The organism is Kribbella hippodromi (genome assembly GCF_039531045.1).
In the GTDB taxonomy this organism is placed as follows: Bacteria; Actinomycetota; Actinomycetes; order Propionibacteriales; family Kribbellaceae; genus Kribbella; species Kribbella hippodromi.
Genome location: NZ_BAAAPH010000027.1, coordinates 1 through 57,671 on the forward strand (window position 1 = coordinate 1; position 57,671 = coordinate 57,671).

46 protein-coding genes (1 of these 46 running past the window's edge) are annotated in these 57,671 nt (G+C 67.5%); 20 read left to right on the forward strand and 26 right to left on the reverse strand.

Annotated features, from left to right (window positions below; all coding sequences use genetic code 11):
* Positions 1-1,212 precede the first annotated feature (1,212 nt).
* The 3 genes from ABD260_RS31825 to ABD260_RS31835 all read right to left on the reverse strand — a co-directional run bounded on the left by ABD260_RS31825 (position 1,213) and on the right by ABD260_RS31835 (position 6,451).
* A complete protein-coding gene (locus tag ABD260_RS31825; RefSeq protein ID WP_344239585.1) occupies positions 1,213-2,343 on the reverse strand; it encodes a glycoside hydrolase 5 family protein in 1,131 nt (376 codons plus the stop codon).
* Positions 2,344-2,600: 257 nt separating this feature from the next.
* Positions 2,601-3,641 (reverse strand): hypothetical protein, encoded by a 1,041-nt coding sequence (locus tag ABD260_RS31830; protein WP_344239587.1) that lies wholly within the window; start codon positions 3,639-3,641, stop codon positions 2,601-2,603.
* Between the two features lie 65 nt (positions 3,642-3,706).
* Positions 3,707-6,451, reverse strand: a complete 2,745-nt coding sequence (locus tag ABD260_RS31835; RefSeq protein WP_344239589.1) for a hypothetical protein — start codon at positions 6,449-6,451, stop codon at positions 3,707-3,709.
* Between the two features lie 167 nt (positions 6,452-6,618).
* Between ABD260_RS31835 and ABD260_RS31840 the strand changes: the two genes are divergently transcribed.
* The 5 genes from ABD260_RS31840 to ABD260_RS31860 all read left to right on the forward strand — a co-directional run bounded on the left by ABD260_RS31840 (position 6,619) and on the right by ABD260_RS31860 (position 13,447).
* Complete coding sequence (locus tag ABD260_RS31840) at positions 6,619-7,680, forward strand: LacI family DNA-binding transcriptional regulator (protein ID WP_344239591.1); 1,062 nt, start codon at positions 6,619-6,621, stop codon at positions 7,678-7,680.
* Between the two features lie 147 nt (positions 7,681-7,827).
* Entirely contained in the window at positions 7,828-8,736 is a 909-nt protein-coding gene (locus ABD260_RS31845) for an ABC transporter permease (RefSeq protein WP_344239593.1), read from the forward strand.
* Complete coding sequence (locus ABD260_RS31850) at positions 8,733-9,665, forward strand: carbohydrate ABC transporter permease (RefSeq protein ID WP_344239595.1); 933 nt, start codon at positions 8,733-8,735, stop codon at positions 9,663-9,665. Before ABD260_RS31845 ends, ABD260_RS31850 begins: the two co-directional genes overlap by 4 nt.
* Positions 9,666-9,740: 75 nt before the next feature.
* Positions 9,741-11,363 (forward strand): extracellular solute-binding protein, encoded by a 1,623-nt coding sequence (locus ABD260_RS31855; RefSeq protein ID WP_344239597.1) that lies wholly within the window; start codon positions 9,741-9,743, stop codon positions 11,361-11,363.
* Positions 11,360-13,447: a hypothetical protein gene (locus ABD260_RS31860; protein WP_344239599.1), complete on the forward strand. Its 2,088-nt coding sequence runs from the start codon at positions 11,360-11,362 to the stop codon at positions 13,445-13,447. The genes ABD260_RS31855 and ABD260_RS31860 overlap by 4 nt, the downstream gene beginning before the upstream one ends.
* Positions 13,448-13,628: 181 nt before the next feature.
* Here ABD260_RS31860 and ABD260_RS31865 read toward each other — a convergent pair whose 3' ends face one another.
* The 3 genes from ABD260_RS31865 to ABD260_RS31875 are packed head-to-tail and all read right to left on the reverse strand — an operon-like array spanning position 13,629 to position 19,751.
* Entirely contained in the window at positions 13,629-16,703 is a 3,075-nt protein-coding gene (locus ABD260_RS31865) for a glycoside hydrolase family 2 TIM barrel-domain containing protein (protein WP_344239601.1), read from the reverse strand.
* On the reverse strand, positions 16,703-18,973 hold the full coding sequence (locus tag ABD260_RS31870; RefSeq protein WP_344239603.1) for an FAD-dependent oxidoreductase: 2,271 nt from the start codon (positions 18,971-18,973) through the stop codon (positions 16,703-16,705). The genes ABD260_RS31865 and ABD260_RS31870 overlap by 1 nt, the downstream gene beginning before the upstream one ends.
* A 43-nt stretch (positions 18,974-19,016) precedes the next feature.
* Positions 19,017-19,751: an IclR family transcriptional regulator gene (locus tag ABD260_RS31875; protein WP_344239605.1), complete on the reverse strand. Its 735-nt coding sequence runs from the start codon at positions 19,749-19,751 to the stop codon at positions 19,017-19,019.
* A 254-nt stretch (positions 19,752-20,005) separates the two neighbouring features.
* On the opposite strand from ABD260_RS31875, the gene ABD260_RS31880 reads away from it, so the two are divergent.
* Positions 20,006-21,472 (forward strand): GntT/GntP/DsdX family permease, encoded by a 1,467-nt coding sequence (locus ABD260_RS31880; RefSeq protein ID WP_344239607.1) that lies wholly within the window; start codon positions 20,006-20,008, stop codon positions 21,470-21,472.
* 31 nt (positions 21,473-21,503) lie between these two features.
* Positions 21,504-22,142 carry a VOC family protein gene (locus ABD260_RS31885; RefSeq protein WP_344239609.1) on the forward strand — a complete coding sequence of 213 codons (639 nt, stop codon included), beginning with the start codon at positions 21,504-21,506 and terminating at the stop codon, positions 22,140-22,142.
* A 283-nt stretch (positions 22,143-22,425) separates the two neighbouring features.
* On the opposite strand, the gene ABD260_RS31890 is transcribed toward ABD260_RS31885, so the two are convergent.
* Both ABD260_RS31890 and ABD260_RS31895 read right to left on the reverse strand, forming a co-directional pair.
* Positions 22,426-22,995 (reverse strand): RICIN domain-containing protein, encoded by a 570-nt coding sequence (locus tag ABD260_RS31890; RefSeq protein WP_344239611.1) that lies wholly within the window; start codon positions 22,993-22,995, stop codon positions 22,426-22,428.
* An 84-nt stretch (positions 22,996-23,079) separates the two neighbouring features.
* A complete protein-coding gene (locus ABD260_RS31895) occupies positions 23,080-24,045 on the reverse strand; it encodes a helix-turn-helix domain-containing protein (RefSeq protein ID WP_344239613.1) in 966 nt (321 codons plus the stop codon).
* Positions 24,046-24,246: 201 nt separating this feature from the next.
* On the opposite strand from ABD260_RS31895, the gene ABD260_RS31900 reads away from it, so the two are divergent.
* Positions 24,247-25,311, forward strand: a complete 1,065-nt coding sequence (locus ABD260_RS31900; RefSeq protein WP_344239615.1) for a LacI family DNA-binding transcriptional regulator — start codon at positions 24,247-24,249, stop codon at positions 25,309-25,311.
* Positions 25,312-25,547: 236 nt separating this feature from the next.
* A complete protein-coding gene (locus ABD260_RS31905; protein WP_344239617.1) occupies positions 25,548-28,955 on the forward strand; it encodes a sugar-binding protein in 3,408 nt (1,135 codons plus the stop codon).
* Between the two features lie 44 nt (positions 28,956-28,999).
* Here the strand turns inward: ABD260_RS31905 and ABD260_RS31910 are convergent, their stop codons facing one another.
* From ABD260_RS31910 to ABD260_RS31920, 3 genes are all read right to left on the reverse strand, one after another.
* The gene (locus ABD260_RS31910) at positions 29,000-30,040 is read right to left on the reverse strand and encodes an ABC transporter substrate-binding protein (protein ID WP_344239619.1); all 1,041 of its coding nucleotides are present in this window, start codon (positions 30,038-30,040) and stop codon (positions 29,000-29,002) included.
* Positions 30,041-30,106: 66 nt separating this feature from the next.
* Entirely contained in the window at positions 30,107-30,982 is an 876-nt protein-coding gene (locus ABD260_RS31915) for an ABC transporter permease (protein ID WP_344239621.1), read from the reverse strand.
* Positions 30,972-31,811, reverse strand: coding sequence for an ABC transporter ATP-binding protein (locus tag ABD260_RS31920; RefSeq protein ID WP_344239623.1), 840 nt, complete (start codon positions 31,809-31,811; stop codon positions 30,972-30,974). Before ABD260_RS31920 ends, ABD260_RS31915 begins: the two co-directional genes overlap by 11 nt.
* Before the next feature lie 125 nt (positions 31,812-31,936).
* Here ABD260_RS31920 and ABD260_RS31925 point away from each other — a divergent pair, with 125 nt between their 5' ends.
* Positions 31,937-33,583 carry a sensor histidine kinase gene (locus ABD260_RS31925; RefSeq protein ID WP_344239625.1) on the forward strand — a complete coding sequence of 549 codons (1,647 nt, stop codon included), beginning with the start codon at positions 31,937-31,939 and terminating at the stop codon, positions 33,581-33,583.
* Entirely contained in the window at positions 33,580-34,284 is a 705-nt protein-coding gene (locus ABD260_RS31930; RefSeq protein WP_344239627.1) for a response regulator, read from the forward strand. Before ABD260_RS31925 ends, ABD260_RS31930 begins: the two co-directional genes overlap by 4 nt.
* On the opposite strand, the gene ABD260_RS31935 is transcribed toward ABD260_RS31930, so the two are convergent.
* The 3 genes from ABD260_RS31935 to ABD260_RS31945 all read right to left on the reverse strand — a co-directional run bounded on the left by ABD260_RS31935 (position 34,278) and on the right by ABD260_RS31945 (position 37,046).
* On the reverse strand, positions 34,278-34,931 hold the full coding sequence (locus ABD260_RS31935) for a phosphatase PAP2 family protein (protein WP_344239629.1): 654 nt from the start codon (positions 34,929-34,931) through the stop codon (positions 34,278-34,280). The two genes, ABD260_RS31930 and ABD260_RS31935, sit on opposite strands and share 7 nt — an antisense overlap.
* On the reverse strand, positions 34,932-35,609 hold the full coding sequence (locus tag ABD260_RS31940) for a response regulator transcription factor (RefSeq protein ID WP_344239631.1): 678 nt from the start codon (positions 35,607-35,609) through the stop codon (positions 34,932-34,934).
* Between the two features lie 90 nt (positions 35,610-35,699).
* Positions 35,700-37,046, reverse strand: coding sequence for a sensor histidine kinase (locus ABD260_RS31945; RefSeq protein WP_344239634.1), 1,347 nt, complete (start codon positions 37,044-37,046; stop codon positions 35,700-35,702).
* A 186-nt stretch (positions 37,047-37,232) separates the two neighbouring features.
* On the opposite strand from ABD260_RS31945, the gene ABD260_RS31950 reads away from it, so the two are divergent.
* The 6 genes from ABD260_RS31950 to ABD260_RS31975 are packed head-to-tail and all read left to right on the forward strand — an operon-like array spanning position 37,233 to position 42,498.
* Positions 37,233-38,606 (forward strand): FAD-binding oxidoreductase, encoded by a 1,374-nt coding sequence (locus tag ABD260_RS31950; protein ID WP_344239636.1) that lies wholly within the window; start codon positions 37,233-37,235, stop codon positions 38,604-38,606.
* Positions 38,603-39,310 (forward strand): SDR family NAD(P)-dependent oxidoreductase, encoded by a 708-nt coding sequence (locus ABD260_RS31955; protein ID WP_344239638.1) that lies wholly within the window; start codon positions 38,603-38,605, stop codon positions 39,308-39,310. The genes ABD260_RS31950 and ABD260_RS31955 overlap by 4 nt, the downstream gene beginning before the upstream one ends.
* Positions 39,307-40,437: a hypothetical protein gene (locus ABD260_RS31960; protein ID WP_344239640.1), complete on the forward strand. Its 1,131-nt coding sequence runs from the start codon at positions 39,307-39,309 to the stop codon at positions 40,435-40,437. Before ABD260_RS31955 ends, ABD260_RS31960 begins: the two co-directional genes overlap by 4 nt.
* On the forward strand, positions 40,434-41,339 hold the full coding sequence (locus ABD260_RS31965; protein WP_344239642.1) for a decaprenyl-phosphate phosphoribosyltransferase: 906 nt from the start codon (positions 40,434-40,436) through the stop codon (positions 41,337-41,339). Before ABD260_RS31960 ends, ABD260_RS31965 begins: the two co-directional genes overlap by 4 nt.
* A gap of 50 nt (positions 41,340-41,389) precedes the next feature.
* Positions 41,390-41,689: a PadR family transcriptional regulator gene (locus ABD260_RS31970; RefSeq protein WP_344239644.1), complete on the forward strand. Its 300-nt coding sequence runs from the start codon at positions 41,390-41,392 to the stop codon at positions 41,687-41,689.
* Positions 41,686-42,498 (forward strand): hypothetical protein, encoded by an 813-nt coding sequence (locus ABD260_RS31975; protein ID WP_344239646.1) that lies wholly within the window; start codon positions 41,686-41,688, stop codon positions 42,496-42,498. Before ABD260_RS31970 ends, ABD260_RS31975 begins: the two co-directional genes overlap by 4 nt.
* A 2-nt stretch (positions 42,499-42,500) precedes the next feature.
* Here ABD260_RS31975 and ABD260_RS31980 read toward each other — a convergent pair whose 3' ends face one another.
* Complete coding sequence (locus tag ABD260_RS31980) at positions 42,501-43,700, reverse strand: alpha/beta hydrolase family protein (protein WP_344239647.1); 1,200 nt, start codon at positions 43,698-43,700, stop codon at positions 42,501-42,503.
* A gap of 125 nt (positions 43,701-43,825) precedes the next feature.
* Here ABD260_RS31980 and ABD260_RS31985 point away from each other — a divergent pair, with 125 nt between their 5' ends.
* Positions 43,826-44,653: an undecaprenyl-diphosphate phosphatase gene (locus tag ABD260_RS31985; protein WP_344239753.1), complete on the forward strand. Its 828-nt coding sequence runs from the start codon at positions 43,826-43,828 to the stop codon at positions 44,651-44,653.
* Between the two features lie 120 nt (positions 44,654-44,773).
* Here the strand turns inward: ABD260_RS31985 and ABD260_RS31990 are convergent, their stop codons facing one another.
* The 8 genes from ABD260_RS31990 to ABD260_RS32025 all read right to left on the reverse strand — a co-directional run bounded on the left by ABD260_RS31990 (position 44,774) and on the right by ABD260_RS32025 (position 52,415).
* Entirely contained in the window at positions 44,774-45,451 is a 678-nt protein-coding gene (locus ABD260_RS31990; RefSeq protein WP_344239649.1) for a response regulator, read from the reverse strand.
* A gap of 157 nt (positions 45,452-45,608) precedes the next feature.
* The gene (locus ABD260_RS31995) at positions 45,609-46,895 is read right to left on the reverse strand and encodes a sensor histidine kinase (RefSeq protein ID WP_344239651.1); all 1,287 of its coding nucleotides are present in this window, start codon (positions 46,893-46,895) and stop codon (positions 45,609-45,611) included.
* A 54-nt stretch (positions 46,896-46,949) separates the two neighbouring features.
* The gene (locus ABD260_RS32000) at positions 46,950-47,795 is read right to left on the reverse strand and encodes a hypothetical protein (protein WP_344239653.1); all 846 of its coding nucleotides are present in this window, start codon (positions 47,793-47,795) and stop codon (positions 46,950-46,952) included.
* Positions 47,792-48,721, reverse strand: coding sequence for an ABC transporter ATP-binding protein (locus tag ABD260_RS32005; RefSeq protein WP_344239655.1), 930 nt, complete (start codon positions 48,719-48,721; stop codon positions 47,792-47,794). The genes ABD260_RS32000 and ABD260_RS32005 overlap by 4 nt, the downstream gene beginning before the upstream one ends.
* Positions 48,722-48,816: 95 nt before the next feature.
* Complete coding sequence (locus tag ABD260_RS32010) at positions 48,817-50,073, reverse strand: COG4705 family protein (RefSeq protein WP_344239658.1); 1,257 nt, start codon at positions 50,071-50,073, stop codon at positions 48,817-48,819.
* A 51-nt stretch (positions 50,074-50,124) separates the two neighbouring features.
* Positions 50,125-51,378: a sensor histidine kinase gene (locus ABD260_RS32015; RefSeq protein WP_344239660.1), complete on the reverse strand. Its 1,254-nt coding sequence runs from the start codon at positions 51,376-51,378 to the stop codon at positions 50,125-50,127.
* Entirely contained in the window at positions 51,369-52,022 is a 654-nt protein-coding gene (locus ABD260_RS32020) for a response regulator transcription factor (protein ID WP_344239662.1), read from the reverse strand. The genes ABD260_RS32015 and ABD260_RS32020 overlap by 10 nt, the downstream gene beginning before the upstream one ends.
* A gap of 42 nt (positions 52,023-52,064) precedes the next feature.
* Positions 52,065-52,415 carry a cupin domain-containing protein gene (locus ABD260_RS32025; RefSeq protein ID WP_344239664.1) on the reverse strand — a complete coding sequence of 117 codons (351 nt, stop codon included), beginning with the start codon at positions 52,413-52,415 and terminating at the stop codon, positions 52,065-52,067.
* A 40-nt stretch (positions 52,416-52,455) separates the two neighbouring features.
* Between ABD260_RS32025 and ABD260_RS32030 the strand changes: the two genes are divergently transcribed.
* Positions 52,456-53,547: a LacI family DNA-binding transcriptional regulator gene (locus tag ABD260_RS32030; RefSeq protein WP_344239666.1), complete on the forward strand. Its 1,092-nt coding sequence runs from the start codon at positions 52,456-52,458 to the stop codon at positions 53,545-53,547.
* On the opposite strand, the gene ABD260_RS32035 is transcribed toward ABD260_RS32030, so the two are convergent.
* Both ABD260_RS32035 and ABD260_RS32040 read right to left on the reverse strand, forming a co-directional pair.
* On the reverse strand, positions 53,542-54,297 hold the full coding sequence (locus tag ABD260_RS32035; RefSeq protein ID WP_344239668.1) for an SDR family NAD(P)-dependent oxidoreductase: 756 nt from the start codon (positions 54,295-54,297) through the stop codon (positions 53,542-53,544). The genes ABD260_RS32030 and ABD260_RS32035 overlap by 6 nt on opposite strands.
* Entirely contained in the window at positions 54,294-55,532 is a 1,239-nt protein-coding gene (locus ABD260_RS32040) for a DegT/DnrJ/EryC1/StrS family aminotransferase (protein ID WP_344239670.1), read from the reverse strand. The genes ABD260_RS32035 and ABD260_RS32040 overlap by 4 nt, the downstream gene beginning before the upstream one ends.
* Before the next feature lie 79 nt (positions 55,533-55,611).
* On the opposite strand from ABD260_RS32040, the gene ABD260_RS32045 reads away from it, so the two are divergent.
* Positions 55,612-55,764, forward strand: coding sequence for a hypothetical protein (locus ABD260_RS32045; RefSeq protein WP_344239672.1), 153 nt, complete (start codon positions 55,612-55,614; stop codon positions 55,762-55,764).
* A gap of 594 nt (positions 55,765-56,358) precedes the next feature.
* On the opposite strand, the gene ABD260_RS32050 is transcribed toward ABD260_RS32045, so the two are convergent.
* On the reverse strand, positions 56,359-57,671 hold the 3' portion of the coding sequence (locus ABD260_RS32050; RefSeq protein ID WP_344239674.1) for an ABC transporter ATP-binding protein. Its footprint extends 349 nt past the window's final position; the window shows 1,313 of its 1,662 coding nt (coding positions 350-1,662); its start codon lies off the right edge, out of view — the gene reads right to left on this strand; its stop codon occupies positions 56,359-56,361.

The following is a 57,671-nucleotide window of genomic DNA, read 5'->3' on the forward strand; positions in this document are numbered from 1 at the left end:
AGCCACCCCGCGAATATCCCCGCCCCCGGCGCAACCGCCCCACAAACACCCGGCCCCGGGTAGCCACCCCCGCGAACATCCCGGCGTTCAGGCAGCCACCCCCGCGAACATCCCGGCCTTCGAGCAGCCACCCCGCGAATATCCCCGCCCCCGGCGCAACCGCCCCACAAACACCCGGCCTCCGGGCAACCACCCCACCCCGAGCAACGACTGCAACTGCCTCAGCTCTTGGCAATCAGCGGCTTACAAGCGAGGTCTGGTCCGGGTGCTGCACCGCCTGGGGTGCCATCGACGGCGACCTGGGCTGCAACAGCAGCGGGCTCCGTGTCCGGCCTGTCGAACGCCCAACCTTCTTCAGCTCCCCGGCCCCGACGTCGGTGCCGCATCCCGGCGGCTGGACAGTACGTATACGTCCACTACCCGTCGGCCGGCCGGCCAGCCAGCGTGAGTCCGCCCGCAGTGGCCATATACGTACTGTCGAGCTGCAGTGCCGAGCGCGTTCGCTCCGGGTGCGCAGCTTGAGGGGTTCGCCTTTGAAGTGCATCCTTCGCCAACCGCATGCGGGCGGTGAAGGATGCAGAGGAGAGGTTCACCATCGAATCGCCGCCGCATCGGGGTTCCGCGTCGGCAAGCGCGCTGGCCCTCGTACGCCGCCAGCGCCCGCCAGCACCAGCGCCCCGAGGGGGCCAGCGCTCTGCGGGGGCCAGCGTCCCGCGGGGGCCAGCGTCCTGCGAGGGCGAGCGCCGTGCGAGGGCCAGCGCCCTGCGAGGGCCAGCGCCGTGCGAGGGCCAGCGCCGTGCGAGGGCCAGCGCCCTGCGAGGGCGAGCGCCGTGCGAGGGCCAGCGTCCTGCGAGGGCCAGCGCCCTGCGAGGGCGAGCGCCGTGCGAGGGCCAGCGTCCCGGGAGGGCGAGCGCCCTGCGAGCGCCAGCGTCCCGCCAGGGCCAGCGCCCTGTGAGGGCAGCGCCGGCGCCCCGTCAGGGCGAGGCGTGAGCCGGGGCGAAATCTGGGTCTGGGCCCGGGGTCGCGCGGAGTTGGGTCGCGTTCAGTCGAGCAATCGGGTCGGTCGGTGGTGGTCCGGGCTGCGGTTCCTGCACTGGTGTGTCATTAGGCGGGAGGTTGTGCGCGTTCGGCTGCGGCCGGTGGTGGTCCGAGTTGTGGTTCCTGTGCCTGGGTGTCTTCAGGCGGGAGGTTGTGCGCGCTCGGCACGCATTGTCAGATGGTGATTTGTGGGGGTTGGGTGGGGGACCAGGACTTGGACCATTGGGTGGCGAAGTCGAGGTTGGCGGGGGAGTGGGGGGTCAGGCGGACGGTTGCTGTGGGCAACGGTGGGCGTGGGGTGGTGCGGAGGTCGGCGATGACCTCGGCGAAGCGGTGGCCGGTGGGTTTGATTTTGTTGTTGACGTCGATCAGGCCCAGGTCGTACTCGAGGTCGGCGAAGCCGCCGTGGTGTCGGTGGATGTCGTGGGAGGCCCACCAGGTGACGGCGGTGACGGCGGGTACGGAGAGTGCGTTGCGGAGGAGGCGTTCGGTGGCGTGTTCGATGCTGACGTCGGTGACCCACTCGGGTGCGATGCCAATTTCCTGGATCCAGATCGGTCGCGGCGTCGTCTGGTGTGCGGCGGCGACCTGAGCGAGGTACGCGCCGATCGACCAGGCGAGATCGTTGTCTTCGCCGAAGTGGCCGATGAATCCGCTGAAGTACGGCCAGGCATGCACCGTTGTGATGTCGGGTTCGTTGGCGAGCAGTGCGCGGCTGAAGCCGACCTCCGATGTGGTCCATGGCTGGTGGTCGGCGCCGAGCACAACGGGTACGTTCGGCGCGGCGGATCGTACGCTGCCGATCAGGGTCCGTGCCCAGCCGTCCAGGTCCGCCTCGGTGACCTGCTGTGGTTCGAAGCCGACCAGCATGTTCGGCTCGTTGCCGAGGTCGATCCCGGCGCCGGCCGGATGCGTGCCGACCAGCTCCGCGACCGCGCCGACCATGGTCTTGGCGGCCGACACCGCGAGCGGATCGGTGAACAGATTGCCCCGCGGCATCCACGGCGGCCGGAACACCCACCCGGACAGGAACCCGTTGAGTACGGTCACCCACACCTCGAGACCCGCGTCGTGCGCGCGATCCAGCAGTACGGTCAGCCGGGACATCGCGGTCGCCGACACCGAGGTCGGCGATGGCTGGAACACGGGCCAGAGGCACTGGATCCGGATGTGATCACAGCCGAGGGCCGCAATCGCCGCAAGATCGTCGACAATCGACAATTCGTCGAAGTCGAGCCAAGCGTTCCACCACTGCTCTCGCGGAACATAGTTGACCCCAAAGGCCGGCCGGTCCGGGTCGATCATGAGTTACCTCGGCAATCGCACTGTGGTTTGCGCCCGGCGGTTCGGCAGCGTCGCGTCGGTGGGTCGGCCGTGCAGCGGGCGGTGAACAGCGGTCAGTCTGCACTGGACCGTACGACGCCAAGGACCTGCCCCCGGTTCGAGCGGCCGCCCTAGACCATCCGAGCCTGAGCGTCCGAGCCTGAGCGTCCGAGCATGAGCTTCCGGGTCCGGGCGCCGGGTTCGAGTGCCGGGGCCGAGCATCCGAGGTGTGCGCTGGGTCAGAGCGTGCGGACGGCGACGCCGCGGGTCGAGGTGGTCAGGTGGTTGTGCAGGATCGCGTCGCCGGTTGGGGTGAAGACCGGATGTGGGTGCCAGGGGTGCTGGGTGGCCGTGGTGCGGGCGATCGGGCGGGACGTACCGGTTGCGAGGTCGATGAGCAGTACGTCGGAGATGTTGCCGGCGTCCTGCCAGCCGCGGCCTGGTTTGTCGTACGGGCCGGAAGTGTCGACAATCGCGTACTGGCCGTCGCGGCTGATGTCGCAGTGCCAGTACCGTTCCCCGGCGCCGACCAGTCGCGGCGGACGGTCATCCGGGTACGCGAAATAGAGGCCGCGCGGTCCGGCGTTGCTGCTCCCGTACGCGACGACGAGCGCCGCCGTGTCGTGGTGGCACCAGCGTTCGTGGCCGACGGCAACAAATTCGCCGGGGCTGTCGGAGATTGCCTGTTGGTCCAGTGCGCACTGCCCGTTCGGTGCGGCGTCGGCGTGCCAGGACCAGACGCGGTCAGGGGTTTGCAGGGTCGGTCCTTCCTTGCTGAAGGCGAGCCGGCTTTCGTCGTGCGGGCAGTAGTGGATGTGGTTCGCGTACCAGGGTTTCTCGAAGAGCAGGGTGGTCTGACCAGTCGCCACCTCGACTTCCCAGGCTGACCAGATCGTTCCGGAGTCCGCGGTCGCGGCGACTCGGGTGCCGTCGGCGGTGATGCTCACCAGCCCGTCGAGCGTGTGTCCGGCCGGTGGGCGCCAGAGCGGTTCGAGCGCGCCGTCGGCGTCTGCCACGTGGAGTACGTTGCCGATCACGACTGCCAGCCGGCCGGAGCCGCGGGCGATGTCGAACCAGATCAGTCCGTTCGGCGTACCGGCGCGGTCGGCTGGGATCGGCGGGAGTACGTGGAGGACCCGTTCGTCGGGGTTTGGCCCGCGCCAGCGCACGCTGATGATGCGTACGGCGTCGGCGTCGTACCGGGCAAGTGCCACCCGCTCACCGCCGTCATGGAAGCCGTTGCAGTGCGGATACGTCAGGTGTGCGTCCAGCGCGAGCATCAAATCCTCCGAGGTAATCAGACCAGGTGGTTGTCAGACCAGGTGGTGGTCGGACCGGGTAATGGTCAGACCAGTTGCACGGGGCGTAGGAGGGTTGCGGACTTGGTGGTTGCGATGCCGTCGCCCCAGGTGGACCAGTTGCGGACGGTGCCGTCGTTGTCGTTCACCAGGAGAGACAAGCCGAAGGGGGCGGTTGGTGGTCCGGCGATTCCGAGTGCGGTCCAGGGGACCGTGATTTGGTAGTGCGTGGTGGTGCCGCTGCGGGTGATGTTGGCGGAGGCGCCTGGGGTGAGGCCGGCGGACTGGCCTGGTGGTGGGGACCAGGTGTAGACCGCTGGTCCGGTTGGGAGCAGGGCGGCGCCGAGTTCGACTCGCTGGTTGTTGAGGCCGGGCAGTTGCGGAGTCACAGCGAACTGGATGCTGTCCGCGCTCCACATCAGACTCGGGTCGGTGTTCGGCTGATTGTGCGTGTTGTCGGTGACGTCGGCGGTCAGGACCAGCGCGTTCTCGGTGTACGACGGCTTGAGTGTGCCGGACAGATCAGCCGCCCCGCCGTATCCGCTTGGGTAGTTATGGGTCGTTTGGGTGCCGAGGTTGATGCCGGGGGTGGTGGTGTTGCCGAGTGGTTCGATCGGGTTCCAGCCGGTCCAGCCCTGGTCGGTCAGTTGGGTGCCGTCGGCGAGGGTGACGCGGTCGAGGAACCAGTGCTTGTCCCAGGCCGGCAGTTTCGGTACGTCGATGGTGACAGTTGTGCTTCGGCCTGGGGGTACGTCTGGCAGGTCGGTGACTGTGCCGCGGCCTAGATAGGTGGCGCCTTCGGTCAGTTGCCAGTAGACCGAAGATACGGGGATTGTTGACAATCGACGGTGGTTGGTGATGGTTACCTTGAGCTGATTTTGCAGATTGTCGACAGCTGGGGCGGTGGTGATCTCGGTCGCCGGCCGGACGCTGGTGTCGGCGGTCAGCCGCGTCGTCGCCAGCGGCCCGACCCCGACACTCGCGGTCAAGCTGCGCTCCCCGGTCTGAGCCGAAGCCGGAACCTGCACGGTCGCGCTCGTCGCGGTGCCGGTTGTGGATGGGCGGAGGGTGAAGGGCCGGCCGGCGATTGTTCCGTTGAGGACGTTACGGGTCGTGGCGGTGATCGTGGCCGGGATCGTCTCGCTGGTGTTGGACGCCGGCGGTACCGACAAGCGCACCGCCGGATGTGCATCGACCCGTACGGAACGGACAGCGGCCGCACCAGTCGCGCTTCGTACGAAGATCGGGTGCTTGCCGAGCTCAAGCGAAACCTGTCCGCCGATCGGCGTGTACGTCGACGCCCGGCCGTACTCGTCGGTGACTGTCAACGGACCAGTCGCCGCTACCTGCGTTGTGGTTGGCGTCGTCGCCCACATCACCCGGGTTGTCGACGATCCGGTGCCGAACCGGTACGAGTACGCCGGCGCGGCCAGGCCGTCGCTGCCGGTCAGCGGAAGGCCGCCGATCTGCCGCAGTACGGTCGCCTGCGTGACGAGTGACGGCTTCGGTGCCTGCGCGACAACCCCCGTCGTCGGTTGTTTGAGCTGGCCGAAGTTGTGTTCCTTGTTCGTCGGGTCCGAGCCGTCGTTGAGCAGGTCGTACCAGAAGTACTTGTCGATCCCGGCCGCGAACGCGAGCACCGGCAACCGGATCGCGAAGTCGGCCTGATCCGCCTCGGTCGCCACCCCCGGCATCACCTGCTGACCGGTCTCAGTGATCCACAGCGGCAGGTCCTTGCCGCCGTTGTGATCCCGGATCTGCTGCTTCAGCCAGGGCACCTCCGCGTACATCGTCTCCGGGTTCGAACCGGCGTAGTTGTGGAAGCTGAACGTGTCCAGGTACGACAGCGCGCCACCGTCCAGCAGCCCGGTGATCCACGGCTTGTCGATGCCCGCGGCAACGGGTCCGATCAGGTTCGCGTCAGTGTGCCCGCCGTTCACCTTCACCGCCTGGTGCGTGGCCTTCAGCAGGCCCAGGTAGCACCGGACCTTGTCGGCGATGGTCTGGTTGCAAGCCGTCGCGGTGTCGAACCCGCCGTTGAACTCGTTGTAGACCTCGATGTCCTTCGTGTATTGCCCGAAATGCTCGAAGATCGCATTGGTATACCGCCCGTACGCATCCCAGCCGGCCTGTGTGTACGGCGTGACGCCACCGTCGTAGTTCTTGTTGTTGTACGCGGAAATCAGCAGCGTGGTCAGACCCGCCTGTTTCGCGACCGGCACCTCCGCGTCGGTGATGTAGTTGCTCCACGTGTACGTGCCCGGCGTCAGCTCGACCGGGTTCCAGCTCTGGTCGGTGCGGGTGTACGTGAAGCCGAGCCGGCTCATCAGTGTGAACAGCGTCGAATCGTTCGGCTGGTGACCGAAGTGCATGTCCATGCCGAAGCGCTGGTCGTGCGTCGACGTACCAGGCGCGAATGACCCCAGCACGGCGAAGCTGGTCGGAACAGTGGTCGCGGTCGTACCGCTGCCGGCCGTCACGGACAGCGCGTAGTACCCGGGTCCGAGCGCCTTCACGTCGATGGCTCCGGTACCGCTGGACACCGGCGCGGTCCCGGTGGTGACCGGTACGCCGGCCTCGTCGGTGATCCGGAACGACACGGACGGTTGGTCGGACGAGACCGTGACGCTGCCGGCGCCGCGGTCGAAGACCAGCACCGGGTTGGTGATTCGCAGCGTCGCGACCGCGGCGGCAGCCGTACTCGGCACGGCGACCAAGGCGCCGGCGATCAGTGCACCGGCAATCAATGCGGCGGCCGGCAACCGAAGATGTGGATGAAGTCGAAGGCCCATGGGCGTACCTCCAGAGCGGGGAACAGCGCGTCGGGATCGACATCCTGCCCGGAAAGCGCGTTCCCGACAAGAGCAGATCTCCGGCTTTCTTGCCGACCAGCCGGAAAAGTCCGCCAAACACGGCGACGGACAGCGCTGTCCCAGGGACGATCGATATCATGACACCCGTGTCGAACGAACCGAATGGAACTCCCCGGCTGGCCGACGTCGCGCGCGCGGCAGGTGTGTCGCAGTCGACCGCCTCGCGGGTGCTTAACGGCAGCGCCCGGCAGGTCGCGGACGAGTACCGCGTGCGGGTGCTGGCCGCGGCCGAGCAGGTCGGCTACACCACCAACCTGGCGGCGCAGGCGATGGCTCGCGGTCACTATCCGGCCGTCGCGCTAGTGGTCGGTGACATCCGGGACCAGTTCTTCGCCCGGATCGCGTTCGGCGCGATGCGGGAGGCGTCGCGGCGCGGGTACATCCTGAACCTGCTTTCGACCGAGGGTGACGAGTCCCGCGAGCGGGATCTCGTGCAGGACCTGCGGCGGCAGCGTCCTGAGGCGCTCGTCCTGGCGCGCAAGCGGGACACGACCGCGCGGGCCGGGTCGCGACTGATGGAACAGCTGATAGGTTTCCAGCGGGAGAGCGGCCGGGTGGTGATCGTCGGCGAACCGTCCGAGCCTGTGCTGGCCGTCCGCCCACCGGACTTCGACGGTGGCAAGGCACTGGCCGGCGCGTTGCTCGAGCTGGGTTACCGCGATTTCGTCGTGTTCCTCGGCGACAACTCGATCCCGTCCGAGCGCGACCGCCTGGACGGTTTCCGGGTCGGTCTGTCCACCGGCGGCGTCGCCCTGCCGGACAGTCATGTGTACCTGACTTCGCCGTCGGCGGCCGGCGGGATCGCGGCGGCGACCGACTACCTGGCCGACCGGTCCAAGGCCGAGGTGATCGTCTGCACCGAGGACGACATCGCGTGGGGCGCGATCCAGCGCCTGCGGGGGAGCGGGCTGGAGATTCCCGGCGATGTCGCGATCGCGGGCTACGGCCGGCGCCGGTCCAGCCCGCTCGGAGACGACGCCGACTGGCTGACGACGGTGCGTTCGCCGCTCGAGGAGATGGGCGCCGTCGCGGTCAGCGCCGCGCTCGATCCGCTGGCAAGCGATGTCCCGCTCCCGGCCCCGGAAGTACATCTCGGCGGCAGCACACCCGACCGTACGCCACCGCGCGCCAGTCGTCGCAAGCGCTGAATCCTCGTAATTAAAGGCGTCACGACACCAAACCCCAGCTGATCACAAGAGCGCGGCGGCACCGGCCGGGCTCTTGACAGTACGGGCGCTGAGCCGTACTTTCTCGGGAAAGCGCATTCCCATCAATGCTGGAGTACTCCGTTGACGATGTCCTTCCTGGCAAAGCTGCGCCGCGACCGGATGCTGCTGCTGTTCGCGGCGCCCGGCATGATCCTGCTGATCGCGTTCCACTACGTCCCACTGCTGGGGAACGTGATCGCGTTCCAGGACTACCTGCCGTTCCTCGGCATCCGGAACAGCGAATGGGTCGGGCTGCAGAACTTCGGCGTGATGTTCGGCGCGGACGGCGCATTCCTGACCGCGCTGAAGAACACGCTGCTGCTCTCGCTGATCCAGACGGTGTTCGTCTTCCCGGTACCGATTCTGCTCGCGCTGGCGCTGAACAGCCTGCTGTCGGAGCGGATGAAGAAGCTGGTGCAGTCGATCCTGTACCTGCCGCACTTCCTGTCCTGGGTCATCGTGGTCTCCCTGTTCCAGCAGATCCTCGGCGGCAGCGGCATGCTCAACCAGGTGCTGCGCGCGCACGGCGGTCACCTGATCAACGTGATCGGCAACCCGGACGCGTTCTTCGCCCTCCTCACCAGCCAGGTGATCTGGAAGGACAGCGGCTGGGCGACGATCCTGTTCCTCGCGGCGCTGTCCCGGATCGACACCGAGCAGTACGAGGCGGCCGCGGTGGACGGAGCGTCGCGGGCGCGCCAGCTCCTGCACGTCACGTTGCCGGGGCTGCGCGGCATCATCGTGCTGCTGCTCATCCTCAAGCTCGGCGACTCGCTCACCGTCGGCTTCGAGCAGATCATCCTCCAGCAACCCGCGGTCGGCCAGCAGGCCAGCGAAGTGCTCGACACGTATGTGTACAACAACGGCATCGTCAACGGTGACTGGGGAACCGCCGCCGCGGTCGGTCTGGTCAAGGGTGTCGTCGGCGCCGCGCTGGTGTTCGGCGCGAACAAGATCGCCCATCTCTTCGGCGAGGCAGGGGTGTACCAGCGATGACCGGAACGACGATGCAGGCACGAATGACGTTGGCGCGTACGCGGCGACGCCCGCTGCGCAACGGTCAACTGCCGCCGAGCACCTTGTCGCGGGTGTTACGCGGACTCGCGCTGACAGTTTGCTGTTTGCTGGTGCTCTTTCCCTTCGCCGGCGTACTGACCACGAGTTTCGCCGGGCCGGAGGACGTCGCGCGGACCGGTGGTCTGGTGATGGCGCCGAGAACGTGGAGCCTGGACGCGTACTCGGCGATCTTCTCCGGCGGGGTGGTGACGCGAGCGTTGCTGATCAGCCTGGTGGTGACAGTCGTCGGCACGATCGGATCGATGGTCGTGACGACCCTGCTCGCGTACGCGCTGAGCTCGCCGATCATGGTCGGCCGAAGCTGGATGCTGCTTCTCGTACTGCTCAGCCTGCTGTTCTCGCCGGGCCTGATTCCGAACTATCTGATGGTCAAGCAGACCGGACTGATCGACAGCCTGTGGGCGCTGATCGTGCCGAGCATGCTGGGTGCGTTCAACGTGATCGTCGTTCGCGCGTTCTTCCTCGGCATCCCCACCGAGCTGTTGCAGAGCGCCCGGATCGACGGCGCGGGGGAGTGGGCGATCTTCAGCCGGATCGTGCTGCCGCTGTCCAAGGCGGTCCTTGCCGTGGTCGGGCTGTTCTACGCGGTCGGGTACTGGAACGCGTTCTTCAACGTGATGCTCTACATCAACGACCAGTCCAAGTGGACTTTGCAGTACGTACTGCGCACCTATGTCGTGAACAACACCCGGATCGGCGGCAGCGATGTCAACGTCGACGCGCTGCCGCCGCAGCCGGCCCTGCAGATGGCGATCCTGGTGGTCTCCATCGTGCCGGTGCTGCTCGTGTACCCGTTCTTGCAACGGCACTTCGCGAAGGGCGCGCTGACCGGCGCCGTCAAGGGCTGAAGCCCTTTCGTGCCGAAGGTCCACCTGGTCAACCGCACTTTCTGATCGATCTCGAACTCCGAGCTGGAGGCAACCATGTCCCACCGTCTGTCCCGCCGGGAGCTGCTCCGAGCCGCCGCGGCCGTTGGTGCCGTCGCTGCGGCAGCGCCCGCGTTGAGTGCCTGCGGCAACGGATCGTCCGCGGCGAGCAACACCGCGCAAGGCAAGAAGGCCGCCCTGCCCACGTACCGGCGGTTCCCCGGTCTGCCCGCCGCGGATCTGCCCGGCAACGAGAACGGTCTGCTGGACGGATACACCACGTACCCGTCGAAGCTGATCGACGCCTGGGCCGGCCGCAAACCTGGTGACGGCAAGCCGGTGACCGGGCTCGCGCAGCTGAACGGTGCCGCACCGACCAACCTCGACAAGAACGTCTACTGGCAGACCATGAACGAGCGCCTCGGCTCACCGGTGCAGATGCAATTGGTGAACGCAGGCAACGATTTCAACACCAAGATCGCCACCATGAGCGCCGGGAACGACTTCCCCGACATCATGCAGATCAACAGCTCGATCCCGGCGCTGGACCGGTTCCTGGAAGCGAAGATGCTCGACCTGACGCCGTACCTGTCCGGCGACAAGGTGCTGAAGTACCCGGCGCTGGCGAACATTCCGGCGCAGTACTGGGAGGCCTGCGTTTTCAACGGGAAGTTGTTCGGTCTGCCGATCCCGCGCGGTCTGTTGTCGGCGTGGGCGCTGTACTACCGGCGCGATGTGATCGAGGCCGCGGGCGCCGAGCCGAAGGTCGGCAACTTCCAGGAGCTGTATCAGTTGGCGAAGGCAACGACCGATCCGAAACGCGGGGTCTGGGCGTTCGCCAACAGCCCGCTCGACTACATCCGGATGATGCTGTCGATTCCGGCCGGGTGGCAGCAGGTGGACGGCAAGATGGTGAACTCGATCGAGCACGAGAAGCAGCAGCAGGCGCTGGAGTCGACGCGGAAGATCGTTGCCGATGGCCTGGTGAATCCGGATGTCGCCGCGGCGCCGCCGTCGCAGTGGCAGCAGTGGTTCGGCGCCAAGAAGGCCGCGCTGATCGGCGGGACGTACAGTGCCTGGAGTGCACTGACCCAGCAGGGCGTACCGCCGGACGCGATCGGCATCTTCAACGTCGCCGGGTACGACGGTGGCACCGCGCCGGGCTGGAAAGGCGGACTGAACAACAACATCGCGGTCATCCCGGCCAAGAGCAAGGACCGCGCCGAGACGCTGCTGCAGATCGCGGACTTCCTCGCGTCGCCGTTCGGTACCGCGGAGAACCGGTTGATCAGTACCGGGGTCGAGGGGCACAACTACACGGTGCAGGGTGGTCAGATTGTGGTCAATCAGGATCGCGTCAACGAAAGGTCGCTCGGGCTCGGGTACCTGGCCGCGCCGCCGCCGGTGATCGCGTCCACGTCCGACCCGAAGTACGTCACCGGCGAGTACGCCGCGCAGCAGAAACTGGCCGCGAACGGGACGATGGATCTGGCCTTGAAGCTCTTCTCGGAGACGAACTCGCGGAAGGGACCGCAGCTCGACACGGAGCGGGTGAACATCGAGTTCGACATCATCCTCGGCCGGAAGCCGGTGTCGGCGTGGGGTGACTTCGTCAGCAAGTGGCGGAGCGAAGGCGGCGACAAGATCCGTACCGAGCTGACGGAGGCGTCCGGGAAGTGACTATTGTCAACAATCCTACGGACTTCGATGCCTCGTTGATCCGGATGGCACGGGCGGCGGGCGACAAGGCGTACGACCCGGTGGCCGGACTGATCGCCGAGGAGGCCAAGTACAACCCGATCCACACCAAGATCTGGACCGGCACTCGGCACAGTCACCGGGAGAGCGTCGCGTACGCGCTGGTGTTGCTGGAGTCGGGCGATGACGATGATCTGGTGCTCGCGGAGCAGATTCTTGACCGGTTGATCGCGGTGCAGAATGTTGACAATGCCTCGCCGACGTACGGGTTGTGGAGTTACTACCACGAAGAGACGTTGGCGGAGATGGTGCCGCCGGACTGGAACTGGGCCGACTTCATCGGGCGTGATCTGGCGTTCGTGCTGCTTCGGCACGAGGCGCGGTTGACGGCCGTGACGCGCGTTGGCGTACGGGCCGCGCTCGGTCATGCGGCGCGGTCGATCGTCCGGCGGAACGTGGCGATGAGTTATACGAACATCGCGGCCAAGGGGACGTTCGTGACGTTGGCCGCGGGGCAGTTGCTGGGTGACGACGCGCTGACCGAGTACGCCGTACGCCGGGTGGCGCGGCTGCGCGAGCAGGTCGAGACGGCGGGGAGCTTCGCGGAGTACAACAGCGCGGTGTACTGGACGATCACCGTGGAGGCGATCGCGGCGATCAGCACGTACATCGAGCATCCGGAGGCGGTCGCCGGGGCGCGGTGGATTGTTGACAAACTGTGGGAGCACTTCGCGGTGCGGTGGCACTCGCGGGTCGGTGAGTTGAGCGGTCCGATGGCACGTGTGTACAACGACGCGCCGGCTCGGGCGGGGGATCTGCTGGCGCTGGTGGCCAAGGCGGTCGGGTTCGCGGGGATGTTTGGCGAGTTGCCGGTGGGTGAGCCTTCGCTGAGTTTGGTTGGTCCGGCGGTGGTGGACGTGGCTGCGCCTGCTGGGGTGGTTGCGCGGGTGCTTGATACGCCGACCGGGCTGGTGCGGGAGCGGTTCAGTTATGCCGCGGAGCGGGTTCCGGTGGTGGGGACTACTTGGCATGGGCGGAACGCGACTGTTGGCAGTGCGAATGTGGGGGAGTTCTGGCTGCAACGGCGGCCGTTGATCGGGTACTGGCGGGAGGCGGACGATCCGGTCTGGGGGCCGGTGCGGTACGCGAAGCTGCACGTGATGAAGGACGGGCACGACTTCTCGTCCGCGGTTTTCAGTTCGGTGCAGGCGGAGGGGCAGGTGCTGTGGTCGGTCGGGTTCATCTCGCCGGGCGGAGACGAGCACATCGGCCTGCACCAGATCGAAGCCGGCCAGCCGTTCGCGGTGGAGTCACTGACCTTGGCCATCGAGTTCCACGGTCTGCAGGACGCCCGGGTCACGGTCGGAGGCCGCGCGGTTGGGTCGGCGGCGGGACCGTCTGGACCAGCTACGGAACTGGGGACGGGCACTGCGGCGGAGGAGTTGGGGGCGGGTGCTGTGGCGGAGGAGTTGGGCGCGGGTCGTGTGGTGGTGGGGGTGGGGGAGCAGGTGGTGGTGAGTACGGCTTCGGTGCAGTTCGTGGCCAGTGTCGACTCGGTGGAGTTCGGTGAGCACACGCCGCGGCTTTCGCTTCGGGTCACGGCGGATCGGGTCACGCTGGAAGTTGAGCTGCTGTCGGCGGGTACGCGGCAGTTGGTGTTGCGGGACGTTGCCACCGCTCAGCTGACAGGCACCTTCTCAACCTTCGAACCGCAAGCTGGTGACGGCGAACCGGGAGTCGTCGGACCCAGCATGGTGACGCCGGGCGTGGTGGAACCGGGCGTCGTGGGACCCGGCGTGGTCGGACTGGGCGTGGTGGAACCGGGTGTCGTAGAACCGGGTGTCGTGGGATCGGGCTCCACGACATCCGGGGTGGTGGGGCCGGGCGTGGTGGGGCCGGAGGTTGCTGTTGGGGGTGGGCGGGTGGCGGCGTCGTGGACGACTGTTGACGGTCAACGGCTGAAGCTCGGCGCGTCCACGCGCGTTGGTACACAGGCGGAGTACCTCAACTCGGTCGAATCCTCGATCGACAATCAACCGGTCGCAGCTAAGGGCCTCACCGGCTGACCGCCGGACGTCGACCCGCACCGGCCTCGACCTGCGTCGGCCTCGACCTGCGTCGGCCTCGACCCGCACCGACCTCGACCTGCGCTGACCTCGACCTGCGTAGGCCCCGACCTGCGTAGGCCCCGACCTGCGTAGGCCCCGACCTGCGCCGGCCACGGCTGCCCGGCGTATGTCGCCGGCTTCACCGTGGTTGGGTGATGTCTGGTACTTCCCGCAGGATGATTGCGAACTCCATCGGCTTGATCTTCAGTTGGTACTGGGGGAGCGGGTGGTTGGGGCCGCAGGAGGCGCTGCCGATGCCGTGCTGGGCCAGGTCGACGTTCACGAACACGCGGTCGCGGGCGACCAGGTCATTCGGGTGCCGGGCTGCGTCGAGATCCCCGGTCGTCCACCGCCGAACCGTCAACCCAAACACCCCACGCAAACCACTCCCGTATGACTGGCTTCCCGGGGCTGCTTCGATTGCCAGGCCGGTTCCGTCGGGGGCGTGGATGAGCGCCGTCCGAGTATCTATGCGATGCCCGTTCTCCTGCGGATACACGTACGGGGTCTGCCAATCGTCGACGCTGCACGCGAAGCGCCCCAGTCGTACGGCCGATCGCGTATCCGGGTACGCCTCGCCCGGTCCGTACCCGAACCACTGCACTTGGTCGTAGTGCGCCGGCAACGCGAACCGTACGCCGAGCCGCGGGAGCGGAAGGTCCTCCGGCCAGACGCCGTACGGGATGATTGCCAACTGCAACCGTACGGCGCCGGCACCCGCGGGCGTCCACCGATAGACCGCCCGCAACCCGAACCCACGCCCAGCCGGCGCGACCCGCGTACTCACGACCAAGGATTCGGCGCTTCCGGGACCGCCCAATCGCGCAGCAACTCGGCGTGACGTGTTGCCGTCAGCAACGATCCATTCCAGGCGCCGGCGCATCCGGTCGATCCCCGCCGCCCGCCACCGCTCCGCGACCGGCGCACCGCCGTAACCGTCGTTGTCCACCACCGCCCGCCAAACCTCAAGCTCCATCCCTTCGATCTCAATCCCACCCACCGCCACCAGCCGTCCCGCACCATCAATCCGCCCATCCCCCACAGCCCACCCATCCACCGCCTCCACCGGCTGTCCTCCCACTACCAGCGTCCTCGCCGACCCCGCGGCGCCCAGCCCACCCGCCGGAGACGTCTCCTCGGGAAGGTTCACTTTGTGAAGCCACCACGCGTTTTCGGTGTGCGGAAACGCGTGATGGCTTCTCGAAGGCGGGGGTAGTGGGTGGTGGGAGGTGGGGTCGAGTTGGAGTTGGTGCCAGGCGACTTCGTGGTTGGTGGGGGACCAGGGGGTGGGAGTGGTGCGGACGGCTCGGATGGTGAGCCAGGTTTCGCCAGATGAAGGCACGAGCGGCGTGGGGAGAGTTGGCAAGGGGACGTCCGCATGGGAGCCCGCGGGGACGGTGGGAACTTGGAGGTGACCGTCGGCTTGGTGGTGGCCGTTGGTTTCCAGGGTCCAATGGAAGGTGTACGGGGTGGTGTCGGCGAAGGTTTGCAGATTAGTGATGCGGAGGTGAGTTTCGTGCAGGCTGATCTTTAGTGGTTCGTAGACCTTCTTGAGTTCGTGGAGAGCGGGGGAAGGCGTGCGGTCAGGGAAGACAAGGCCATCTATGCAGTAGTGCTCTTTGCCCGGTGACGACTCCTCGCCGAAGTCGCCGCCGTACGCGAATTGCCCGCCCAACCGGAATCCATGGTCGATCCACTCCCAGACAAACCCGCCCTGGCAGCGTTCGTACCGTTCGAAGAGGTTCTGATAATCGCGCAAACCACCGGGACCGTTGCCCATGGCATGCGCATATTCGCAGAGGATGAACGGCTTCGCCCGGCGCGCGGCATCTTGCGCCGAATCGGTGAGCGGCTCTTCCTGGTACCGGCCGATCGCCTCAACTTCGGCGTACGTCGCGTACATCCGGCTGTACACGTCGGAGTACATCGAATCGCCCTCGTAATGTACCGGGCGCGATGGATCGCGTTGCTTGGTCCACTCGTACAGCGCCTGGAAGTTCGAACCCGTACCGGACTCGTTGCCGAGCGACCACATGATCACGCTGGCGTGGTTTTTGTCGCGTTCGACCATGCGGGCCATTCGGTCCAGGAATGCGGGTCGCCAGCGGGAATCGTCACTCGGGTTGTCGCGCCATTCCTCGTACATGAAGCCGTGGGTTTCGAGGTCGCACTCGTCGATCACGTACAACCCGTATTCGTCGCACAATTCCAGGAAATATGAGGCCGGCGGGTAGTGGCTGGCGCGTACGGCGTTGAGGTTGTGCTGTTTCATCAGCAGCACGTCGTCGAGCATGTCTTGCCGGGTCAGCGCTCGGCCGCGATCGGGATGGAATTCGTGCCGGTTCACGCCGCGGAACAAGAGCCGGCGGCCGTTGAGTTTCAGTACGCCGTCCTCGATCACGATTGTACGAAAGCCGATCCGTACTGAAATCCGCTCGTCGGGCAGGATCAGTTCGGCGTCGTACAACCGGGGTGACTCGGCGCTCCAGGGGGCGACGCCGGGTACGACGACGTGCTCGCCGGTAGTGATGTCGATATCCAGCTCGGGAATGCGCAGGCGCGCTGGGAGCTGGCCGGGTACGTCGATTTGCAGCGAACCGTTGCCGGAAAGATGGTCGTACTCGGCGTGCACGGTGAAGTCGGCGGTTGACGAAACCAATGAGACGTCGCGGAAGATGCCGGACAGCCACCACATGTCCTGGTCTTCCAGGTAACTGGCGGCGGACCATTGATGTACGCGGACGGCGAGCACGTTCTTCTTGCCCGCGATGAGGTGCTCGGTCACGTCGAATTCGATCGGCAGGCGGCTGCCGGTCGCGAATCCCAGCTCGTGCCCGTTCAGCCAGACGGTGAAGAACGAATCGACGCCGTCGAAACGCAGAATCGTGCGCCGCTTCCAGTCCGGGCCGAGGAAGGACAGCCGGTATTCGCCGGTGGGGTTCTCGTCCGGTACGTGTGGTGGATCGACTGGGAACGGGTATGGCGACGTCGTATAGATCGGTGGACCGTACCCGTGCAGCTGCCAATGTGACGGTACCGGCAGCTCATCCCAGGAGGTGTCGTCGAAGCCGGCTTCCTGGAAGCCAGGTGTCGCGCCCCAAACCGTGTCTGACCAGTGAAATCGCCAGGTTCCATTCAGCGATATCACTGGCGCATCGGAGGTGTACGCGGCGCGCGGCGGCAGGCCACCGCGACTCGGCTCGTACGCGGACATCAGTAGCAGCGGATTTCGAAGAGAGGGGTGGGGGTGTTGCCGTGGGTGGTGAGGAGTTCCACGGATAGCTCAGTGGTTTGCAGCGGTGGGTCGAAAGTGATGGTGTTGCGGGTTTGGTGGTTGTCTAATCGTTCGGCCACGACTTGGTTGCCGGCGCGGATGAGGTAGTGCTGGACGCAAAACGGCATTGCTCGTTCGGCGTGGTTCCAGAGGACTGACTCCATCGCGTGGTCGAAGTCGGTGTCGAAGCCGAGTTCGATCCTGCTGATGCGCTGCAGGTCAGCCCAGTTCAGGCGTACGGTCGGCCGGGCGTCGGTGGGATCGGCGGCCCAGGCGTTCGGCTGCGCGGTGGGACGGGCGTAGCCGTTCTGTAGATTGTCAACAATCCATGCGGCTATCGGTGGATTGACGGCCAACGCGAAGTTGCGGCCTTCCGGCCGGCGTTCCGGGGTCCAGAACTCGACGCGCGGCCGGCCGACGCGCTCGTCCGCCTCCTGGGTCGACTTGTGCTGGAGCGAGACCAGTCCGGTGGCCTGCTGGTTGGTCGTCCGGACCGACACAGCGGAGTTCTGCAGGAGGACAAGGAACGCATACCGCGGCTCGTCGATCGACGTGTCGACATCTACCTTTATTTGTTGCCCTGGGCCCGCATCGAGCTCGAACTCTTGACGGGCGAGGATGACATCCGGCGTGTAGTCGTCAGGACGGTTGCCGGTGCGGAGCTCGACGGCGAGGGTTGTCGGCGCGGCCACATCAACAGTCAGCGTGAGCTGTGGCACCGCGCCGGCAGGCAGCGGCAGTAGTTGCGCGCGCGAGTGCTCGAGTAGCGCAGCCGGCCCGTCCGCGGGCAATTCCGCCAGGACGAACTCGCTCGAAGCAGTCAAGGTGGCGAGTTGGGCGAGATCGTCCGGATCCTCCAGCCGTACGCCCGGGATGTGCTGACCAGTGCGGAGCAGTTCGCGTTGCAGCGTACGAAGCCGGTCGGGCTGCAGCAGGTCGGCCGGAAGGACGTCGTCGCGAGTACACAGGACGGCGGCCATGCCCGCGGCCTGGCCGACTTGTGCGCACGTCGCCATCACCCGCGTCGACGCGAATGCGACGTGCGAAACACTGATGATCCGGCCAGCAAATAGTAGATTGTTGACATTCTTGGAGACGAGGCAGCGGTACGGGATCTGGTACACGCCGCGCGGATGTAGATGACTGCTGCCGGCATGTTCGCTGAACACACCGTCGGCCGGGTGGAGATCGATCGACCATCCGCCGGAGGCGATCGCGTCGTCGTGCCGGCGTTGTTCGACCAGATCCAGCTGCCGGAGCATGTACAGGCCCTCGAACCGGCGGCTTTCTCGTTTGCCCGGTATCAGTCCGACCCATTCCAAGGTCAGAGTCTCCGCTTCGGGGAAGTCACCCGAGTTCTTCAGGTGATTCCAGACGCCGTACACCACCTTCCAGAGCTCCCACTTGATCTCCTCGGTGTCGTGTACGGTGTCGAGCCGGCCACCGTACTCGATCCACCACAGCCGGCAGCCTTGCACTTTCGTGTTGAAACTCCGCCAGCGCGGGATCTTGGTGATGTCGTCCAGGGCGTACTCGGGCGGCGTGAACTGCACCGGTACGCCGACGTCCTTGCTGTAGAAGTAGATGGACTGGCCGAGCAAGCCACCGTATGACTCCGACGGAGCGAACAGTTCGCCGAACTCGTCCTTCGATTCCGCACCCATCCGGTACGCGGCGCCCGCGAGATACCCGAGGACGCCATCGCCGGATGCGTCGCAGAAGATCGGCGCGGTCAACTCGTACCGGGTCGAGTTCTGGCTGCAGAAGGCGGTGACGGTGGTGATTCGGTCACCGTCTTTTGTCACGCCGTCGGCCGCGGTGTTGAGCAGGAGGGTGATGTTGTGTTCGGCAACTACCTTGTCAAGCAGGACGGAGTCGAACAGGACGGCGTTGCCCTCGGGGTTGCGGTAGGTGTTTTCGACCAGAAGTTCGTCGAGTACGCCGCCCTCGCGGGACCAGCGGTTGTTGTTGAACATGTGCGCGGTCGCGCCAAGCGCCCAGAGGCGGACCTCGCTGGAGGCATTGCCGCCAAGCACCGGGCGATCTTGGACCAGGATGACCGTTGCGCCGGCGCGGGCGGCGGTGATGGCGGCACAAGTACCAGCCAGTCCGCCGCCGACGATGACCAGGTCGGCGGCGAGATGCTTCGTACGGAAGTTGCGGGCGGCAACGGCTGGGTCGACTGCCAAGAGTTCGTGGGCGGCGCTCATGGGACTCCTCGGTCTGCGGCGGTCCAGGGTGCGGGAGATCGTGTTAGGTGGCCAGGTTGGCGGCGGCCTCCTGGAGGGCGGCCTTCAGATCGGGGACCTCGGTGTCGGGGAAGGTGCCGGCGAAGGCGACGGCTGCGTAGTTGGCGGTGCCCACTGGTACGGCGAGGGTCCGGCGGCCGAGGTCGGTCTCGACGAGGGCGTGACCCTGCTTGCGGATGCGGCGCAGGCGGGCGATCAGGCCTTGGGGACCATCGAGCTTTGGTGGGTCGAAGCTGAGGGGGAGTGGAGGTGGATGAGCCGGGTTGTACAGGTCGCGTACCGCGTCCTCGGGCTGGTGGGCCAGCAGGACGAGACCGATTCCGGACGAGGCGGCGGGGAACGGTAGGCCTTGGACGAGACCCTGCTCGGTGGGGCGTTGCGGATTCACCTGGTACAAGTACGAGGTCTGGTCGCGCCAAAGTACGCCCAGGGCAACTACATGGCCGTACTTGTGCAGCGGCGGTAGGTACCGGATCGCGCGGTTGACCAGGCCGGAGCCGAAGAGGCTCTGGGCGGCGAGTGCGTGGATGCCTGGACCTGGGCGGTATTTGCGGTTCTCGTCCTGTTCGGCGAGGCCCATCGACGCGAGGGTGCCGAGCAGTCGGTTCACCCGGGTGGGCTCGAGTCTGAGTACCCGCGCGAGTTCGCGGGAGCCGATCGGCCCGGTACAACTCGTCAGCGCCTGCAGGCACGCGAGCCCGTCCATCAACGACCGATTCGGCTGCGCCGGCAGCTTCACGCGATCACCCGTCCGTTTAGTGCTGTAATAGCACCAGCGATTGATGATGCGTTTATAGCACCAGGACGAACCGCGGAACAAGAGCCCAGCGCCGCAGAGCTCAGCCCGGTGAGCCGCAGGACGAACCGCCGCGAGCCGGGTCGCGACACTCCGCTAGGTCGTGGCTGCTGAGTGTGCGGGGGATCGGTGGGAGACTGCCGAGTAGGGCGTCTTCGGCGGTCTGGGTCTAGTGGCGTCCGGAGAGCGGTGACGTGATGGGATTCGCCGGTACGCTCGGTGCGGTGCCGCTGGTGGCGGACGCGGACATCCATGCGCCGTGGAACGGGCACGACACCCGGGTCCTGGTGGTCGCGGTGATCGGGATCGGGATCATTGTCGCGCTGATCGTGTGGCTCAAGATCCACGCGTTCCTGGCGCTGACGATCGGGTCGCTGTTCGTCGGGCTGGCGTCCGGGATCGCGGCCGGTGACATCACCAAGTCGTACGAGAACGGCGTCGGCAGCGTACTCGGGTATGTCGGCGTACTGATCGCACTCGGCGCGATGATCGGGAAACTGCTCGCGGACTCCGGCGGCGCCGATCAGGTCGTCGACACGTTGCTGCGCGGCAAGACCGGCGCACTGCCGTGGAAGATGGCGCTGATCGCGTTCATCATCGGCATCCCGATGTTCTTCGAGATCGGGCTCGTGCTGCTGATCCCGGTCGTCGTGCTCGCCGTCCGGCGGACCGGCGCCCGCGCGATGCTCCTCGGCATCCCGGCGCTCGCGGGTCTGTCGGTATTGCATGGCTTCGTCCCGCCGCACCCCGGCCCGCTGGCCGCGATCGGCGTACTCAACGGCAACGTCGGCATCACGCTCGCGCTCGGTCTGCTGGTCGCGATCCCGACGGTGGTCGTGGCCGGTCCGCTGTTCGGCCGGCTGGCCGCGAGGTGGGTGACGATCGGCGCGGCCGGGGCGGCGCTCGAGGTCAGCGGCGGCGCCGAGCACGAAGACAGGCGCGAAGACAGGCCTGAAGACGGTCAGGACGACAATCCCGATCGGCCGAAGCGCACCCGTACGCCGAGCTTCACCATGACTCTGGTCACGGTCCTCAGCCCGGTGGTGCTGATGCTGATCAAGGCCGCGTCGGATGTGTGGATGAGCAAGCACGCCGCGCTGTACCCGGTGCTGCAGTTCATCGGCGATCCGGTGGTGGCGCTGCTGCTCGCGGTGCTGCTCGCGATGTACACCTTCGGTACGGCGGTCGGCTTCAGCGTGCCCGTACTGAGCAAGAAGATCGGCGCGAGCCTGCTGCCGATCGCGGGCGTGATGCTGATCGTCGGCGCGGGCGGAGGTTTCAAACAGGTACTGGTCGACGGCGGGACCGGTACCGCGATCGCGAAGATCGCCATCGCGGCCAATCTGTCGGCGCTGCTGCTCGGCTGGATCGTCGCCGTGCTGATCCGGCTGGCGACCGGTTCGGCGACGGTCGCGACGGTGACGGCCGCGGGGATCGTCGCGCCGCTCGCGGGGGGTGAGAGCGCCACGCATCTCGCGCTGGTGGTGCTGGCGATCGGTGCCGGCTCGCTGTTCTTCTCCCATGTGAACGATGCCGGGTTCTGGCTGGTCAAGGAGTACTTCGGGATGACCGTTGGCGAGACCATCAAAACCTGGTCGGTGATGGAAACCGTGATCTCGGTGATGGGCCTCGGGATGACGTTGTTGTTGTCCACCTTCCTCTGATCGGTTGTTGCTCGGTTGTTACTGTCGGTGCATGGCGAGCGCGTTGGTTGAGCCACTGCTGGATCACCTCGTGCTGGCCACTCGCGATCTGGAGCAGACCGTTACCGACTTCACCGCGGCGACCGGGATCCGTCCGGTCGAGGGCGGACGGCACGAGGAATTCGGGACGCGGAACTATCTCGTCGCGCTCGGCCCGCTGTCGTACCTGGAGATCGCCGGACCGGATGCGGAGAACCCGATGCCGGCCGCCAAGCTCCCGTTCGGGATGGGTGCGGTCCGCGGCTCGCGGTTGCTGACGTGGTCGGTCCGGCCGGCGTCCCTCGAAGCTGCCGTCCAGGCCGCCGCGACCGCAGGCGTGGAGCTCGGTCCGATCCGTACGGTCGGACGGGTCACGCCCGCCGGCAGCGAACTGAACTGGCGGATCGCCGCGGCCGAACCAGCGCCGTACGACGGACTCGTACCGTTCTTGCTGGATTGGGGCACGACGCGCCATCCGGCTGAATCGGGCCTCCCGACGGTCGAGCTACTGGACTTCCGCGCGACGCACCCACGACCGACCGAGGTGACCACGGTCCTGGCCGCACTCGGCGTCAGCCTGCTGATCGAACCCGGCAAGCCAACCCTGGAAGCAACAGTCGCCGGCCCATCCGGCACGTACCTGATGCGCTGAACCTTCAATCCGTGACGTGAAGCACCGCGTCGGCGCCCGCGATCGGTCTCCAAGCTGATCGAGCCGAACCCGTTCCCGGCCAGCTCGCCGAACAACTTGTTGCGTACGACACCGAACGCGGGCTCTTGGTGAGTCGGCTCCCCAACCCCGAACACCCGCACCGCGGACTTCCTGAACTCGTCAATCGATCGTGTCATACCCATCAACCGTGTCGTTGACCTCGCTGTTGAGACTTTCCCGGAACCGCGCGATCGGCGGGCGATCCGATCGCGCGGCCAGGTGCTCAGCCGTAGATGTTCTGGGTGAAGTACCAGATCTGGTTGCCCGCGTTCTGGCAGTCCCACTGGACGAGCGTGGTGCCCGCGGCGCCGGAGCCACCGAAGCCGATGCACTTGTTGCTGTTCCAGTTGACGATCTTGTAGAACGGGACGCCGTTCTCGGTGCGGACGTACGACAGGCGCCACCGCTGGTTCGTCACCTGCTGGCAGCTCCAGGCGACGATCGCGGCGCCGTTCGCCGTACTGTTCCCGGCAACGCCGGCGCACAGCCCACTGTTCGCATCCTTCAACTGGTAGTACGGGCTGGTCGCCTTGTTCAAGTACCAGATGACGTTCTGGGCATCACCACAGGACGGGTGGGTTCCGACCGCGGTCAGCGCGAGTCTGGTACCGGGTGTGACGTAGTGGCCCGGGTCGCCTTGCAGGTTGATGCACGGGCCGTGGGCGATGCTGGAGTGGATGCGCTGGCCGCTCAGCCACGGTGGACCGTCGGCGGCCGAGGCCGGCGCGGCGATGCCGACCAGAGCCGTCGCCAGTGCCACGATCGCTGCCATCGTCAATCTCTTGATGTTCATCGGAGGACTCCTTCGTACGGTCGGGATCGACTGAACCGACGGTAGGGTCGCGGCGCCCGCGGCGCGGGGCAGTTAAGCGATTGTTCAAAGCTTCGCTGCGAGGAGCAGCGCCCGGCCGAGTGCGGTGATGGTGTGGCGTACGCCCTGGCCGGTGCGGACCGTCGAGATCAGCCCCGCCTCGCGGAGTGCCCTGGTGTGCTGGCTGACGGCGGCCGGCGAGACGTGCAGTCGCTGGGCGAGCTGGCTGGTCGATGCGGCGCATCCGATCGAGGCGAGGAGCTCCGCGCGCGTCCGGCCGATCAGCTTGCCGATGCTCTCCCGGCGGCCGCGATCGCTCTCGACCAGGAGGCCGCCGTCGCTGCTGACCGCCGGGCAGACCAACGTCGGCGTTCGGTCCGCATCGATCAGGGTGATCGGATGGCCGTAGTTGAAGTACGCCGGCACGATCAGCAGCCCGCGACCGTCCAGCCGAAGATCGAGGTCGTACGGGTACGCGACCTCCAGCGTCGGCCAGCGCCAGCGTACGGAGCAATGCAGCGAACCGAACAACGCATCCAGTCCGCCGGCCAGCAACTGCTCCGCGAGCCGTGACCGGGCGAGTCCCACTTCGCGCTGGACCTCGGCCCAGACCTGCTCGTCCAGTACGAGCGGATGGCTCTTTTGCAGAATGTTGACAATGCTCGTCGGCCGGCCATGCCCGTACACCCCCCGCACCCATCGTGGTGGGTGCTCCAGCCGGCGGTACGTTCTGGTCAGGTCCGCACGCAGGGTTGCCGGCGGCAGCGCGAGCACGGACTCGAAATGAGCCTCGATACCGGGCTCGTCCAGCGTCGGCGTGATGAAGTCGGGGAAGTTGCCCGCCGGTGGCACCAGTGCACACGCCGCCCGCAGTACGCCGGGCGCGTACTGCCGCATCCGCCGTCGTGTCTCGTCGCGCCAGCGCCACAACCGGGGTGGGAGCTTTTCCTGTTGCAGGCTGTTCAGCCCGAGCACCAGCTCCCAGAGCGGGTGTGGACCGTCCGCGACCCGCACCCGGCACAGGTCGCTCACTCCGAAATGAATCCGTAGCACCTCGCTACCCCCGCTCGGCCGTCTCTCTCTTGTCGAGCGCGGCAGCCGCCGAAAGGTTGCTCGGACCGCAGAACCGCGGTGCGTGGTTAGCGTTAAAAGTTGTGGGGTCTTGACGGTGGGGGATTTGGGTCAGTAGCGTGCGCTGCACGTTTTTAACGTTAATATTTGGTGGAGGTTCGGATGGGGCCGCAGCCGCATGGGCATGTGACGCTGGCGCAGGTTGCCACGCGGGCCGGGGTGTCGGCGCAGTCGGTCTCGAATGCGCTGAACAACCCGGAGCGGGTCGCCGCGGCGACGCGGGAGCGGATTCTGGCGGCGGTCGCGGAGCTCGGGTACGAGCCGAATCTGTCCGCGCGCGCCCTGCGGAACCGGAGCTCGTCGCTGATCGCGGTGAAGATGCGCCCGGCCCGGCCGGACAAGGCGTCGCTGTTGATGGACGACTTCCTGTACGTACTGAACGCGGCCGCCGTCGACGCCGGGTACCACCTGATCTTGTGTCACGCCGAGGACGGTTCGGCCGGCGAGATCAAGGCGTACCGGGACCTGTTGAAGAAGACCTCGGTGGATGCGTTCATTCTCGCCGAGACCCATCGGAACGACGATCGGGTCGCCGCGCTGCGGTCGTGGGGCGTGCCGTTCGCCTCCTTCGGCCGGTCCTGGGACGGTGACGACGGCCTGGCCTGGGTCGATGTCGACGGGCGCGCGGGAACCCGGGCCGCGACCGAACACGTCGCCGCGCAGGGCCATCGGCGGATCGGCCACATCGGGTGGGGCGCGGAGTCGGAGCTCGGGCAGGACCGTCGCGACGGGTGGCTCGAAGCGTGCCGTGAGCGGGAGCTCGAGACCGATCTGCAGGCGGCCGTCGTCGATTCGCTGGACGCCGGCCGGCAGGCGGCGCACCGGATGCTCGATGCCTCGCGTCCGGCGACCGCGCTGGTGTGCGCGTCCGACACGCTCGCGCTCGGCGTCATGCGCGCCCTGCACGAACGCGGTCTGCGGCCCGGTGCGGATGTCGCGATTACCGGGTACGACGACTCGCCGACTGCCGCGCTGGTGAGCCCGGGACTGACCACGCTCCGGCAGCCGATCGACGAGGTCGGGCGCCAGCTGATTCAGATTGTCGACAATCTGATGGCAGGCGATCTGCGCCAACCTGCGTACGCATTGCCGCAGCACGTACTGCTGGAGCCCGAGCTGATCGTCCGCGCCTCCAGCCTGCCCGGACCGCGTACGCCCGTCCGGTAAGCGAATCGCCCGACCGAAGTGCCTGCCCACCGGTAAGCGCACCGACCGACGCGCCTGCCCACCGCTGCTGACATCTCCGATCCGCCCCCGACTGACTCTGTTCCAACCGCCTGAAGGGACACACGATGAGAGCCGGACCAAAATTGCTCGCGGCATTGGCTGCCGGAGTACTCCTGGCGACAACTGCGGCGATAGCACCTGCCGCACCCGCCGCCGCAGTTGTAGACAATCCGTTCGTGGTGAACACCGAGAACTTGCCGAGTGGTCGTGCGGCCGGCGGTGCGATGGACCTGACCGCGTACGGCGATGTGGACTGGGTTCATGTCACCGGATCGGGGGTCGATCGCAAGGTAGGTACGCCGACGATCGCGGTCGACGATCTGAACCCAGCCGGCGGCCGGACCGAACTGAACGACAGCCCGCTGTCATTCGGTTGGTCAGACGGCGCGTCCACGGGCGGAAGGGCCGCGGCGTCTGGGGTGACGACCGGTGGTGTCTTCAACTACGACACGACGACCGTGGGCGACACGACTGCTCACGATGCCGGGTACCGGATCACGGTGCCGGCGGCGGATTCGCCACGACGCCTGGTGTTCGTGGGTGGAATCTGGCAGGCCACCGGCACCATCACCGTCACGCCCGCCGCCGGCACCGGCGGGGCGTATACGACGCGGATCACCGCGGGTGGTTCGGCGGCGGTCAAGCGGTACAGCGTGACGATCAGGCCGGGCGCAGGGGTGGTTGTGACGGCCAGGTTTGCTTCGAAGCTGAACTCGGCCGGGAATCTCTCGCTGTCCGCCGCGGCCCTGTCACTGGTCGGACCAGTAGACCGAGCTGCCCTCACCGCGACCGGTGCCCCGGTCTCGATGAACCTCACCGCTGAGGGCCCCGACGACTGGCTGTACCTCGACGGCCCGACCCTGAACCGCCGCGCCGGCGCCCCGGCAGCGACGGCCGGGTCCGCGGCTGGGTCCGCGGGCAGGTCCGCGGCGGGGTCCGCGGCCGGGGGCTCGGACGCGGCGTCGAGGCTCGCGGTGGTGAATCGGCAAGCCGGCAAAGCGATCGGTACTCAGAATGACAACCCGGTCAGCTACTCCTGGACGAATGGGACGCCGACTGCCGACCAGGCGGGTACGCGAAACGGCGGGATCTTCTTCGCCGACGGTGCCGCGCAGAACGCCGACCTGACCGACCCGTACGGCTACGACCTCACCATCCCCGCCGCGTCCGACGGCCGCACGATCCGTTTCGTCTCCGGCGCCTGGCGTGCCACCGCGCGCATCGCGGTGTACCTGAACGGCGCTACCACCCCGACGTTCACCAACGCGGATCTGGTCAGCACCGACGCCTCGGTCACCAGGCTCTTCGAGCTCACTCTCGGTGCCGGCGACTCCGCCCGCGTCACCGCACAGATCCTCCGCAAAACCAATGCCTCCGGCAACGTAACCCTCGCCGGTGTGGCGCAGGCCCGGACCACCTCCGACGCCTACCGCCAACTCACCCAAACTCTGCTGACCCAGGTGGATTCGGCTGATGTGTACGCAGCAACCGAGGCCGCGCAACAGCAGCTGAAGAACGAAGTCACCTCCGCCAAGGCGGCACTTGCCAACGGCAACGCCAGTCGCGACGACCTGCGAATGACGTATCGGTTGCTCAAAGCATCGTTCGACGAAGCCCAGTCGTCAGCCGCCAACGCGCAGTACACCAGCGTGACCAACCCGGGCCTGACCTCGTCGTTCGGCTGGGAAGGCGACCTGAACGCCCCGATCGCCTTCATCGACGGCAGCTACCGCCTGCGCAGCCGCGGCTCCGCGATGATCACCTTCGGCGTCCCGAACATCCCCGGCAAGATCAAATGGTCGAACGCCGAGGGCTACCTGCCCGCGTTCATCAGCGAGTACGCCAAGGACGGCCTCAATCTGAAGGTGGAGAACTTCGCCGACCTGGTCGTTGTCGGCGGCAACCGCTTCGAGGTCGCGTACTCCCGGATGACGGTTACCAACACAACTGCAAAGATTGCACGCCTGCCACGAGTGTCAGGCATGCTGACCCCGCTGAACAACGTGCCAGCGGCAACCATCGAACCCGGCCAGACCGTGGTCCGCGACTACGCGGTCGCCGCCGACCGGTTCGACGGCAAGTACGACTGGCCGACCGCCGCGCAACTGCAGGAGCTCGGCGGGTACGACGAGCACTACCAGCACATGCGCCAGTACTGGAACACCCGGCTGTCCGCGATCGCGAACATCACGGACCTGCCCGACAAGCGGCTGATCAATGCGTACAAGGCCGGCTACATCTACACGTTGATCATCCGTGACGACGTCGACGGTGCGAAGCAGCTGCACGTCGGCGAGAACGGGTACGACGAGATGTTCGATCACGACACGATCGGCATCGTCGCGACATTGTTGACAATCGGCGATTTCACGTACGCCAAGGACTACCTGTCCACCTTGCCGGCGCAGCTGCAGTATGACGACGCGAAATGGAAGTACAGCTGGCCGTACGCCCTGTACCTGCAGCGCACGGGTGACAAGGACTTCATCCGCAGCCGGTTCGAGACGATCAAGAAGAACACGCACACGATCGAGACCGACCGGATCGACGGTGGCACCGGGATCATCAAGCAGACCAACGCGATCGACTCGCACGGGTACTGGACGATCGACAACTGGGCAGCGCTCACTGGTCTGACCACCTACCGGTACCTCGCGACGGCGCTCGGTGAGACGGCCGAGGCACAGTGGGCGAAGGCGGAGTACGACGACCTGCTCAAGGTGGCCACCGCCCGCATCGACCAGACAATGCGGCAGTACGGGCTGGACTACATCCCGATCTCGATGGTCGAGCCGAACGAGACCGGACCGCGCAAGGACCCGCGGGACGCGAACTGGGCCTCGATGTTCCTGTTCGGCCGCTGGGCCTGGGACGGGTACCTGTTCGGCGCCGAGCAGACCGGCACGATGATCGACAAGATCGACGCCACGTACACGCATGGCTTCGACCGGCGGAAGGACATCTCGGACTCGATCTACAACTTCGGCGGGTACCCGCACGGGTACTTCTCCAGCGCGTACAACGCCGGGTACGGGAGTTCCGCGTTGCGCGGTGAGCAGTACCGTGATCTCGGCATCAAGTCGTACCAGTACATGATCGACAAGACGATGAGCGGACCGTTCGGCTGGTGGGAAGGTGTCGACTATCCGAGCGCGGCCTCGCCGTGGAACATCGACCATGCCCGGGGCGGTGGCGGCTCGAACCAGCACATGTGGGGTCAGTCGACGGCTACCAAGGTGCTGTTCGATTCGTTGATCGCGGAGAAGTCGGACGGCACGGTGATCATCGGCCGGGGCGTGCCGAACGAGTGGCTTCGCACCGGCGAGAAGATCGGCCTCGACCAGTACCCGGTGCAGAGCGGCGGGCGAGTCGGGTACCAGCTGAAGACCGCCGGTAAGACGGTGCACCTTCAGTTCACCGGCGCGGCCACCGAGTCCACCGAGTACAGCATCGAGCTGCCGGCGTTGCGGGACAACGTCGCGAACGTCTCGGTGCGCGGCGCGGTCGTCGACCAGAAGGCGGGTACGGTCCGCGTGCCGGCCGGTACGAAGAACGTGACGATCGTCCTTCGGCACACCGCCTAAAGGAGAACGGCCCCGGATCACCAACGGTCCGGGGCCGTTCGCAATTACTGGCCGGACTTGGTGAACTCGGTGGTGTACGTCTTCGTGAGGTCGATCTTCGACTTGTTCGCCTTCACGGTGTCGCTGAAGGTGCCGAGGACGTCCAGGACCGTCTCCGGACCGCCCGCCGGCATCACCCCATCGGTGGTGAACATCGGCGACGAGTCCTTGATCGACTGCACGTACAGCGCCTTGTCGTCACCCGCGTAGTCGGCCGGCATCTTGTCGGCGACCTCCGCGGCCGAGTGGGTGGAGATCCACTTCATCGTCTTCACGAACGCGCCCGCGACCTTGCCGACGGTGTCCTTGTTCGCATCCACGTACGCGCAGTCCATGTACAGCGAGGACGCCGGGTACAGCCCGCCGAGCGCCGCCTTGGTGCCTTCCTCGGTCCGCAGGTCGATCAATACCTTGCCGAGCTTCTTCGAGGTGATCTTCGCGATCGTTGGGTCGGTGGTCATGCCGCCGTCGATCCCGCCGTTGGTGAGCGAGGCGATGAACGTCGACCCGGCGCCGGCCTTGACGGTCGTGTAGTCCTTCACCGGCACGCCGTTCTTGGTGGCCAGGTACTGGGTCAGGTAGTCGGTGGACGAGCCGGGTGAGGTGACGCCGAGCTTCTTGCCGGCGAAGTCCTTCGCACTGGTCAGACCAGTGGCCTGGTTGGACACGACCTCGGCCTCACCCGGTACTTTGGCGAGCTGCGCGACACTCTTGATGCACTTGCCCTGGGCCTGCAGCGTGATCGTGTGGTCGTAGAACCCGACGACGCCCTGGACCTGGCCGGCCACCAGGGTGTTCTCGGCGCTGGCGCCGGACGGCTCGTCGGACAGCTGGACGTCGACGCCGGCGTCCTTGAAGTAGCCGAGTTGCTGGGTGAGCATCGCGGGCAGGTAGATCACCTTGTTGATGCCGCCGACCATGATCTTCACCTGCGGCGTGCCGTCGGCGGAGGTGGTGGCGGTGCGCGAGTCGCGGCAGCCGGCCAGGGCGAGGACGGCGAGTGGAACCACCGCGACGGCGGCGACGGCAAGACGGTTGATACGCATGGGCATTTCCTTCGATGGAGGAACGGGACCAGCCCGCGGGCGGTGGGGTTGGTGGGGAGAACAGGATCAGGCGGCGGTGGGTTGGGTGGTGGCGGTGGGACGCCAGGCGGTCAGGCGGGTTTCGACCTTGGTGATGGCCCACTCGGCGACCAGTGCGATCACGGTGGTGACGATCATTCCGGCGTAGATGCCGGCCGCGTCGAAGTTGCCCTGGGCATGGTTGATCAAGATGCCGAGCCCCTTGTCCGCGCCGGTGAACTCGCCGACGATCGCGCCGATCAGCGCGAACCCGAAGGCCACATGCAGCGAAGCCAGAATCCACGACGTCGCACTCGGCAGGATGATCGTGCGCAGCAGGTCCCAGCGCGACGCGCCGAGGATCCGCGCATTGTCGACAAGCGACTTGTCCACCTCACGCGCACCCTGGAACGAGTTGAAGAACACCGCGAAGAACACCAGGACGAACGCGGTGGCGATCTTCGACGACAGCCCCAGCCCGAACCAGATCACGAACAGCGAGGCGAGTACGATCCGCGGAATCGCGTTCGTGGCCTTGATGAACGGGGACAGCACGTCGGCAAGGAACCGGCTCCGGCCGAGCAGTACGCCGAGTACGATGCCCGCGATCGTGCCCAGTACGAACCCGCCGACCGCCTCTTCGAGGGTCACCGCGATGTTCGTCCAGATCGAGCCCTGGGACGTACCGACGGTGAACCAGTCGACCAGCTTCGACCAGATCTTGCTCGGCATCGAGTAGTAGAACGGATCGATCACGGTCCGCGCCGCCAGCTCCCACGAGCCGAGCCAGACGGCGATCAGGCCGATCCGGACCACGTGCACGAGCCACATCGGCCGGCCGGTGCGTCCGCGCAGGAAAGCCCAGGCGCCCGTACGGACCGGCGGCGCCGCGGCGACCACCGGGGGAGAGGTGTCAAGCGACATTGGAAGCTCCTCGGGCTCGGGTGATCTCGACCTCTTCGCGCAGGCTGTCCCAGACCCGCTTGTACAGCTCGATGAACTCCGGGGTCAGCCGGATCTCCTCGACCTTCCGCGGCCGGGGCAGATCGACCGGGATCGAGTCCTTCACGGTCGCCGGACCCGCCGTCATCACCACCACCCGGTCGGCGAGCGCGATCGCCTCGGTCAGGTCGTGGGTGACGAAGACGACGGCCGCGCCGGAGCCGGACCACAGCCGCAGCAACTCGTCCTGCATCAGCTCGCGAGTCTGTACGTCGAGCGCACCGAACGGCTCGTCCATCAGCAACAGCGACGGTTCGGTGATCAGCGTCTGGGCCATCGCGACCCGCTTGCGCATCCCGCCGGACAGCTGATGCGGGTACCGGTCCTCGAACCCGGTCAGTCCGACCCGGCCGATCCAGTCCCGAGCCCGTTCGACCGCCTCGGACTTGCCGACCCCGCGGTACCGGAGGCCGATCGCGATGTTGTCCAGCACGTTCTTCCACGGCAGCGTCGCGTCGGTCTGGAACATGTACCCGACGCCGTCCGGGATCCCGGACACCGGCCGGCCGTTGACCGAGACCTCGCCCGCGGACGCTGCTTCGAGACCGGAGACCAGTGACAGCGTGGTCGACTTGCCGCAGCCGGTCGGGCCGACGATGGTGACGAACTCACCGGCCCGGACCTGCAGATCCACGTCGACGATCGCGGTGAAGGCACCCCGGTCGCGGGTCGTGAACCGTTTCGTGGCGCGCCGCAGCACGATGGCCGCCTCGGCGTCGTCCGGCTCGGGCCGGCGAATCTGCGAATTCATGCCGAGACCGTAGGAGCCGGCGCTCCGGGGCAGAACCCTTGCGCTCGTTGTGGTGGCTTGGCGCACAAGTCGCGTTCTGCGCATTCTGCTCACGCGCGGCGTGGAATCCGCCTTATGGTGTCAGCGTGCTCACCGCGCTTCCTGCTCTGGCGCGGGTCGGTATCCGGACCGGCCCGCGGCATTGGCGGCTGCGTACGCGGTCGATCGTCTTCCAGGCCGCGGTGCTCGGCGTCGTACTGCTGCTGTGCCTGCTCGTGTCCAGCCTGGTGCTGCGCAACGACCTGGAAGGTCAGTACGAGCAGCGCGCGCTGGCGGTGGCCCGGAGCGTCGCGCAGGATCCGCGGATCGCGGCGACCGTGACGAGCAGCAAGCCGAGTCTGACCGGGCCGGTGCAGGACGAGGCCGAGCGGGTACGGCTGGCGACCGGCGCGCTTTATGTTGTGGTGACCAACAAAGACGGCATCCGGTTCAGTCATCCGACCGAGAGCGAAGTCGGTCAACTGGTCAGTACGGATCCGTCGGACGCCCTCGCCGGCCGGGATGTAGTCCTGATCCAGCGCGGCACGCTCGGCGACTCGGCGCGTGGGAAGGTGCCGCTCCGGGACGCGAAAGGGCAGGTCGTCGGCGAAGTCAGCGTCGGGATGGCGATGTCCGATGTGAACGGCCGGCTGCAAAAGCTGTTGCTGGTTTTGGCGCTGGTCATGGTGCCCGTCCTGGTGATCGGGATGCTCGGAGTGGTTGCGCTGTCGCGCGCGTTGCGGCGTACGACGCTGGGTCTCGAACCGGAAGAGATGGCTGATCTGCTGCGCGAGCACGCCGCGGTGCTGGGCGGGGTTCGGGACGGTGTGGTCGCGGTGGATGGCGAGGGTCGCGTGACGGTGGCGAATGATGAGGCGGCGCGGCTGGTCGATGGGGCGATTCGGCGCGGGGAGTCGCTGGAGGAGTCGGGCGTACCGGATGAGGTGATCGGCTTGTTCCGGGCCGATCCACCGCCGCGGGGAGCGTTGCGGGCGTTGGGGGATCGGGTCGTACTCGCGACGCGGCTGCCCGTTCAGCGGGAGGGGCGGGATCTGGGGCAGGTGCTGATCTTGCGGGATCGGTCTGATTTGGACGAGTTGGGGCGGGAGCTTGAGGCGACGCGGGCGTTGACGGATGCGTTGCGCGCTCAGGCGCACGAGTACACGAATCGGCTGCACACCCTGGTCGGGCTGCTGCATGTGGGGGATGTGGACGGGGCGCTCGGGTATCTGGATGAGTTGCAGGTTTCGGCGGTTCGGGCGGATGGGATTGCCGATCCGTATCTCGTCGGGTTGCTGGCGGCCAAGAGCGCGGTGGCTTCTGAGGCGGGGGTTGAGTTGCGGGTTGGTGAGTCGACCTGGGTGGAGGGGCGGGTTCGGCGGCCCTTGGACACCGTGACGGTGGTGTCGAACTTGATCGACAATGCGTTGCGGGCGGCGAGTGAGAGTACGCCGGTTGAGCGGCGGCCGGGGTGGGTAGAGGTCACGCTTGCTGGGGTGGGGGCTGATCTGGTCGTGCATGTCGTGGACAGCGGGAGTGGGGTGCCGGACGGGCTGGACGTGTTCGGGCGCGGAGTGACGTCGCGGGCTCAGCCTGAAGGGCATGGGCTCGGGTTGGTGCTGGCGCGGCAGACGGCGCGGGCGCATGGTGGGGACGTGGAGCTGACCGATGCTGGAGGCAACGATCGGGGCGCTGCGTTCACGGCCCGGCTGAACGACGTACTGGTCGGCCAATCAGCCGCGGTGAACCGATGAGCGGCGGTGCGGGTCGGGAGGGCGTCCCGAAGCTCGGTGTGCTGGTGGTTGACGATGACTTTCGGGTGGCCAATTTGCATGCCTCGTACGTCGGGCGGGTGCCCGAGTTCGAAGTGGTCGGGATCGCGCATACGGCCGCGGACGCGATGCGGATTGCCGAGCAGACGGATCCCGATCTGGTGCTGCTTGATGAGTACCTGCCGGACGCACCGGGGTCAGCGATCATCCGGTCGCTGGGTGCCGCGGTGATGATGGTGAGCGCGGCGAACGACACCGAGACGTTGCGCCGCGCGATCACACTGGGCGCGATCAACTTCCTGCTGAAGCCGTTTCCGCCGCAGATGCTGGCCGATCGGCTGACCGCGTTCGCCCGCTTCCGCGCACTGCTGGACAACGGCGATGAGGGCCTCGACCAAACCGCGGTCGACCGGGCGTTGGGTGCTCTCCGGGGCGGTGATTCGCCGCCCGGCGCGGTGCCGAAAGGGCGTTCGGCGGTGACTGCGGATTCGATCCGCGACACGCTGCGTACCGCCGACGGTCCGCTCACCGCGGCGGCGATCGCGACGCGTACGGGCGTATCTCGCGCGACTGCTCAGCGCTACCTGTCGGACTTGGTTCGCGGCAACCGCGTAGAACTCACCCTCCGCTACGGCACCACCGGCCGCCCCGAACACCTCTTCGTCTGGCGTAATACTCAGTGACGGCGACGCCCGGCGAAGTGCACGGTCGTGGCGATCAGACACAGCCAGGTCGCGGCGACGGTCCAGCCGGCCAGGACATCCGTTGCCCAGTGGTACCCGAGGTAGATCCGGCTCAGGCCGACCGCGGCGGTGAGCACGACAGCCACGGCGGTGCCGGCGAGTTTGATGGCCCGGGAGGCTTTCGAGTACCAGAGCAGGCCGGCGAGCAGTAGGAAGAAGACTGCTGAGCTGAGGCTGTGGCCGGAGGGGAAGGAGAATCCATTGCTCACGGCACCGAGTACGAGGCTCGCGTCCGGGCGGTGGCGGCCGATCAGGACTTTGAGCGTGTACGTGAGGGTGGCGGCACCGATCATGCCGGCCGCGAGGACGATCGCCGGTCGCCAGCGGTGGGTGAACAGGCGGAGGAGGGCGGCGGCGACGATGGTGAGGATCGTCAGGACGGGGATCTCGCCGAGGAAGGTGGCGGCGCGGGCGACGGTGCTCAAGACGGCGGTCCGGTGGGCGACGAAATCACTGGTAAGCCCCGGATCGAACGCAACCAACCCGTCGCCCTCAACGGCAGCGTCCGCCTGGACGACGAAGGCGAACACCCCGAGCAAAACAACCACCAGCCCCAGCACCGTCCGCTGGTTGAACCTGCTCGGCATTCAGCCGCCGTTGGGGTCGATGCGGTAGCCGAGGCCGCGGACGGTTTCGATCGCGTGCCGGTCGTACGGGGCGTCCAGCTTCAGGCGCAGGTACCGGATGTAGACCTCGACCACGTTCGGGTCGCCGTCGAAGGCGGGATCCCAGACGTTCTCCAGGATCTCGCCCTTGCTGACGGTCTCGCCGCGGTGCCGCATCAGGTACGCGAGCAGCCCGTACTCGCGGCGGGTCAGCGTGACTTCGTGGCCGGCGCGTTCGACCCGGCGGCGGACCGGGTCGAGCATCAGGTCGCCGGCGCTCATCACGACCGGGCGTTCGGGGGCGCCGCGCCGGATCAGCGCATGCAGGCGGGCGACCAGGATCAGGAAGCTGAACGGTTTGGTCAGGTAGTCGTCGGCGCCGAGGTCGAAGGCGTCGGTCTGGTCGTACTCGCCGTCCTTGGCGGTCAGCATCAGGACCGGGGTCCAGACTCCGCGTTCGCGGATCTGTTCGAGCACCTTGTAGCCGTTGAGCTTCGGCAACATGATGTCGAGCACGATGACGTCGTACGCGTGTTCGGTCGCGGCCCAGACCGCGTCCTCGCCGTTGTGCACCACCTCGACCACGAAGCCGTCCTCGGTCAGACCGTGCCGGACGGTCTCGGCCAGGGGGACTTCGTCCTCCACCATCAGTACCCGCATGATTTCAGTGTCGGCGCACTTCGCTGAGAGCAACCTGAGTATCTCGAGATCGACAAAAGACTGTAATCCAGGGCACCACGAGGCCTGCTGTCACTGCAGCGGCAGCGTGACCGTTGCGACGGTGCCTCCGCCCCCGTCAGGCGCGGTCAGTGTGACCGTACCGTGGTGGGCTTTGATGATTTCCTGCACGATCGACAACCCCAAACCGGAGCCGCCACTCGACCTGGCCCGGCTTGCGTCCAGCCGGACGAACCGCTCGAACACCCGCTGTTGCTCACCCTCGGGAATCCCGTCCCCGTCGTCCTCGACCAGCAGTACGGCCGAACCGTCCTGTCGCGCGGTGCTCAACCGGACCGTACTGTGCGCAGCCAGGACAGCGTTCTCCGTAAGGTTCCGGATCACCTGGCTCAACCGCAGCGGATCGCCAACCACGCGCACCGGGTGGACGTCGGTGAGTACTTCGATCGCACTGTGATTGCGTTCGCGCAGCCGCAGTACCTCGGTGTCGACCAGATCGTCGAGGTCCACCTCGGCGCGCTGCATCGGCAAGGCGGCGTCATCGGCCTTTGCCAGCAGCAACAAGTTCTCGACCAGCCGCCGCATCCGCTCGGCTTCGCCGGTCATCAGCTGATGCAGATCCTGCCAGGACTGGCCTTGCGCGGCCGGCTGGATCACGTCGAGCCCGGCGGCGATGGTCGCGAGTGGTGACCGCAGCTCGTGACTCGCATCGGCGACGAACCGGCGCTGGTTCGCCTGCCCGGTCTGCAGTCGGTCGAGCATCTCGTTCATCGTCGTGGCCAGCCGGGCGATCTCGTCATCGGTCCGCGGCACCGGCACCCGCTCGGTCAGGTCGCTGGACTCGATGCCCTGCACCCGTTGCCGAATCCGCTCGACCGGCCGAAGCGCCTGCCCGGCAAGCAACCAACTCGCGGCCCCGACGATCAGCAGCAGGACCGGAAACCCGATCGTCAGGTACTGCGTCACGGTCGCGACGGTCGAACGTTGCGTGCCGACGGACGATGCGACCACGACGACATAATTGTGCCCGCCGTACGCGACGCCGCGCGCCACGATCAGGTAATCGTGATCGTCGTCGAACAAGGGCATCTCGCCGACTTCGGCGCGGTTGACCGTACCGGGTCGCGGCCGCAATCCGGTCAGCGCCCGGGTGTCCGCGCGGGCCGACGACGCGGCGACCACGTACCCGGAAGAGTCCAATACCTGAACGATCTGACTGGTCCGGGTGGTCTTGGCGAGGCCGAGTTCGTTCACCCCTTGCGTGCTCACCTGGGTGGCGACGTCCGCGGCCCGGCCGTCCGCCGCATCGGAGACCGTGGCGATCAAGGCGCGCTGCAACAGCACCAGCAGCACGGCCGCGCCGAGCGCCATCGCGATCGCGACCACGACGACAGCGGCCGCGGTCGACCGGCTCCGCACGCTGGCGCGACGCAACCTCGAGCTCGCTTTACCTATCGCGGCCAAGTGGAGCACTCCTTAGGGGAACGGTCCGGGCCAGTGTCGCGGTCGGTCGCTGAGTGACTCCTGAGACCCGCGACTCCGGTTGTCTGACTCCGGTTGTCTGACTCAGCACGCTCTCAGTGCGTGCTCCCTAGCGTCGGCCTCATGACCCTCGACGAACCCAGCACGCTTGCGCTGTCCGGCTGGGGCCGGACGGTCCACCGGACCTCTCGGGTCCGGCGGCCGACGGTCGACGGGGGACTGGTCGACGTGGTGCTGAGCGAGCCGCGGATCACCGTTCGAGGGGCCGGCAAGAGCTACGGCGACGCGGCGCTGCCGAGCGACGGGATCGTGCTGGACATGACGTCGCGGGACCACATCGTCTCGTTCGACGAAGGAAACGGCGTACTGGTGGTCGAGGCCGGCGCGCTGCTCAAGGACCTGATCGATCAAACGCTCCCGTTGGGCTGGCGGCTCCCGGTGGTGCCCGGCACCGAACGGATCACCGTCGGCGGCGCGATCGCCAGCGATGTCCACGGAAAGAACCATCCAGGCGCCGGGGCATTCGGCGCGTACGTGCTCTGGCTCGCCTTGCTGCGTTCGGATGGGACGATCACGCAACTGTCCGCGGCGCAGGACCGGGATGCGTACTGGGCCACGGTTGGCGGCATGGGACTGACCGGCGTGATCCTCCGGGCGGCGATCCAGCTGCAGCGCGCCGACACCGGCTGGGTGATCCGCAACCGCCAACGTACGCGTTCACTCGACGAGACGTTGGCGGCGATGCAGGCGCTGGCCGTACGGCAGGAGCATGACCCTGATCGGTACGCGGTGGCCTGGCTGGACGCGCACGGGAAGGGCGGGAGTCTCGGGCGGGGCGTGGTCGACGAGTACTACCCGGCGGGGACACTCGACCTGCCCGGTGCGGTCGCGCCGTACCCGGAGAATCGCGTCTCGAGCAATCGGCCGCGCCGGTCGTTGCCGGGTCCGGGCCTGGTCTCGGCCGCGACCATCGCGGCGGCGTCAGCGGCACGCTGGCGGTTGAGCCGGTCGTCGAACTCCCAGCTCGTTCCGTTGCGTACGGCGTTGTGCCCGCTGGATCGCGCGGAGTCGTGGCCCGCGGCGTTCGGCCGGCTGGGATTGGTGCAGTACCAGTTCGCCGTACCGCTCGATGCGGCCGAGACGATCCGGGACGTGCTGGTCTTCCTGACCAAGCACGGGATGGCGCCGGCCCTTGCCACGTTGAAGAATTTCGGCTCGTGTGCGGCTGGACCGCTGTCCTTCCCGATCCCGGGCTGGACCTTGGCAGTGGATCTTCCGGCCCGCTGGCTGCCGCATCTCGATTCGCTGCGGCCCGTCGACGCGATGGTCGCGGACGCGGGCGGCCGGGTCTATCTGGCGAAGGACACAGTGACGGACCCGGAGCTGATCCCGAAGATGTACCCGGAACTGCCAGGCTGGCGCCAAACCCAGAACCGGTTGGACCCGGATCGGCGTTGGAGTTCCGCGCTGGCCGAGCGGTTGGGATTGCTGTCATGACCGCTGGAGCTGTGCTGCTGGTCGGCGGGTCCTCCGAGATCGGCATGGCCGTCCTGCATGCGCTGATCGGTCCGGCGCCGCGTCGCGTCATCCTGGCCGGCCGACCGAGCGGGGAGCTGTGGTGGAACGCGGAGCGGCTCCGCGACGCCGGGTACTCGGTGGTCACGACGCAGTACGACGCGGCGCTTGGCTGCGACGAGCTCGATGACATGCTGAAGCAGGCGTGCGCCGCGGACCCGCTGCAGCTTGCCGTCGTCGCGGTCGGATCGATGTCATCGGCAACCTTCAGCGAAGGACTGATGGTCAACGGGCTCGGCGTGGCTTTGTTGCTCAGGGCATTGGTCCAGCGCAAGCCCGAACAGATCGTGTTCCTGTCGTCGGCGGCAGCCGTACGCCCCAGGCAGTCGATCGCGGCGTACTCGCTGGGCAAGCAACTGGCCGACTCGACGGCGGTCCTGCTCGCGCGGCAGGCGGCCGAGACCGGGGTGCGCGTACTGGTGGTGCGGCCGGGATTCGTCACCACCCGGATGACTTCGGAGCTGGCGAAGCCACCGCTGGCCACGACGCCCGATCTGGTCGCCCGGCGGGTCACGAAGGCGATCGAGAATCAGCAGACCGTCGTCTGGGTACCGCGCGTGATGGGACTGGTGGTCCGGGTACTGAATCTCCTACCGCGCAGGCTGCTCCCGGTGGCGTACCGATGAAGGCGAACAGGACGAAGAGACGCCGGATCAAGAAGCGTTGGATCGCGCTGGTGATCGTCGCGCTCCTGATCGTGCCCGCGGTCTCGTACGTGCAGGCACTGCTCTATCCGGGCAATGCGAGCTTCTCGGTCCGAACCGTCGAATGGTTCCGCGATCACGGCGGCGGCTCGATCATCGACACGATCGAAACCTGGAAGTACTCGCACCAGCAGCCGCCGACCACCGGCGTACCGAGCGATGTCACCGCGACCGCTCCGAACGCCAAACAGCACGCTCCAAAGCCCACGGCCACGTCCGGTCTGCCGACTGTCCAACTCCTGCCAGGCGTGAAGCCGCTGCCGCAGGAGGGCACCTGGGCGGTCGCCCGGCAGTCGGCCAAGGGCAAACCGTTGCTCTGGACAACCTGGTTCCGCCCCGACCCCGGCCACCTTCCGGTCTCGGCCGCCGCCGCCCTTCTGCCGCGTGACAGCTACCGCCTGACCCTGATGCCCGGCACCCGCGAACCGGTCGTCGGGATGCCGTCGAAGTTCGGGTACGACGTGCCCGCCGCCGACCGTCCCGCGCTGGTCGCGACGTTCAACGCGGGATTCAAGATGCACGACTCGCACGGCGGCTGGTGGACCACCTGGTCCAATGCCGTTCCGCTGGTCGACGGCCGCGCCTCGGTGGTCATCCACCGCGACGGTTCGGCCCAGATCGGTACCTGGAACGGGACCGTCCGGATGACGCCGGACGTGGTCGCGGTCCGGCAGAACCTGGACCAGCTGATCACCGACGGCCGGATCGTCGACGGCCTGGCCGCCAACCGGGACGCGCGCTGGGGATCGACCCGCAGCCAGTTCCAGTACACCTGGCGGTCCGGTCTCGGGACCGATACGGGAGGCAACTTGATCTACGTGGCCGGGAACAAGCTCACGCTGGCCAGCCTGGCGACCGCGATGCACCAGGCCGGGATCGTGCAGGGCCTGGAGCTGGACATCCACGCGGCGATCGTGAGCTTCAACATCGAGCAACCCGGCCCGAACGGGACGCTCGCGCCCCGCAAGCTGCTGAACTCGATGAATCCACCGGCCAACCGTTACCTGGTCGAGGACCAGCGTGACTTCTTCTATGCGACCGCCAAATGACTGATCTGCACACCCCACTGCCCGTCACGCACCGCGTGTCGACGGCCCGCGCCCTGCTGCGACTGAGCCGTCCGCAGCAATGGCACAAGGCGCTGATGGTGTTCGCGGCACCCGCCGCGGCCGGTGCGCTCGAGTCGCCGACCGATGTCCTCGAGGCGGCGATCGCCGCGCTCGGGTTCATGTTCCTCGCGATTGCCGTCTACGCCTTCAACGACATCCGGGACGCCCCCGACGACCGGCGGCATCCACGCAAACAAGCACGTCCGGTCGCCTCCGGGGCGATCAGTCCGACGCTGGCGGCCGCGTACGGGGTGACCGCCGCGCTGCTCGGAATCGCGATCGTCAGTACGCTCGGCACCGCGACGTTCGGGCTGGCGATGGCGTACCTGGTCGCGCAGCTGCTCTACGTCCTCGGGCTGAAGCACGTCGCCGTAGTGGATCTGGTCCTGGTCGCGCTCGGCTTCGTACTCCGTGCTGCCGCCGGTGCGACCGCTACCGGGTTGCCGATCTCGCACTGGTTCCTGCTGGTTTCGTTGTTCGGGGCAATGTTCCTGGTCACGGGCAAGCGCAAGGCGGAGCGTACGAAGATCGGCAATGCGGTCAGTCGTCCGGTCCTCGCCGCGTACCCGGTGTCCTGGCTGGACCAGGTGCTGACGATCTCTCTGCTCGGTACGGCACTGTCCTACGGCATGTGGGCGTTCCAGTACCTCGGTCACGACGTGTACCGCGAACTGCTAGCGGTCTCGTTCCTGCCCTTCTTCACCGGACTCCTCCGGTACGCGTTGCTCGTCTCCACCGGCCGGGGCGAGGAACCGGAGCACGAGATCTTCCGCGACCGCGTCCTCCTGGTCGCCGGCCTCACCTGGGCGGCACTGCTCGGGGTCGGCCTGTACTGCGCGTGATCCGGCCCGGTGGTACGCATCACGTAGTAGTGTGGCGTCGAGGAGGCGCGATGCAGGCGAACGATTCCCAGACGCTGGTGCTCTCGGCGCTGGCCGACGGCCCGAAGCACGGGTATGCGATCAACAACGCGATCGAAGAGCTGACCGGCCAGCGGCTCGGTGCCGGCAGTCTGTACGGCGCGCTGTCCCGGCTGGAGGCGAAGGGCCTGATCGAGACGCTGGAGGAGCAGGGCCGGCAGCGTCCAGTGCAGCTCACGGCGGCCGGCCGCGAGGTCCTGGAGACGGAGTTACGGGCGATGGCGCGGGTGGCGACCGCGGGTCTGCGCAATCTCGGGATCCGGTTGACGTGACGACGCCGCCCGCAAACTCGGGCACACCCGGACGCGCCTGGCGCCGCGTTGCCCGGTTCCTGGTCAGGCTCTATCCGCGGCCGTTCCGGGAGCGCTGGGGAACGGATTTGGCCGGTGAGGTCGATCGGGTCGGCTGGCGCGGTACGCCGGGGCTCGTCTGGGCAGTCGCGGGCATGTGGCTGCATCCGGCGATCTGGCCGACTGACTCGATGGTCGAACGCCGCCGCCGGGTCGCTGCGCTTGCTGTGGTCGTCACGGCCGCCGGGTGGCTGACTGCGCATGCTGTGCTCGAGCTGACCGGCGCGGTGCCGCGTCCGCTTGCGCGCTCGTGGATTCTCACCGCCTTCGACACTGTCACGTTCGCCGGCTTCCTGCTCGCCTTTCCACTGCCGCGCTTGCGGTCGCTGGTGCCGCTGACCCGGATCGCCGTGCGGCGGGTGGCCGTACCGGTCGCGCTGGGGGCAGGTGTGGTGTTCGCTGTGCACCGGGACTTTGCGGTCCCGGCGGTGGTGAAGCTGGGGGTAGTTGCCCTGTGGTGGCTGGCGCTGATGCTGGTCGCCGGTCAAGTCGTGCGCACCGTCGCCGACGTGGACCTGGCGGCGGTCGCGGTGCCGAGTTCGTGGCGGTTGCGGCTCGGGTTGTGGACGACGGCAGCGGGTTTGGCAGGTAGTGGGCTGACAATCCTGATGCCGTCCCTGATCGGCAGTGGTGATCGCCTCGCCGGTGTGCTCGGCGGCCTCACCATCCTCACGCTGGCAGCCGCGGTCAACGGAACAGTCCGCGACCTCGCCGAAGTACGCACCGCCTGAGTTCACCGGGGTGCCGTCAGGGTTGTTTCCGGGTAGGTCGTGCTGAGGGCCGCGATGTCCTGTGCTGGTGTGCCGTGGACGGAATGGTCCAGGAACGCTGCCACGTAGTCGTTCTGGATTGTCAGCGCTCGGCGGCCGTCGATGCTGCCGAGGCCGATCAGGTCGCGTACCGGCGGCCCGAGGAAGTACACGCCGTAGTCGGTGAAGTTCAGGTGATGCGCGCCGTTCACCGTGACCAGCCAGTGCGGTCCCGTGCTTGCCTTGAGCAACTTCTTGCCGGCCTCCAGTTCGCCGCCGGTGTCCGTCCCCTGCGGCCCGCAGCTGCCGATGACGCACGAGTCCTCCGAACCCATGATCAGGAACGGTCTGGCCAGACCGGAGCTGACCACCTGACCGAACTCGGTCCCGTCGAGATCGACCGCACCGGAACAGCGCGGATCGGTCCGGCAGGCCTCGAGCGAGGCCGACCCGCCGAACGAATGCCCGACGTACGCCACCTGCGGCGCGAGCTTGCCCGCGAACCGGCCCGCCGTACCTAGTGCACTGGTCTGACCAGCAACGAACCGGGCGTCCGCCGCCCACTCGGCCGTCAACTTGTCGCCGGTCCGCTGGGTCTCGCCGTCGTGACCGCCGAGATCCGGGGGATTGCCCTGCTTCGTACTCGTCACGGTCTGACCGCCGAGCACGGTCACGTTCGCGCTGTATGTCGGCGTCAGGCCCGCGACCACGTACCCACGACTCGCCAGGCTCTCGGCCAAGGCGCTGTACTGCGGTGCGGCGAACCCCATCCCCGGTTCGAGGACGACGACCGGGAAGCGGCCGTCCGCGACCGGTGGGCCGTCCAAGGAGTGCGTCCGGATCTTGCCGAAGCTGGTTTCGAACCAGCGGAACGGCAGCGGGAAGGCGAGCTTCGACCAAAGACCGGGTGTGTACGGCAAGTGGCTGCCCGTGACGTCGGCGCCGGCCGGGTACCAGAGCCAGACCGCGAGTTTGCGCGGTCCGCCGTGTGGGTCCAGCGGGTCGGTGCGGGCGCTGTCGGTCCACTCGAAGCTCGTCCGGCCGACCTGGTACTTCCCGGTCGGCGCCGGTAGCGCGACGGTGCGCCCGCTCAGCGCCGCCATCGCCAGCACGTACCACGCGGCCAGCACCACCAGGCTGGTCACCCCGATCACCGCGACCCGAATCACCCTGCGCATCGTCATGCTCGCATAGTACACATCGCGTACTACGCGATGCGTACTAGACCCTCTCAGTTCGTGCTCAGTGCCGCCCCGGTACCGTCGCGCCTGGTCCCATCGCCGAACCCAAGGAGCAGTTGAAGCACATGATGAGCATCTGGGACTCGATCGTCCTCGGCGTCGTCGAAGGGCTGACCGAGTTTCTGCCGGTCTCCAGCACCGGCCACCTGACCATCGTGTCGAAGCTGCTCGGGCTGCCGATCGACGATCCGTCCATCACCGGTTACACCGCGGTGATCCAGGTCGGCGCGATCGCGGCGGTGATCCTGTACTTCTGGGGCGACATCCGGCGGATCGCGGTCGCCTGGGTCCGCGGGCTGGCGAACGCCGAACACCGCACCGAGTTCGACTACCACATGGGCTGGTACGTGATCGCCGGCTCGTTGCCGATCGGGATCATCGGGTTCCTGGCGAAGGACCTGATCTCGGGGCCGTTGCGCAGTCTGTGGTGGGTGGCGGGGTCGCTGATCGCGTGGTCGTTCGTGATGGTCGCGGCGGAGCGGTTCAGTACAAAGGAACGTCCGCTGACCCGGATCACGATGCGAGACTCGGTGGTGATGGGTCTGGTGCAGTGCCTGGCGCTGATCCCGGGCGTCTCGCGGTCGGGTGCGACGATCTCGGCCGGCCTGTTCCGCGGTCTGGATCGAGTCGCCGCGACCCGGATCGCCTTCCTGCTGGGCATTCCGGCGCTGCTCGGCGCGGGCGTGTACGAGCTGAAGGACGCGCTGCACGGCAGCGTCGGAGCCGCGCCGCTCGTCATCGGGACGCTGGTCAGCTTCGGCGTCGCGTACGCCTCGGTCGCCTGGCTGCTGCGCTTCGTCGCCAAACACTCGATCGAGGTCTTCGCCCTCTACCGCGTCCTCCTCGGCACCGTCCTCCTGGTCCTCCTCACCGCCGGCACAATCGCCGCGACCTAGCCGATCGTCGGCAGCTCGACAGTACGTATACGCCCACTGGGCCCACCCGCCGTCCACCCGCCCGCCTGAAACTGCACCCAGCAGGCAGACACCTCCTGTCGAGCTGCCGACGGTCGACCCTTAGGGCAGGTGTGGGTTGGGGGAGGCGAGGCCGATGTCGTAGGCGTAGATGACTGCTTGGATCCGGTCGCGGGCGCCGATCTTGGCGAGTACGCGGCCGACGTGGGTCTTCACCGTCGATTCGGACAGGTGCAGGCGCTCGGCGATTTCCGGGTTGGTCCAGCCGGTGGCGATGGCGATCAGGATCTCGCGTTCGCGGTCGGTCAGCAGTCGTACTTTCGCGTCGTCGGTCAGGCCGTCCGGGGCGGTGCGGGGCAGCCGGCCCGCGTACGCGTCGAGCAGGCGCCTGGTCAGACCGGGTGCGATGATCGCGTCGCCGGCCGCTACCGCGCGAATTCCGCCGAGCAGTTCCTCCGGGCGCGCGTCCTTGAGCAGGAAGCCGCTTGCCCCGGCGCGGAGCGCTGCATGCGCGTACTCGTCCAGGTCGAAGGTGGTCAGTACGAGCACCCGCGAACGGTTGCCGCTGGCCACTATCTGCCGGGTCGCCTCGATCCCGTCCATGCCGGGCATCCGGATGTCCATCAACACCACGTCCGGGCGCAGCTCGGCGGTCCGGCGCACTGCCTCCGAACCCGTACCCGCCTCACCCGCGACCTGCGTCTCCGGCACCGACTCCAGCAAAATCCGAAGCCCAAGCCGATGCAACGGCTGGTCATCCACAATCAGCACGCTGGTCACCGGACCTCCCGCCCTGTGCGGTGGAGGCGAGGGGGCGAGGCAGCTGTGCGGTGGAGGGGAGGGGACAAGACCGCTGTGCGGTGGAGGGGAGGGGCGGCTGTGTGGTGGTGTGGAGATGGTGTGGCGGCTGTGTGGTGGTGTGGAGGGGGCGAGGTGGTCATGGGGTTCGCTCCGGGGTTAGTTCCAGGTCGGTTTCGAGTGACCAGCCGCCGGCTGGGGTTCGGCCTGACTTCACGACTCCGCCGTAGAGGGCGGCGCGTTCGCGGATGCCGATCAGACCTTGTCCAGCAGCGGAATCGGGCGCCGGCAGCAAGCCGGCGGACGGTCCGCTGTCCTCGACCCGGATCCGCAGCCGGTCCTGCACAACCTCCAGCGAAACCTTCGCCGCCGTATCCGGTCCAGCGTGCTTCAGCGCGTTCGTCAGCGCCTCCTGAACAATCCGGTACGTCGCCAACTGCAACCCACGATCCGCCGGCAACTCACCCACAGTCCGGTACGTAACCTCCGGCCCCGCGGCCCGAATCCGCTCGCACAGTGCATCCACGTCCGCGATCCCCGGCTGTGGAGTCAGCTCCGGTACGGCAGCCTCGTCGCGGAGCGCCCCGAGCGTACGCCGCAAATCATTCAACGCCTCTCGGCCCGTCTCGCCGATCAAGGTCAGCGCCTGCTCGGACCGATCCGGATTCACGTGCGCCGCGTACGCACCGCCGTCGGCCAGCCGGATGATCACCGACAAGTTGTGCCCGAGGATGTCGTGCATCTCGCGCGCCACCCGCGCCCGCTCGCCCGCCACGGCGAGCATGCTGCGCTGATCACGCTCGATCTCCAGCCGGGCCGCGCGATCCCGCAAGCCGGCGAGCTGCGAGCGTCTGATCCGCACCACCAGCCCAAGCGCGATCGCGGCCGTGGTCGCACAGACGAGGAAGAACGCCACCTCGGGTACGGACGTGACCGAACTGAGCCGTACGACGGCGAGCGTCAGCACCGCGACCGTGATGGCGCACGCCCAGAGCAACCGACGCAGCGAACTGTGCAATGTGAGGCTGTACAACGCGATCAGCAAGGCGACGTCCGCCCGCAAGAACACCTGCAACGACCACTGCACCGCGAAAACGGTCGCGGTGAGGACAAAGGCAACCATCGGTGCGCGCCGCCGCAGCAGCAGCGGCAGGATCAGCCCGAGCTGGAACGCGACGACTGCCAGCACCGGCAGCTGGACGAACACCCCGTTGATCTCGCGCGGTGCGTCGTGGCGGATCAAGTCCGGCAAACAGAACAGCAGGAAGGCGCCGATGACCACGAGCGTGTCGAGCGCCCATGGGCGGGCGCGGTCGGCGCGGCGCAGCCGTCCGCCGATCCGGCCGAGGCGGATCACCCACGGGTGCCGCCACAGCGGATCCGGATCAGCGACGGACTGCACGTTCTCGCCGGTCACCGTACCCACGGTTCCATTGTGACCGGCCGTCAACACCATGTCGTCGACCATGCCGTCGCACCGTCAGGCGTCGCTCCGTGCGAGGCGCCAAGCGGCGGCCGCGAGCACCAGCACGGTCCACGCGATGAACACCACGAAACCAGGCCCTGCTGACAGCGTGTGAGGATCATGATGCAGTACGTACATCGACCGCCCCGCCTCACTCGGCAGGTACGGCTGGATCGCGTTGCCCCACGACTTCGGCAGCAGCGAGATCAGGCCGGGTACGAGCATCAGCGCCCCGACCAGCGCCGAGATCGCCCCGGCGACCGACCGGATCAACGTACCGAGCGCCACCCCGATCACGCCGATCAGCGCCAGGTAGAGCACCGCCCCCAGCAGACTCCGCAGTACGCCCGAATCGGAGATCGTCAGCGCCGCGCGGGTCGAGTGCAGGATGCCGCTGTCCACGAAGAAGCTGATGAAGACGCCGACGGCAGCAACCACCAGCGCGACCACGCCGTACACGGCGGCCTTCGACCAGAGCACAGGCAGCCGGCGCGGTACGGCGGCCAGCGTCGAGCGGATCGCGCCGGTCGAGTACTCACCACCGATGACCAGCACACCCAGTACACCGAGAGCGAGCTGCGACAGGGGTACGCCGAACAGCGACAGGCTCAACGTCGTCGCGTCGGCGAAATCCGGATCGAGCTGACGGCCGGACGTGACGCTCGAGCGGTACCGCAGCGCGGCAATGATGCCGAAGGCAATCAAGAAGAGCAGGCCGAGACCGAGCGTGATCCACGTGGATCGCAAGGACCACAGCTTGGTCGATTCCGAGCGCAGGACGTGCGCGGTGGTGACCCGGTACCGCGGTTTGGCGCCGGCGCTGGGAGCGTGTTTTGCCGGGGGAGAGGTGGTCGCGGTCATGCCGCACGCTCCTTGAGTTCGGTGGTGCCGTGGTACACGACCTCGTCGCGGGTCAGGTCCATGAACGCCTTCTCCAGCGAGACCTTCTTGGTGGTCAGCTCGTACAACGCGATGCCGTGCTCGGCCGCCTTGGCACCGACTGCACGCGCCGACAGGCCGTTGACCTCCAGCTCCTCCGAGCCCGCGTGCCCAAGGATCTCGACGCCTGGTCCGGCCAGTACGTCCCGGAGCTTCGCGGCGTCGGCGGTGGACACGCGTACCGTGTCGCCGCCGGCTTCGCGGACCAACTCGTCGACGGTGGTGTCGGCGAGCAGGCGGCCGCGGCCGACGATGATCAGGCGGTTGGCGACCAGTGCCATCTCGCTCATCAGGTGCGACGAGACAAACACGGTCCGCCCCTCCGCGGCCAGCCGGGTCAGCAGGTTGCGGATCCACAGCACGCCTTCGGGGTCCAGCCCGTTCACTGGTTCGTCCAGCATGATCGTCGCCGGGTCGCCGAGCAGCGCGGTGGCGATACCGAGGCGCTGGCCCATACCGAGTGAGAACTGGCCGGACCGCTTCTTCGCGACCGACTGCAGCCCGGTCAACTCGATCACTTCGTCGACGCGGCGCTTCGGGATGCCGTGCGTCTGCGCCTGGGCGAGCAGATGGTTGTATGCTGACCGCCCCGGATGCGCGGCCTTCGCCTCCAGCAGCGCGCCGACTTCCTGCAGGGGAGCGGAATGCTCCTTGTAGTGCTTGCCGTTCACGGTCACGGAGCCGGTCGTCGGTGCATCGAGCCCGACGACCAGCCGCATCGTCGTCGACTTGCCGGCACCGTTCGGTCCGAGGAACCCGGTCACGGCGCCCGGCCGGACGGTGAACTCGAGCCCGTCCACCGCCGTCGTCTCGCCGTACTTCTTGGTCAGCTGTTTCGCCTCGATCATGGTCCCAACCTAGGAACCACAACCGCCCCGAACCGTAGTACCGCGGCCTGATCTTCGGCCCGGTCGTGGTACCGCGGTACTACGTCCGGCGGGCGTCAGCCGAAGGTCTTCAGCAGGATCGCGATCGCCTTCTTCTCCGCGGCCGGGTCCTTGGTCTCGCGGACCGAGCTGAACAGGCCGTCGTTCTGGCTGTCGATGTACGTCCACGCCTTCTGGTCGAGCGGCTTGAGCTTCTCCTCGTCGTCGTCCCAGGCCTTCTCGTACGCGTTCACCTTGCTGTTCAACGCGGCCTGATCGTTCTTCGCCGCATCCGTGTTCATGCCGGCGACGAGCGTACGGAACTGGGCCACCTCCGACTTCGGGAAATGTGCGGTCGCCTGCTGCGAGGTGAGGTGTACGTTCGCCTCGGCCGGGTTCGGCCCCTCGTTCTCGGCGGCGGCATTCGCATGCGGCTGCGCCGACGCCCAGTTGAGCAGGATGCCCGCCGCGATCGCCGACGCCGCCATCACGCCGACCATCGGCCATTCGCGGGACCGCTGGTGGTACTTGGGCTTGCGGTCGCGGTGCTCGTGTCCTTCGATCACATCGGACTTCGTCACGGTCAGGTACACGACGGTGGCCAGGATCGCGCCCAGGAAGATGATGCTGGTGACGAGCGTACCCAGCCCGAGGCCCTTGTCCGGCACCTTCGGGGACGCCAGCCAGTCGCCGAGGTTCGCGCCGAGCGGACGGGTCAGGATGTAGGCCAGCCAGAACGCCAGCACCGGGTTCGCGCCGAAGCGCCAGCAGCTGACGATGATCGCGATCAGCGCGAGCGGCAGCAGTACCGACACGCCCGGGCTCCAGCCGGTGAGTTCGAGGGTCCAGTCGCCGGCCGCGGTACCGAGCGCGAAGGTGACCAGGACGGCCAGCCAGTAGAACGCCTCGCGCGGCCGGGTGACGATGCTGTGGATGGACAGGGTCCGCTCACGGCTCCACCAGATGCCGAACACGACGGCCAGCGCGACGGTGAACACCGACGTGCTGATCCACAGCGGCACACCGAGCTGGTCGGTGAGGATGTCGGTGTACAGCGTGCCGGTGACGCTGACGACCACGACAGTGAGCCAGTACGCGGCCGGCCGGTACCGGTTGGTCCGGACCTGCCAGGTCAGAACCGCGGCGAACACCACGGTGAAGATGACTGCGGTGGCGAGGAGCCCGACGCCGAGCTGCATGTTGATCCAGTCGGCGAAACTCTCTCCCACGGTCGTACAGAGGATTTTGATCAGCCAGAACCAGACAGTGACCTCGGGCACTTTGTTGAGCAGTACCCGTGGAGCGGCCGTACGGGACGCGGTATCTGTTGTCATGCGGGCCAGGCTTGCGCGTCGTACCTGCACACAACCTGATCAGCTGGTGAATTACCTGACTGGGAAGCGGATTTCCACGTGACCGTTGCCGTCGGCCACCGCCTGGACGCCGATCCCGGTCGCGGTGGCGATCCGGCGGACGACCGCGAGCCCGAGGCCGTGCCCGTCCGAGCCGCTGTGACCCGGCGCGAAGACCTGGTCGAGTTCGTCCGGCTGGAACCCTGGGCCGTCGTCGATGACATGGACGACGGCGCGGTCGCCGACGATCTCGGCGCGGAGCGTGACGGTGGTTCGTGCGTGCCGGGTGGCGTTGTCGATCAAGGGCGCGAGTACGGCGGCGGCGACGTCCGCGGGCACGGCGAGTTCGAGCTCGGGCGGGGCGTCGAGCCGAACGCTGCCGACGCGGATCTTGTCCAGGACAGTCGTGAGCCGGCAGCTTGCTTCGTGGCGCGCACGGGATCGGGCCGCGTCGAGGATCGTGCTCACGGCGGCGCTGAGCCGGTCGGTTTCGGTCAGGACGAGTTGCGGATCGACCTGCGTACCGGCGAGCTCCGCGAGCTGCGCCTCGCCGCGAAGGACGGCCATCGGCGTACGCAGTTCGTGCGCGATCTCGTCGGTGAGCCTGCGTTCGTCGGCGATCGTGTCCGATACCCGGTCGAGCAAGCGGTCGAACGTCTGCGCCAGCTCGCCGAACTCGTCCCGTGGTGGTCCGGTCCCGAACCGCCGGTCCGGGTCGTGATCGCCCCACTCGTCGGCCAGCGTGGACATCCGGCGGACGACGCGCAGCGCCCGGCTCACGACCAGGTACGCGACGCCGCCCGCGAGCACGATCGCGAGTGCGCCGAGGATCAGCGACATGACCAGACTGCGTTGCTCGGAACTCTCGTACGGTGTGAGGTCAACCATCACGACCGCGGTGACCTGATGGCCTTGCACCGGTACGGGTTCGGCATACAGCAGGAAGTGGTCGACGGTGACGAATTCGGAGCGGTTCGACTGCCCGAGGCGCTCGACGGTGGTGGCCGTGGCGGAGTGCAGTACGCCGTCGAGCAGGCGGCCGTCCGCGTACACCCAGGTGACCGTGTCGAACGCGTCGCCGGTGCCTTCGACGCTGCGAATCTTGCCGTCGGCAACTTCCACGGTGGCGGCGACGGCTTCGGCGCGGGTGCGGGCGAGTGTCCGGGTGTCGGCTTCGGTGGCCCTGGTCAGGAGTACATGGCTGAGTACGACGAGGACGGCGACGACCAGCGTCGCGGTCAGGACGGCGAGCGAGACGATCCGGGCGCGGAACCCGGTCAGTCCCATCGGTACCCGACTCCGCGTACGGTCGCGACCCGGTCCGCGACGCCGAGGCGATCCAGTTTCACCCGGAGCCGGCGCAGGTACGAGTCGAGGGTGTTCTCGCTGACGTACGCTCCGTGCGGCCAGCCGGCGGCGACCAGGGCATGCCGGCGGACGACTTCGCCCGGTACTGAGATCAACCGGCCGAGCAGCCGGAACTCGGTCGGTGTCAGCGGCTCGCCGGTTTCGCCGCGACGTACTTCGTGGCTGGTCGGGTCGAGCACGACCTCGTCGACCGTGACCGCGACGGTCGTCCGGCGCAGCAGGGCCCGGATCCGGACCAGCAGCTCCGGGATGTCGAACGGCTTGGTCAGGTAGTCGTCGGCGCCGGCCTCGAACCCGCTCACCTTGTGATGCACGCCACCGAGCGCCGTCAGCATCAGCACCGGCGCATCCACGCCGTGTGCCCGCAACGCGAGACAGACATCTCGCCCATCGGCATCCGGCAGCCCGACGTCCAGGATCACCACGTGCGGCGCGGGATCGAGCCGTCCGAGCAGCTCGGTACCGGACGCGGCGGCGGTCACTGTGTGTCCGTCACCTTCCAGGGCGCGCCGCAGTACACCGCGCAACGCACGATCGTCCTCGCATACCGCAACCCTGGCCACACCCTGCACCGTACCGGGTGCGTCAGCGTGGGCCGGCGCAGGTCAGTCGGGCCGGTGCTTGATCTGCATTCCGGGGCGGCGGCGGTGGACGGTCAGGTACGACAGGCCGTCGGCGCCGGCCGTGATGTCGCGTCGTGATCCGTGCGGGAGCCAGACCAGACTGCCCTCGGCCACCGGTTCTCCGATGGTCCCGCTGCCTTCGACAACGACCAGGAGGACGTCCAGGTCCGGTTCGACGTGTTCGCCGACGTGGCGGCCGGGTGGCAGGTGGACGAGGTTCGCGTCCAGTTGCCGGCCCGATTCGGCCAGCTTCCACCACGCACCGCTCTCCGGCGCGTCGGCACCCCGGCGTCCGTCGGTGAGGATCCGTGCGGTCGGCTCACTCTCGTCCACGACCCAAGTCCTTGTCTGTCGCTGCTGTAAGGTTCAAGTTATGTCATCGCCGGGACAGCCGCAGCGCCGGGCCACGTTGAAACTGGTGGCCGAGTCGCTGGGGGTTTCGATCACCACGGTCTCGAACGCGTTCAGCCGGCCGGACCAGTTGTCGGAGGCGCTGCGGGAGCGGGTGCTCGCCGAGGCGGCCCGGCTGGGGCTGAGCAGTCCGGACGCGGCGGCGCGCAGTCTGCGGCTGGGGCGGCCGGCGTCGGTGGGCGTGATGTACACGGATCGGCTCTCGTACGCGTTCTCTGATCCCGGCGCGGTGCTGTTCCTGCAGGGTGTCAGCCGGGTCTGCGAGGAGAACGGCCAGGAGTTGGTGCTGATCCCGAGTACGTCATCGGCCGACGCCGCGGCGACTGCGGTCGGCCGGTCGATGATCGACGGCCTGATCGTGTACTCGGTCGCGGACGATGATCCCGTACTGGCCGCAGCGGCTGCCCGGCGGATGCCGCTGGTGGTGGTCGACCAGCCGCGGATCAGTACGCTGCCGTGGATCGGGGTCGATGACGAGAAGGGCTGTCGTGCGATCGCCGAACACGTGATCCGGCTCGGCCATCGCCGGCTCGCGGTGCTTTCGACGGAGATCGACCGGGATCGGCGCGGTGGGCGGGCGACGGTGGCGCGGCAGGAGGCGATCACGTTCGCGACGACCGCGGCCCGGCTGCGCGGGTACCGGACCGCGGCGGAGGACGCCGGTCTCAGCTGGTCGAAGGTTCCGGTGGTGGAAGCCCGGGAGAACTCCGAGGCGTACGGGTACCAGGCGACCGCTGCGCTGCTGCGGAGCAAACAGCGGCCGACGGCGGTGCTGGCGATGACCGACCAGCTTGCGTTCGGGGCACTGCGGGCCGCCGCGAAGGCCGGGTTGTCCGTACCGGAGGATCTGTCGGTGGCTGGGTTCGATGACATTCCGGCGGCGCGGAGTGAGCCGTACCTCACGACGGTCGCGCAGCCGCACGAGGAAAAGGGGCGGCGTGCTGCTGAGCATCTCCTTGCGCAGCTTGGCGATCGGCCAGTGCCGCCGCTGCAGCAACAGTTGTCGACAATCCTACGGCTGCGTGAGACCACTGGTGCCGCACCATTTTCATAGCGTGTGGCCGCCGTTGACTGCGATGCGTTGGCCGGTGATGAAACCGGCGTACGGTGATGCCAGGAACGCCACGGTGGATGCGACATCGTCCGGTGTGCCGAGGCGGTACATCGGGACGCCGGCGCCGTACGCATCCTTGTCCTGTTGAGGGACCGCCGCGTGCCGCTCGGTCGGGATGAAGCCGGGGGCGACGAGATTGACGGTGATTCCGGCCGGACCGAGTTCGCGCGCCCAGGAACGGGTCAGTCCTAGTTGAGCGCCTTTCGCCGCGACGTACGCGCTGCTGTTCGGCGTACCCAGCTCGAAGGCTTCGGAGCCGATCGAGATGATCCGCCCGAAACCTTGCCTGCACATCGCGGGGACAGTTGCCTGGGCCAGCAGGAGCGGGCTGTGGACGAAGTAGTCGAGTTGGTTGAGCATGAGGCCCCAGGTCAGGTCTTCCAGTTCGACATCGGGTTGGGGGCCGGTCGCGTTCAGTACGAGCACGTCGATCGAGCCGAGGGTGGCGACGACCTGGGAGTGCAGCTCGGCGACCTCGTCGGGTCTGGTCACGTCGGCCTGGAAGATCTCGGCCACGCCGCCGGCTTCGGTGATGCGGGCGCGGACGTCCTTGGCGGCGGCGCGGCTTGAGTTGAAGTTGATGGCGACGCTGAGGCCGTCGCGGGCGAGTGCTTGGGAGATCGCCGCGCCCAGGCCGCGCGATCCGCCGGTGACCAGGGCAACGGTCTTCCCCGTTGGGTGGTTGGTCATGCGTTGGTCCCTGAGAGCGTGTTGATGGTGCGGCGTACGCCGCTGATCAGGTGGTTGAGCTGGTGCTCGGTGAGGTGGGTGTAGATCGGTAGCTGGACCTGCTGCTCGAAGTACACCTTTTCGGCGACGGGGCACTCGCCGTACCGGTGACCGAGCGCGCGGAACTCGGGCAGCAAGTGGATCGGGAAGTAGCGGAGCACGATCTCGATGCCCTCGACCTGTTCGAGCAGTTTGATGAAGTCGTCCTTCAGTGCGCCGACTACCGCCGCGTCGTAGAAGATCGTGTAGAGGTGGTAGACGCTCGGTGCTTCCGGCCGGGCGCGCTGCAAGGTGATGCCTGGGATGTCAGTCAGGCCTTCGTCGAGGCGGTGCGCGATCTCTTGCCGGCGTGCGTTCAGTTGATCCAGTTTCGCCAGCTGGGCCAGGCCTAGGGCGGCGGAGACTTCGCTCATCCGGTAGTTGTTGCCGATCAGGTACCGGTCGTCGCGGTAGCTCTTGCTGAAGGCGGAGCGGACGTGCGGGTCGCGGTAGTACGCCGGCTGCCGGTACGGGCCGATGCGGTCGGACTCGCGATCGACCAGCGGTCCCCAGGTGTGGATGGTGCCGAGTTCGCGGGCCTTCTCCGCGTACGCGTCATCGTCCGTGACGAACGCACCGCCCTCGCCGGTGGTCATGTTCTTCAACGAATGAAAGCTGAAGCAGCCGATGTCGCCGATCGTGCCGACCCGGCGGCCCTTGTACGTGGCGCCCGGCGCGTGCGCGCAATCCTCGACCACCGACAGGCCGTACTTGGTGGCGATCGCCATGATCGGATCCATATCGACCGCGCGGCCGCCGTGATGCACTACCCAGATCGACTTGGTCCGTGGGGTGACGAGCGCCTCGACCGAGTCCGGATCGAGGTTGAGGCTGTCGGGGTCGATATCGGCGAACCGGATCGTGCAACCACGCGCCTGAAGCGGCCAGGTGGTGACCCAGAACGTCTGCGGCGTGGTGATCACCTCGTCGCCCGGGCCGAGCTCGAGTACTTGCGCGGCGAGGAAGAGCGCGGTCGTGCAGGAGCTGGTTGCCTGGGCGTGTTTGGCGCCGAGCATCTCAGCGAACCGGCCCTCGAACTCACGGCCGAGCGGCCCCATCGCAAGCGTGTCACGAGTGAGCGCGCTCGTCACCGCCTTGATCTCGTCATCACCGAGCGAGTTGGAGACCCCCGCGTACGGCACCACGAACTGCGTCATTTGCCGATCCCTTCTCAAACGTTCAAGACGACGCTACTGTAAGGTTCAAGACGAGCTGACACAAGAGAAGGAGCACTCGATGAAACTGAAGCTCACCCGCCGCCGCGTGGTGCGGATCGCGGTCCCCACCCTGTTACTGGCACTGGCCGCCGGCTACTCCCAGTACGGCACCGGCCTGACGGATCACCTGAACCGCCAGCCGCCCGTCCCATCCGTCTTCACGGGCAACTGAAGCTCCGCGCCGGCATCATCCGCTCTCACGGGCAACTGAAGCTCCGCCGGGGGCTGGATCACTCGGGGGAATCCAGCTTCCGGCGCCGCACGCCTCGCGGCACTCAGTACCCGCAGCAGCGTTTCAGGGGTCAACCCCTCAGCTGGCCCCTTGACCCCTCGCATGCCGGGGGTCAAGGCACCATTTCAGGGGTTGACCCCTCAGTTGGTCGCTGGGCGCCTCGCGTGCCGGGGGTGACGGGGCCGTTTCAGGGGTTGACCCCTCAGCTGGTGCCTGGACCCCTCGCATGCCGGGGGTCAAGGCACCATGTCAGGGGTTGACCCCTCAGTTTGTCCCTGGGCGCCTCGCATGCCGGGGGTGACGGGGCCGTTTCAGGGGTCAACCCCTCAGTCAGCTCCTGGACCCCTCGCATGCCGGGGGTCAAGGGACCACCTCAGGGGTTGACCCCTGAAACGCCGGTAGGGCACGTGGGGTGTTGGGGCATGCGTGGTGCAGAGGGCGGTGTGGTGGGGGTGAGTGGGGCGGGGTGGGTGTCGTGAACGCGCCGGTGCGGATCGGTGGGCTGTGGTTTGGCGGCGGGTGGTTCGGGTGGGGCTAGCGGGTTACTCGGTCCACCCGGTGGCCGGTGTGGTCGAAGATGTGGAGTTGGGTGGTGTCCAGGGCGAGGTGGACCCGGGTGCCGCGGGGGAGGTCGGTGTCGGCGGGGAGTTCGAGGACCAGGTCGGCGCGGCGGTGGGACGGCGGGCTGATCGGTTCGGCCGGCGGGGGAGTGGCGGGGCGGAGTCGGGAGCGCAGTTTGGCGACGAAGGACGCCGACCGGTCGCGCATCCCCGTACCCGACCAAACCGAATCGCCACCGTCGCCCCGATCCGCCGAACCATCGCCGCCCGAGCCGCGAGCCCTAGAACCATCGCCGCCGGCGCGCCGTCCCGTCGAACGATCGCCGCCCGCGCGCCGGCCCGCTGAACCATCGCTGCCCGTGCGCCGACCGGCCGAACCGTCGCCGCCCGCCCGCCAGCCCCCTGAACCGTCGCCGTCCGCGCGCCGACCCCTAGAATCATCGCCGTCCGCGCGCCGACCCGTCGAATCATCGCCGTCCGCGCGCCGACCCGTCGAACCATCGCCGTCCGCGCGCCGACTCGTCGAACCATCGCCGCCCGTGCGCCGACCCGCCGCACCATCGCTGCCCGTGCGCCGGCCCGTCGAACCATCGCCTGCCGACTGCTGGGCGTGGGCGGGGACGATCCGGCCGACCGTGTCCGGGTCGACGATCTCGATGCCGCACTGGACGAATGCGATCGACTGCTGCCCGTGGAACTCGAAAGCGCGCAGCGTACCGGTCAGTTGATTCGCCGGATCGTCGTCCGTGACCAGCGAGAACGCGCTCGACCGGGCGCCGGCGATCACCCGTGCGCCGTCGTGGTGCCGCAGGATCAGCGACCGCCGGTCGGTGGGGGAAAGCGCGATCGACTGCGTACCGAAATCGAGCGCGACCCGGTGATGAGCGGTGACGTGCACGGTCGCGGCCATCAGGTTGATCCGCGGCGTACCCAGGAACCCGGCCACGAACGCGGTCGCCGGATCGTTGTACACCTGGGTCGGCGTACCGACGTCCTCGATCCGCCCGTCCCGCATCACCGCGATCCGATCGGCCAGCGTGAGCGCCTCGACCTGGTCGTGCGTGACGTAGATCGTGGTCACGTTGAGGTCCCGCGTCATCGCGCCGATTTCCTGGCGCAGCTCCGTACGCATGGTGGCGTCCAGGTTCGACAGCGGTTCGTCGAGCAGGAAGACGTCGGGCCGCCGGACCAGCGCCCGGCCGATCGCGACCCGCTGCCGCTGACCGCCGGACAGGGTGCGCGGCATCCGGTCCAGCACCGAACCGATGCTCAAGACGTCCGCCAGCC

Excerpts from the sequence above, each read along its gene's own strand:
- ABD260_RS32010 (WP_344239658.1), bottom strand. The coding sequence starts at position 50,073 with ATGACAACAGATACCGCGTCCCGTACGGCCGCTCCACGGGTACTGCTC.
- ABD260_RS32040 (WP_344239670.1), bottom strand. The coding sequence starts at position 55,532 with ATGACGCAGTTCGTGGTGCCGTACGCGGGGGTCTCCAACTCGCTCGGT.
- ABD260_RS31825 (WP_344239585.1), bottom strand. The coding sequence starts at position 2,343 with ATGATCGACCCGGACCGGCCGGCCTTTGGGGTCAACTATGTTCCGCGA.
- ABD260_RS31980 (WP_344239647.1), bottom strand. The coding sequence starts at position 43,700 with ATGACGATGCGCAGGGTGATTCGGGTCGCGGTGATCGGGGTGACCAGC.
- ABD260_RS31930 (WP_344239627.1), top strand. The coding sequence starts at position 33,580 with ATGAGCGGCGGTGCGGGTCGGGAGGGCGTCCCGAAGCTCGGTGTGCTG.
- ABD260_RS31855 (WP_344239597.1), top strand. The coding sequence starts at position 9,741 with ATGTCCCACCGTCTGTCCCGCCGGGAGCTGCTCCGAGCCGCCGCGGCC.
- ABD260_RS32035 (WP_344239668.1), bottom strand. The coding sequence starts at position 54,297 with ATGACCAACCACCCAACGGGGAAGACCGTTGCCCTGGTCACCGGCGGA.
- ABD260_RS31965 (WP_344239642.1), top strand. The coding sequence starts at position 40,434 with ATGACTGATCTGCACACCCCACTGCCCGTCACGCACCGCGTGTCGACG.
- ABD260_RS31950 (WP_344239636.1), top strand. The coding sequence starts at position 37,233 with ATGACCCTCGACGAACCCAGCACGCTTGCGCTGTCCGGCTGGGGCCGG.
- ABD260_RS32000 (WP_344239653.1), bottom strand. The coding sequence starts at position 47,795 with ATGACCGCGACCACCTCTCCCCCGGCAAAACACGCTCCCAGCGCCGGC.
- ABD260_RS32005 (WP_344239655.1), bottom strand. The coding sequence starts at position 48,721 with ATGATCGAGGCGAAACAGCTGACCAAGAAGTACGGCGAGACGACGGCG.
- ABD260_RS31880 (WP_344239607.1), top strand. The coding sequence starts at position 20,006 with ATGGGATTCGCCGGTACGCTCGGTGCGGTGCCGCTGGTGGCGGACGCG.
- ABD260_RS31955 (WP_344239638.1), top strand. The coding sequence starts at position 38,603 with ATGACCGCTGGAGCTGTGCTGCTGGTCGGCGGGTCCTCCGAGATCGGC.
- ABD260_RS31885 (WP_344239609.1), top strand. The coding sequence starts at position 21,504 with ATGGCGAGCGCGTTGGTTGAGCCACTGCTGGATCACCTCGTGCTGGCC.
- ABD260_RS32030 (WP_344239666.1), top strand. The coding sequence starts at position 52,456 with ATGTCATCGCCGGGACAGCCGCAGCGCCGGGCCACGTTGAAACTGGTG.
- ABD260_RS31835 (WP_344239589.1), bottom strand. The coding sequence starts at position 6,451 with ATGGGCCTTCGACTTCATCCACATCTTCGGTTGCCGGCCGCCGCATTG.
- ABD260_RS31850 (WP_344239595.1), top strand. The coding sequence starts at position 8,733 with ATGACCGGAACGACGATGCAGGCACGAATGACGTTGGCGCGTACGCGG.
- ABD260_RS31890 (WP_344239611.1), bottom strand. The coding sequence starts at position 22,995 with ATGAACATCAAGAGATTGACGATGGCAGCGATCGTGGCACTGGCGACG.
- ABD260_RS31910 (WP_344239619.1), bottom strand. The coding sequence starts at position 30,040 with ATGCGTATCAACCGTCTTGCCGTCGCCGCCGTCGCGGTGGTTCCACTC.
- ABD260_RS31830 (WP_344239587.1), bottom strand. The coding sequence starts at position 3,641 with ATGCTCGCGCTGGACGCACACCTGACGTATCCGCACTGCAACGGCTTC.
- ABD260_RS31970 (WP_344239644.1), top strand. The coding sequence starts at position 41,390 with ATGCAGGCGAACGATTCCCAGACGCTGGTGCTCTCGGCGCTGGCCGAC.
- ABD260_RS31960 (WP_344239640.1), top strand. The coding sequence starts at position 39,307 with ATGAAGGCGAACAGGACGAAGAGACGCCGGATCAAGAAGCGTTGGATC.
- ABD260_RS31915 (WP_344239621.1), bottom strand. The coding sequence starts at position 30,982 with ATGTCGCTTGACACCTCTCCCCCGGTGGTCGCCGCGGCGCCGCCGGTC.
- ABD260_RS31985 (WP_344239753.1), top strand. The coding sequence starts at position 43,826 with ATGAGCATCTGGGACTCGATCGTCCTCGGCGTCGTCGAAGGGCTGACC.
- ABD260_RS31845 (WP_344239593.1), top strand. The coding sequence starts at position 7,828 with ATGTCCTTCCTGGCAAAGCTGCGCCGCGACCGGATGCTGCTGCTGTTC.
- ABD260_RS32015 (WP_344239660.1), bottom strand. The coding sequence starts at position 51,378 with ATGGGACTGACCGGGTTCCGCGCCCGGATCGTCTCGCTCGCCGTCCTG.
- ABD260_RS31870 (WP_344239603.1), bottom strand. The coding sequence starts at position 18,973 with ATGAGCGCCGCCCACGAACTCTTGGCAGTCGACCCAGCCGTTGCCGCC.
- ABD260_RS31865 (WP_344239601.1), bottom strand. The coding sequence starts at position 16,703 with ATGTCCGCGTACGAGCCGAGTCGCGGTGGCCTGCCGCCGCGCGCCGCG.
- ABD260_RS31935 (WP_344239629.1), bottom strand. The coding sequence starts at position 34,931 with ATGCCGAGCAGGTTCAACCAGCGGACGGTGCTGGGGCTGGTGGTTGTT.
- ABD260_RS32045 (WP_344239672.1), top strand. The coding sequence starts at position 55,612 with ATGAAACTGAAGCTCACCCGCCGCCGCGTGGTGCGGATCGCGGTCCCC.
- ABD260_RS31900 (WP_344239615.1), top strand. The coding sequence starts at position 24,247 with ATGGGGCCGCAGCCGCATGGGCATGTGACGCTGGCGCAGGTTGCCACG.
- ABD260_RS31940 (WP_344239631.1), bottom strand. The coding sequence starts at position 35,609 with ATGCGGGTACTGATGGTGGAGGACGAAGTCCCCCTGGCCGAGACCGTC.
- ABD260_RS31920 (WP_344239623.1), bottom strand. The coding sequence starts at position 31,811 with ATGAATTCGCAGATTCGCCGGCCCGAGCCGGACGACGCCGAGGCGGCC.